This is a genomic window from Ruminococcus flavefaciens, from assembly GCF_900119075.1.
GTDB lineage: Bacteria > Bacillota > Clostridia > Oscillospirales > Ruminococcaceae > Ruminococcus > Ruminococcus flavefaciens_Q.
Genome location: NZ_FPIP01000001.1, coordinates 173,014 through 230,684, shown reverse-complemented (window position 1 = coordinate 230,684; position 57,671 = coordinate 173,014). Strand labels below are relative to the sequence as shown.

The following is a 57,671-nucleotide window of genomic DNA, read 5'->3' as shown; positions in this document are numbered from 1 at the left end:
CGAAAACATTTCAATGACATATAGTACTTATAAGCTGACGCTTTGTGCTATTATATTCAAAACATCATACACAATCAGTCAATTACGCTTATATAAAAACATAAATGTGCATTACAGAGCATATCTCATGTGCTGATTTAGTCATTCATACAAAGTATCGATAAAAAGCGAGAGTTTTTACAGCTTCAAACGTCTAATAAATGGAAACAAATTTCATATCAACAAGGAGGTTTTATTATGAACACCAAAAAATTATTATCAATGCTTCTTTCAGCAGCTGTTACATTATCTTTTGCAGGCTTCTCACAACGGCTTGCTCTGCCGACAGTTCAGGCAGCCGACAATACCGAATATCCGATAGTCACCAGAACAGAGCGTTTTGAAGACATAAACACTCTTCCCGATAAGCGCATTTACAATAAAGACACTTACCTAGACGACTTTGACATCAGCGGACTCAGCATAATTGTTAACGAGGACATACATACCCGCATGGATTATTACTCAGGCTTCAGTCAGATAGTCCGTCACGAATACAAAATCGGCAAAATATACGACAATGAAGTGAACTTCAATGACGTCTGCACCGACCTTGTTCATATTATCGATCCCGAAACAGGTGAAACCGTCAGCAAATGGGGTGAAAGTAAGAGCAACAAAATCGACGTACACATCTACTCCCCGAAAGGGATACTGAGATTTTCCGAGCCCGACAATCCCGACGTTATCCACGAGGCCGAGGATTGCTACGTTATAGACTTCCCCATATATATTGAGGATAACGACAGCAGCAACAAGATAGTATTGATAGACGAAAAGGAAATAACCGACTACAGCTTCGGCAATAATATCAGCATCAAGGATATAGGCGATTTCAATCTCGACATGGACACATACAATTACAAAAACTATTACATAGACTGCAATATCCAAAAGGGCGATATCGTTTCTGGAGCATTCTACATTGATACCGACAGGAATTACATAATAGGCGCCGACCTAAAAATAGTAAGACCTGCTGTCGGAAATGGTGATGCAAACTGCGACGGTAAAGTGGATATGTCGGACGTGGTTTTTATAATGCAGTATCTTGCCAACCCCAATAAATATGGCTTAGACGGTACAGAAAAAATAAAAATGACCATAGACGGTCTGTTCAACGGTGACGTCAACGGCGGCGGAATAACCGTTCAGGACGCTGAGGTGTTACAGAAAAAGCTTATCGGAATAGAATGATCTGTCATGATATAGCAGAAAAGCGAAAAAGCCGTAAAGAAGTTTCAGCTTCTTTGCGGCTTTTTCTAAAATAATAAAGAATAGAGAATAAATAAGAAATAAGAATCAATGTGTCCGCTTTGCGGACATATTAAAAATAATATCACCGAAGGCGAAACCACTATTATTCTTTCTTCTCTATTATTTTAGAGGGCGAGATAAATATTTTTATCACACCCTCGCTAATGTGTAGCTTTTCTTATAAAACACAAAAAGCTCCGCATAAAGCGGAGCTTTCATAATTCTTAGAAAAGATCAAAATCGCCAAGGATATCGCCATTGACAACATAGTAAACCTTGTTTACCTCAGGTCTTACATAAACGTCAACCTTCTTGACAGTCTTTGCGCCTGAAGCCTTAGTAGCCTTAGCAATAAGCTCAGCTGTGTTTACCTCTGAACCCATAGCCTGAATAACTACCTTGCTGTCTACAGCAGCTGCAGCTGTTTTCTTAGCAGCGGGCTTCTTAGCAGCTGTAGCCTTCTTCTCAGCAGGCTTCTTAGCAGCAGTTGCCTTCTTCTCAGCAGGCTTCTTAGCAGCTGTAGCCTTCTTCTCAGCAGGCTTCTTAGCGGCAGTTGCCTTCTTCTCAGCAGGCTTCTTTGCAGCAGTCTTCTTCTCCTCAGCAGGAGCAGCAGCTGTTACCTCTACCTTTGTTTCTGCAGTCTTCTTATCTGGCATGATAGTATCCTCCTCGAATTACTTGTTTACAGCGTTCTTGAGAGCCTGACCAGCCTTGAAAGCAGGAGCCTTTGAAGCAGGAGCAGTCATCATCTTCTTTGTCTGAGGGTTGATAACCTGCTTCTCCTTACGGTCACGAACTTCAAAAGTACCAAAGCCAACGATTGAAACCTTCTCACCGCTTGCGAGAGCGTCTGTGATTGTTGCAATGATAGCGTTTACAGCAGTCTCTGCGTTCTTCTTTGTGAAGTCAGCCTTTTCAGCAACTGCACTGATTAATTCGGTCTTTGTCATAGTTTTATCCTCCATAAAATAGATTTTACAATTGAATTATATACCCTTTATAACAATTTGTCAAGAAATTTCCGAAAAAATGACAAATCGACGTATATTACGCCATTTGCGACCCCGTTTTTATACAAAACAAACATAGTTTAGGGCTATTTTCCGTTCCAACGAGCAGAAGGTACTACCAATTTTTATTACTTGCAGTATAATACATCCGATATATTCCGAAAAATAGAATGTTTTCCGGAACAAAAAAGCCTGCAAAAAACGACTGGCGTTCATTTTTACAGGCTTTTTCATAAAAATTTTCATTTTTTATACTTTTACATTTGGATTTGTGTACTGTCCGTGCTTTTTTGTTGCTCCGTTCCAGAACTGGATAGCGAACTCAGGGCAGTGGTGCAGACATCTGAAACACAGCGCACACCTGTCCCGAACCCATACGGGCTTGCCGTCCTTTATCCTGATAGCCTTTACGGGACATTTCTCAGCGCAGAGACCGCAGCCGATACAACTGTCCTCCACGGAGAGATTCTTTGTGCTTCTCACCTTTGCGAACACCTTATCCGTAAGCGGATAGATAGCATAAGGCGTTTTCAGGTTCATATAATTGCCCTTTTTCCTGTGGAGTATCTTGGCTATAGTCCTGTCGATGTTGACCTCAGCCTTTTCGTTCTGCCTTGCCACCTTTTTCGGATCGGACAGGTCAAAGGTCACCGTCCAGTTATCTGGCATTTTAATATTGTAAGCCGCACTAAGCCTTATCCCCTTCTCTTTCAGCAGTCTGCGAGTCTCCTCGCCGCTGCACCCGGGCGTCGTTCCATATGTAGAAACCACAAAGATGTAGTGTCTGCCGCTTCTTTTAAGATTGAGCTTTTTAAGGAATGCTCTCACAGGTATAGGCAGTGCCCACCAGTGAGTAGGCGTAACTATGCCGAAGTGCTCGTCCTCTTCAAGGGTTATATCGTATACGCCGTCCTCAATGGACATGGTCTTTTCACCTAAAGCCTCGGCGATACGCTGCGCCGCATACTTACTGTTTCCTGTTGCCGAAAAATAAACTATCATATATATCCCCCTATACATTATTATGTCATCAGCGCGTTTGTCAGCTTATCTTTTCAAACTGATCAGCACCTACTCCGCAGATAGGACATTCATAGTCAGCAGGTACCTCGTCTCCGATATATTCATATCCGCAGACCATACATCTCCATACAGTCTGACCGTTCTCGGTCTTTCCAACAGGTACAGCATCATGTCCGCCGTCCGATACTTTTTCAAAATCAGCCTTGCCGTGCTTGCATATTGGACAGACAAAGTCATCGGGAACTTCCTCACCTACGTACTCATAACCGCAGATAACACATCTCCAGATAGTCTGACCGTCGGAGGTCGTTCCTACAGCCTCGGGCTTTGGCTTGATATTGCTCTGATAGTATTCATAGGTAGCTGAAGGAGTATCGCTGAGGACCTCCATATCCGTAACATTGCCGATAAACATTGTATGTGTGCCAAGGTCAATGCTGTGCCATACAGAGCATGAGATATAGGCGTTTGTGCCTTTTGTTACGATAAGTGTGCCGTTTTCAGCACGTTTGCAGTCGGTAAAGTCCGCAAACTTGTCCACATCGCGTCCCGACTGGAAGCCGAAATGCTTGAACAGCGAGAAATCTGCGTCTGTACTTATTACAGAAGCGGTGAATCTTCCTGTAGACATTATCATATCGTGCGTAAGATTGTTCTTGGCAACGGTAAGGCTTACCTTATTGGGAGTTGATGTCACCTGCGCAAGTGTATTTGTGATACAGCCGTTGTCTTTGCCGTCACAGCAGGCTGTAACAACGAAAAGTCCGTAGCTTATTTTGTACATAGCTTTCTTGTCCATAGTATGATACCTCCGATTATATATAGAATTGCACTGAAGATTTTTATTATCTCATATTATAATTTTACCAAAACATTTTCAGGTAGTCAAGTATATTTTGTGAACATTTTAGTTCCTTGACATTTGACGAAAAAGTGCTATAATAGATATGAAAAAGGGAGCTTGTGTAACAGGCTGAGAGGGAGTTTCAAACTCCGACCTAACCTGATTTGGATAATGCCAACGTAGGGAAATACTTATGTAAAATAGGTGTGTCTCTCTGCGGACACACTCTTTTTATTTTTCGAGCTTATGCTCGAAAAAGTTGAGAGCTGAAAGATGAGAGTTCAGAGCTATTGTCTGCCATTACAGACAAATATTTGGAAAAATCTTCAAATAACCCTCAATTCTCAACTCTAAACTCTCAACCGCAAAGCTTTGCTTTGCAGAGGGACATCGGGGGCACCACTTTGTCTCGCTATACAAAATTAATGCTGGGGCATTCGCCCAAAACGATCACAAAGGAGAAATGAATATGAGAACAGCATTAACGATCGCAGGAAGCGACTCCTGCGGAGGCGCCGGCATTCAGGCGGACATGAAGACCATGACCATGAATGGTGTTTTTGCCATGAGCGCGATAACCGCTCTCACTGCGCAGAACACGACCGGCGTAACAGGTATTATGGAGGTATCGCCTGAATTTTTAGCCATGCAGCTTGACGCTGTGTTCACGGACATTCGTCCCGACGCAGTAAAGACAGGCATGGTATCCTCCGACAAGCTAATCCGCACCATAGCTGCAAAGCTCCGCGAATACAAGGCGGAGAACATAGTTGTGGATCCTGTTATGGTAGCTACCAGCGGTTCAAAGCTCATTGCTGACGAGGCTGTCGAAACTCTGAAATCAGAGCTTCTGCCTATTGCAACTGTGGTAACACCAAATATCCCTGAGGCTGAAATACTTGCGGATATGAAGATAGCTTCACAGGACGACATGGTAAACGCAGCTCAGATAATCGGCGAGAAATACGGCTGTGCAGTGCTCTGCAAGGGCGGTCACAGTCTCAGCGACGCTAACGACCTCCTCTGGAATAACGGCAGCACAAAATGGTTCAACGGCAGACGTATCGACAACCCAAACACTCACGGTACGGGCTGCACACTTTCAAGCGCTATCGCCTCAAATCTTGCTAAGGGGTTCACACTGGAGAAGTCCGTTGAACGCGCCAAGGACTATATCTCGGGCGCTCTCGCAGCAATGCTCGACCTCGGCAAAGGCAGCGGTCCTATGAACCACGCATTCGCTCTTACAGGCGAGTTCGCCAAGGAGGCAGAATAATGGAACAGAAGCGAACCTCAGTTTACGAAAACGGACTTATATGGTTCGGCGCAGGCGTTTCAATCGCCGAGATAATCACAGGTACATACTTCGCACCTCTCGGCTTCGGAAAAGGTCTTCTCGCCGTAATAATCGGTCATATCATCGGCTGCACTATGCTTTTCCTTGCAGGTCTTATCGGCGGCAGGACTCGCAGAAGCGCTATGGAGACCGTAAAAATGAGCTTCGGCAGCAAGGGCGGTATCTTCTTTTCGATACTCAACGTGCTTCAGCTGGTCGGCTGGACCGCGATAATGATATACGATGGCTCACTGGCTGCAAACGGTATCTTTGACGCAGGAAAATGGGTATGGTGTCTCGTCATCGGCGGACTCATTATCCTCTGGATACTCATCGGTATCAAAAACCTCGGCAAGATAAATACTGTGGCTATGGCTGCACTTTTCATACTTACACTTATACTATGCAAGGTCATCTTCTTTGACGGCAGCGAGCTTCCTGTTTCAGAGGAGAGCATGAGCTTCGGCGCTGCTGTGGAGCTCTCGGTAGCAATGCCTCTTTCATGGCTGCCTCTCATCAGCGACTACACAAGAGAAGCTGAAAAGCCCGTGGCTGCAACTGCCGCAAGCGCTGTAGTTTACGGTATAATCAGCTGCTGGATGTACGCTATCGGCATGGGAGCTGCTATTTTCACCGCTGAATCCGATATCGCTCAGATAATGGTAAAGGCAGGCCTTGGCATAGCAGGTCTCCTTATCGTGGTATTCTCAACAGTTACAACTACATTCCTTGACGCTTACTCGGCAGGTATCTCGGGAGAGTCCATACTTTCAAAACTCAAGGGCAAATGGGTGGCTGTTGCTGCTGCCGTTATCGGTACAGCAGGAGCTATACTCTTCCCCATGGAGGATATAACAAACTTCCTCTATCTCATCGGCTCGGTATTCGCACCTATGATAGCTGTTCAGATAGCAGACCATTTCATACTCAAAAAAGACAGCTCCGACAAGAGCTTCGACATAATAAGCTGTATCGTATGGGTACTGGGCTTTGCCCTTTACCGATTCCTTATGACCAAGGATATCCCTGTGGGCAATACACTGCCCGATATGGCTGTAACTATTATCATCTGCGTTGCCGCAAAGAAAATATTTGCAGGAAGCGCAAAATCACTCAAGGCTAAAACAGAATAATGCTAAACAGGAGAATTATATTATGAGAAATTATCATACACAGATGGAAGCAGCTAAAAAGGGTATCATAACTCCCGAAATGGAAATAGTTGCCAAGAAAGAATATATCACACCCGAGGAGCTCCGCGCTCTCGTTGCAAAGGGTGAGGTTTGTATCCCCTGCAACATCAACCACAAGTCCATATCCCCCGAGGGTATCGGTACCAAAATGCGCACCAAGATAAACGTAAACCTCGGTATCTCAGGTGACGCCAAGAACTACGACGTGGAAATGGAAAAGGTGGACATGGCGCTGAAATTCGGCGCTGAGGCTATCATGGACCTCTCCAACTACGGCAAGACAAACACTTTCAGAAAGGCTCTTATCAAAAAGGCTCCTGCTATGATAGGAACTGTTCCTATGTACGACGCTATCGGCTATCTTGAAAAGGACCTACTCGAAATAACCGCCGAGGACTTCCTCAGAGTTGTACGTGCTCACGCAGAAGAGGGCGTTGACTTCATGACTATCCATGCAGGTATCAACCGCCGTGCTGTTGAGGCTTTCCGCAGAGAGGGACGCAAAATGAACATCGTCTCACGCGGCGGCTCACTGCTCTTCGCATGGATGATGATGACAGGCAACGAGAACCCGTTCTATGAGCATTACGACGAAGTTCTCGACATTCTCCGTGAATTTGACTGCACTATCTCCCTCGGAGACGCACTCCGCCCGGGCTGTATCGACGACTCTACAGACGCAGGTCAGATATCCGAGCTTATTGAGCTTGGCGCTCTCACAGAAAGAGCATGGGCAAAGGACGTTCAGGTAATGGTCGAGGGCCCCGGTCACATGGCAATGAACGAGATAGCGGCAAATATGAAGATACAGAAGCGTATCTGCCACAACGCTCCGTTCTACGTCCTCGGACCTCTTGTAACTGACATATTCCCAGGCTATGACCACATAACATCTGCTATCGGCGGTGCTATCGCTGCTGCAAGCGGCGCAGACTTCCTCTGCTACGTTACTCCTGCCGAGCACCTTCGCCTGCCTGATACAAACGACGTTAAGGAGGGCATAATCGCAAGCCTTATCGCAGCTCACGCCGCTGACATCGCAAAGGGCATACCACACGCTACAGACCGCGATAACGCTATGGCTGAGGCTCGCCACGCAGTTGACTGGGAGAAGATGTTCGAGATTGCTGTTGACGGTGAAAAAGCTCGCGCATACTTCGAGAGCACTCCCCCTGCTGACAGACACACCTGCTCAATGTGCGGCAAGATGTGCGCCGTAAGGACTACAAATATGATACTCAACGGCGAAAAGGTCGAGTTCTGCACTGAAAAGTAATATCCAAGGCGCACTTCATGTGCGCCTTTTTAGTGATTAGTTATTAGTGATTAGTGAGTAGAAATATCTACTCCGAATTTACTCGCTGATAGTATGAACGGGATTCCTAAGGGACGTGTTCCTTAGGCGGAGTGACTCCCCATAAAATGGGGAGATGTCGCAACGCGACAGAGGGGACGGACCCAATTAGGGGGACCTGCAAGTGAGGGCGTCCCCTAACTGGCGGCGAAACGCCGCCCCTACAGTCTCAGTTCTTAGCTCTTAGTTCTAAGCTCTAATAGTTTTGTATATATGCACAAATCGGACTGTGCATTACTGTTGATTATGCACTTTTTTTGGACAGAGCCGAAAAATTCGTCGTTTCTCTTGATTATTATTTTTATATGTGATATAATGTACTTTATAGTATGGCTAATTTTACTTATTTGAGTAAAAGAAAAAAATTTCTCGGAATGGTGAGAGTTTTTTCTTTCCCATACGTCTAATTATTATAAAGCATTTTTCGGAGCTCACCGCTCCGTGGAAGGGAAAAGGTAATACATCATGAAAAAAGTCATTATCATCGGCGCAGGACCTGCCGGTCTTACCGCTGCATATGAGCTTCTGAAGGACGGCTCGGGAGAGTACGACGTTACCGTCCTTGAGGAAACTACCGCTATCGGCGGTATCTCCAAAACTGTAAACTACAAGGGCAACCGTATGGATATGGGCGGTCACCGCTTCTTCTCCAAGATCCCCGAGGTAAATCAGTGGTGGAGCAATATGCTTCCTATGCAGGGCTCGCCGTCATCGGACGACAAATTCCTCAAAAGACACGTAAACGTTGAAGCAGGCGGTCCGGATCCTCAGAAGGAAAACCGCGTAATGCTCAAGAGACGCAGAGTATCACGTATCCTTTTCAACGACAAGTTCTATGATTACCCTGTTTCGCTGAAGCCAGAAACTATCAAGAACTTCGGATTCTTCACCACAATGAAGGTCGGCTTCAGCTACCTCAAGGCTGCTATCCACAAGCGCCCTGAGACAAATCTTGAAAACTTCTATATCAACTGCTTCGGTAAGGAGCTCTACTCCATGTTCTTCGAGTACTACACCGAGAATCTCTGGGGCAGACACCCCAGCGAGATAGACGCTTCATGGGGCGCTCAGCGTACAAAGGGACTCTCTATCGTAGGTATCATCAAGGACTTCTTCGGAAAGCTCTTCAAGGTAAAGAACCGTAAGGTAAATACATCTCTTATCGAGGAATTCAAGTACCCTAAGCTCGGTCCAGGACAGCTCTGGGAGGTCACTGCTGATGAAGTAAAGAAGCTTGGCGGTCACATCATCATGGAGGCTGCTGTCAAGAAGCTCCACAAGAATTCCGACAACGTCCTCACAGGCGTTACCTACATCAAGGACGGTCAGGAAGTTGAGCTCAACGGCGACGTTATTATCTCATCAATGCCTGTCAAGGACCTCGTTGCAGGAATGAACGATGTTCCCGAGGAGCCTTCTCGTATCGCAGCAGGACTTCCCTACCGTGACTACATGACACTCGGTGTTCTCGTTCCGAAGCTCAAGCTCAAGAACAAGACAAATATGAAGACAGTCGGCAACATCGTGCCTGACTGCTGGGTCTACGTTCAGGACAGACGTGTTAAAATGGGACGTTTCCAGATATACAACAACTGGTCTCCTTATATGGTAAAGGACCTCGGTCATACTGTATGGGTAGGTCTTGAGTACTTCGTAACAGAGGGCGACAAGTTCTGGAACATGACTGAGGAGCAGTTCTCCGACTTCTGCGTTAAGGAAATGGTTAAGCTCGGTCTTATCGACAGCGCAGACGAAGTCATCGACACACATATGGAAAAGGTTAAGAAGGCTTATCCTGCTTACTTCGATACATACGAAGAAATGGACAAGCTCATCAGCTACCTTGATACTATCCCGAACCTCTACTGTGTAGGACGTAACGGTCAGCACAGATACAACAATATCGACCACTCTATGGTAACTTCTTTCGAGGCTGTAAAGGCTATCAAGAACGGCAGCTCAGACAAGTCTGCTATCTGGAACGTTAATACAGAAAAGGAATATCACGAGGAGAAGCAGAAGTAATGGACGAGATTAAGCAGATATTCCGCGACAAACAGTTCAAGAAGCTGTTTGTCGGTGATACGGATAATACGCTGATACAGTTCTTCCGCTACCTTTTCGTCGGCGGACTTGCATTTGTCGTTGACTTCGCATTATCCTATATACTGTTCAGATTTGCTTTCGGAGAACAGAAGGAATTCGGCTGGATAGCCAATTCCCTGTCATTTATCGCAGGTCTTGCAGTAAACTATGTTATAAGTACATTCTGGATATTCAAAAACTCAAAGGTAGAGAACAAGTTTGTTGAGTTTATCAGCTTTGCCGCTATCGGTGTTGTGGGACTTCTTATAACCATTGGCATTACCAAGCTTTTCGAGATATGGCTTGGCGATACAACAAGCCTCTTCCAGATAATCGCAAAGGTAGTTTCAACTGCGGTATCGTTCCTCTGGAACTTCTTCGCAAGAAAAATACTCCTTTATACCAAAAAGGAAGACAAGAACTGAAATTAATTATTATAGGCGGATAGTATCCGCCTATAAAATTCTAAGGAGTTGATAACATTGTCAAAGAATAATAAAAACAGCGCCGCAAAAAACACAGAAGACGCTGTTAAAAAGGCTGCCGAGACTGCACAGGAGGTAAAGGAAGAGGCTGAGAAGGCTGTAGAAACCGCCGAGGAGACTGCTTCCGACGTCATAGACCTTACCGAAGACGCAGCTGACGCAACCGAGAATATACTCGACCTTACAGAAGAGGACTCCGACAAAAAGGCTGAAACAGATGAAGCGGAGAAAGCTCCCGAAAATGCTGACGAAAAAGAAGCTGAGGGCGAAGAAGCAGAAGCTGCTCCCGTTTCTGTCCGCGAGAAGTATCACTTTGACCTGCTAAGCAAGATAATCATCTGGGTAGTTGCAGGCATCATCTTCCTCGGAGCTGTATGCGTTACTACCTACTATGTAACTACTGCTCAGAAGGCAGAGTTCCACGCAGACTGCACAGATACTATCATGTGGGCTAACGCTACCGCAGAGAGCGGTCACGTGTACGATCAGGAATTCAGCTACGCCTGCTTCCTTCCGTTCAGCACAAGCACTATCATGTATCCCCTGCTCCACTTCTTCGGACTCTCAATGACCGCACATATCGTTGGTATGATGTGCTTCTTCATACTGCTGACCGTGTTCCTCGTATTCATGATACACGAGATGACAGGCAGCTATCCGATGTCGCTTGTGGGCACGGCTATTTTCCTCTCCATTACGCTCTCTACTCAGAAAATGAGAGAGATTTTCTGGGGACATACCATTTACTACAGCTTAGGTATACTTTTCCTTGTAATAGGAGCGTTCATGTACTTCCGCTTTCTCTCTGTCGGCAGCAAGGCAAGAGCCCTCAAAAAGGACGGCAAGAACAATAAAAAGACCACTATCCACAAGCTTATCATCTTCCTCTGTATCTGCTTATTCATGCTCCTTACAGGCACAGACGGAATCACAGGCTTCACACTGTTCGCTCTCCCGTTCGCAGGAGCTGTTTTCGCTGAGCAGTTCGTGAATACCAAGCATAAGCTCCTCAGCGGCAAGACCGCTCTCGTTACATTCAGATGTTTAGTATTCCTTATCATGGCTGTATTAGGAAACGCTATAAACAACAAGCTCCTCGGAGACATGACAGCAGGCTATCAGGAGGCTAATTCAAACTTCTCACCTATGGAGGAATGGCTGGAGCACTTCCATAATCTGCCGTTTGCATGGATGAGACTTCTCGGCGTAAAGAGCTTACAGTATGTAAAGTTCACAAGCGAAGAGGGTATCCCGAATATGATATTCCTTATGGCTGCTATCCTTATCGCTGTTATCCCTGTAATCGCTACCTGCTATTATAAAAAGTTCGGCGACGACCGCAAAGCTAAGATGCTCCGTATCTGGATATGGATGCACTGGGCTGTTACAGCTGTAAACATCATGGGATATGTCTTCGGCGTTCTTGCAGCAGCAGACTGGCGTATTATCCCTATGATAGGCACTTCACTTATAGTAAGTATCCTTTTCCTTTCATGGTCTGTCACAAGAAGCGTAGATGTTTCAAGAATAACCGTAATACTCTTCGTTCCTATATTCATGGCAGGCATGCTTCACTGCAACGACGTCAGAAAGATGAAGAAGGACGAGTACAAGCACAATACACAGTATATGCTTGCTGACTTCCTTGAGGAAGAGGGCGTAAACAGAGGCTATGCCACATTCTGGAACGCTAACTCGGTAACCGTTATCACAGGTGAAAGAATAAAGGTAAGCGATGTCGATGTAAACGAAAGAGGCGTATTCAGCCGTCCGTATCAGTCCTCTAAGAGATGGTATGAGACTGATCCCGAGCAGGGCGAATACTTCCTGCTTCTTTCAGGCAACGAAATGGAGCAGATGAATCTTTCAGACTTCCCGATATACAATGAGCCGATACGTACAGCTCAGAGAAGTATCAACGGAATTGATTTCAATCTGCTGGTATACGACCACAATATAGTTACTCCATAACAAAAATGGCACCCTTTCGGGTGCCATTGATTATTATATGCTATTATTCAGCAAGCTTCTGATTGATAGCATTTACAAGCTCGTCTGCGTTTACTCCGTGAACCATTGCTGCTTCCTCGATGGACTCGCCCTGTGAAGCAGGACATCCGAGGCAGTGCATTCCGATACTGAAAAGAATTGGTGATACGTCCTTATCAAGCTGGAGAAGCTCGCCTATCTTTGTTTCCTTTGTAACCTGTGCCATATTGTGACCTCCGTTTTTTTATTCAGGGCTTGACAAATGTCCAGCCCGTTGTTATAATATTATCATAGTCTTTGACATTTGTCAAGGAGCTACCGTTAACTTTTACAAAGCGAGGTATTTTGTCCATGTATAAAGGCAGCAACAAATCCGCTCTCCTGTCTCAGAAGCTTATCTCAGACGCGCTGCTGCGGCTTCTCGAAACCATGCCATTCAATGATATAAGCGTAAGCGACCTCTGCCGCGAGGCTCAGGTATCACGCCAGACCTTCTATTCCCTTTTCGGCACAAAAGAAAACGTTGTAGTATATGAACTCAGCCATAACTGCTGCTTTCTCCCCGATAAGAGCTCCCCTGCCTGCCATTCTGCGGCTTTCCGCTCATTCTGCGAGGGCTACAGCAGATATATCGTGGATAACAGACATATCATAGAGCTTCTGGTGCGGAACAGCATGATACATTTTCTCTATGACGTGCAGTATAAGTCGCTCCTCGAATGCGAGCATTTCATCGGTGACGTTTCCGACGATGACCGCGTATTCATCGTGGACTTCATCGCCAGCGGCATGAACAGTATCGCCAAGAACTATGTGCTTCAGGGCTGCAAGGCTGATGTAGCATTCCTCACAAAGCTGATGTTCAGTCTCTTCGGAGGTCTTTATTTCAAGAATTACGGTTAAAAAAGGACGCCTCAGGCGTCCTTTTTCTTATGTATTACTGAACAGCAACTGTCTCCTGTACGGGAGCTTCTGCGTTTTCTTCAGACTGCATATCTGTTCTGCCGTTTACAAGCTCGATTATTCTGTCGCCGTATGAAGCACACTTGTGGGAGTGTGTTACCTGCAAAATAGTTATGCCTTTCTGCTTGTTGATGTCTGAGAACAGCTTCATTATCTCAGCGCCTGCGTTTGAGTCAAGATTACCTGTCGGCTCGTCTGCGAGGATTATCTCGGGATTGCCTATGACCGCTCTTGCGATAGCGACTCTCTGCTGCTGACCGCCCGAAAGCTCTGAGGGCTTTGCCTTGCGCTTCTCGGTAAGTCCTGTGATACGGAGTATCTCATCGAGCTGCTCCTTCATTTCAGCCTTGCTCTTGCCCTTTACGCTTGAGGGAAGCAGGATATTGTCCTCTACATTGAGATTCTGGACAAGGTTATAGAACTGGAAGATAAAGCCTATCTTGTCAAGTCTCATCTTTGACAGATCCTTCTCCTTCATCTTGCCGATGTCATAGCCGCATACGCTGATATTGCCGTTGAAGTATCTGTCCAGTCCGCCTATGAGATACAGAAGCGTTGATTTACCGCTTCCCGAAGCGCCCATAAGTGATACGAACTCGCCCTTTTCTACGCTGAGTGATGCTCCCGACAATACCTTTGTCATGCTCTCGCCCTTGCCGAATGCTTTATATACATTGTTTACTTCTATTACATTTGCCATTGTACTCTCTCCTTTATTCGTATTTCAGCTGTGAAACTACGTCCATTTTCTTCAGTGCTCTTATTGGGAAAAGCGATACCAGTGTGAATACGCCGAACAGGAATACAGCATATACCACGCATTTGACCACAGGTATCTGAAGCGGCATTACCTGCTCCAGTATATCCATTATCCTGCCGAATACATAGGACATGAACACACCGATAGGCACTGCGAACAGAAGCGCTGATCCAGAGGATATCATGTTCTCGATGAGGAACATCTTTGAAAGCTTCTTTCGCGGCATAGCCACTGACGTCATTACAGCGCACTCGCGCTTTCTTCCCTCAAGTCCGATAAGCTGGTTGCTTACAACTCCCACGAATGTAAGTCCTACGCCGATAAGAATAAGGGTATTGAGTATCATTTTCAATACAGCTTTTGTAAGAGCCACATTGAGGTCATACTCGCTCTTTGTAAGAGCTACCTGTATGTAGTCTGCGGAATGATCCTGTATGGTCTTTTTCAGAGCCTTTGCGTCATCGCCGCTCACAAGCATGAACTGCGGGAAGTCGTTGTATATCTCCTTGAATACGTCCTCATTTACAATGACCGATGTTCCCGTCGCCGTCATGTAATCTATCTTGACCTCAGCCTTGATAGTAAACTCTCTCACTATCGGGAGATAGCCCTTTTCCATAAAGGTCATCTTTATCTTGTCGCCCACTTTGTAGCCGTACTTTTTCATGAGCATTCTGTCAATGCATATCTCGTTCTCTTCAAGGCTGTCAACATCAAGATCAAATGCAGATACAAGTTCTGCGCCGTCATTGTTCAAGCCGTAAACATAGCAGTCAACCTTTTCATCGTCAAGCTTGAGATTGTCTGATATAAGATAGAAGAACTCTACCTTTTCTACTCCGTCAAGCTGCTCAACATAGGATAATATATCCGATTTGCATTCGCTGAGCGTACAGATGACGTCGCTCTTGAAGGCTTCGTGAGCATACATGGAAGCAAGTGAATTCGAGAAAATATAAATAACGATAGCAAGTGCAGCCGCTGTCACGCACAGTACCGAGCTTCCTACGGTGCTCTTCTTGTTTCCTGCCTCTATTGCCGCAAGATGTGCGATCGGGAAATTGCGCTTTGCAAACAGCTTTGCAAGAAGCTTTGCGATACCTCTCTCAACATAGTTGAAAAGCATTGCCACGCCTGCTATAAAGCACACAAAGCAGGTCATACTGAGCACGAAGCTGTCCTTGAAGAAGAATGTCACAACAGACACTGCCATGAGAATAATGCCGATAACAGTAAATACTCTGCTTGGACGGTATTCTGTTTCCTTTGTATTGAAAATAATATCACGGATAGGAGTTTTTATCGCCTTTATAGCTTCCTTAATTGGGCAGAGACACTCGATGAGCATTGAGCCAAGAATAACTGCTGCGATAAGATACCACTTCGGCATAGGAACGGGCGGCTTGATAGCATCTGTGCCGCCTATTACGAATGCGTTGTCAAAGAACGGCTTCTTTATAAGACAGTAAACAATAATACCTATGATACTGCCTGCAAGACCGTACAATGCGTTCTCGAACATCAGAGCAAAGGTGGTCTTCTTAGCCGAGATACCAAGACTTCGGAAGGTTCCGACTACAGACATCTTGTCTACTATCATACGCTCGGAAACGGATATGGTAACGAAGATAACAAGAAGCATACATACTGCAAAAAGCACGATAAACAATCTTGTTATGCTCTTGATAGCGTCGGTGATCTCCTTGCTTTCAAGGAAGTTCGTGACCTCTGCTGTAGGATACTTTTTCTTGAAGAACTTCTCGGCTTCAGCAACGCGGCTGTCGTCCTTCACGTCAACAAGTACGCTGGTTATCTCAAGTTCGCCGCTGAGTGTGAGCTCCTTCATATCCTCAAAGCTGATAACCGCTATCTCGCCCATATTGAAGACGCCCTGCTTCTTCTCAATGCTTCCTACGGTGAATTCTACAGGCTTATCCTGCTCGCCGTGGAAAACAATCTTGTCGCCTTCCTTATAGCCGAATTCGTCGGCAAAGCTCTCGGAAATAGCAGCCTTCTTGCCGCCGAGCTCAGTGCCCTCGCGGATAAGGCTCATTTTCTTGGCTGTCTCCTCATCCAAGCCGAATACTGTTATCATTGAACGGTTTACATATGAGCTGTCAAAATCTATGTGTCTGTCAAATGCACTGCCCATTGCAGCCATTTTTATGATATTGCAGTCAGGAGCTCCCTCTCCGAAGCTGTCGTCCACAGGCGACTTTGTATCTATCTGTATATCCGAGGTTCCGAGAGTGTTGGAGAATACGCCCTTTATCATTCCGCTGAGCGAACCGCTCATATCAAAGCTTATCATAGCCGTAAAGCTGCATACTGCAATAATGAGTATGAGCAGTACCGTTCTGAGCTTATGCGCCCATATATTTTTGAATAAATGCTTAAATACCAATCTCATCGCTTACCACCTGCTTACCCTTTCCTCGGGAGCTACGTACATTCCGTCGCCCTCTTTCAGATCGTATACCTCGTTGAATTTCTTGTTCGAGGCAAGGACAGCATTAACTCTGGTCTTGGCAGGACTGTGCGGATCGAGTTTAAGTGAGCTTATAGCGTCAGAATCCACCATTAATGTACACCACGCCTGAGCATACGCCTTGAAGAGCTTTTTAAGCTCCTCCTCGTCGTCCACAAGATTGGTAACACACTCGATACCGCTGAGGTCGGCATAGTTCTCGCTGTTGGTGAGCTTGCCGTCTACGTGGTAGACCTCCATTATCGTGAATTTGCTGTAGTACTCGGCAAGGGCGTCTGCACGCTCCTTGAGCACCTGCTTATCGGTATCGTTAATCCAGCTTGGATCGTACTTTCCTTCTGCATTGTAGTTTATGCAGGTGGAATCAAAAGCATGACCTATCTCATGTCCCACAACGCTGCCCAGTGCACCAAGATTCTCGGCGTTGTCGCCATTGGGATCAAACATCGGCTTCTGCATGATAGCCACTGTGATGTTGATACAGTTGCTTGGCAGATACTGAGCGTTGAACTCAGCCGCTGACATATCCACCTCGTCAAGACTTACGGTCTTGTCAAGCTTTTCTATCTTGTCATCAGTGGTCTTTTTCTTGATATTGATAGAAGAATGATAAAAATCCGCTCCTATGACCTTTGCGTCCTTTGGATCCACCTTGTGAGGAGTAGGAGTCGTAAGGAGCTTGATACCGTGAAGCTTTTTAAGAAGAGCCTTTCTTGTATCGGCAGTCAGCCAGTCAGCCTTGTTGATAAGGTCGTCGTAGCTTTCTATTATCTCGTCAAAGAGCTTGTGAATGCCTTTATCGAGCTCGGGAGTATAATATCTCTCCGCATAGAGCTCGCTTATAGCAGTTCCAAGGTAATTCACTACAGCAAAGGCAGCTACCTTCTCGTCCTTTTCCTTGCTCTCGGGATTGTAGTCCCTGAGAATAGAATTGCTCTCGGGGATATACATACCCATTTCCTTAAGATAGCCCGCAAATATGTATGAACGCCATTTTTCAAGGTTTTCGTCGGTAATGAGTTCGTTTACAGCCTTGAGCTGTTCAGGATCGTAAATGTAGATACCGTCAGTTTTGCTTACTGCGTCACCAACGAACATCTCAACAAGAGAACCGTCAAGGTTGCTCATAATACTGTCAAGCTCCGCAAAGGAGGTCTTTGGAGTAGCAATCATTTCTTCAAGAGTCATATTATGCTCGGTATCTGTTGCATTTGCAATATCAATTGCAAGATAAACCATTTGCCTGCCCTTTTCATCGGCAGTCTCATAGTCGTCTCCCATTACTCTGTGCATATCTCTTGCAATAGCGTTAGCCGCAGAGCAGTTGCTTGAATCGTCCTTTATGTCCTTTAGCGATGTGCCAAGAAAATCATTTGCGCCGTAAAGCTCGATACAGTAACGGGTTCCGTCGGTATAGTCTCTTCCGATATTAAAAGTAAAAATAGACTGAGCGCCGTAGTTTATACAAAGGTCGCCCCATATCTTAAAGAGCTCCTGAACGTCCTTTGCTGCAAGTATCCTGTCGCAGTTGCCCATTATAGTCTTTACTACATCGTCGTTTTCCTTGTAGTCAATAGCCTGTTTGTAAAGATCATGGACAAGCTGTTCATTTGAGCCGTCGGCAAACTTCTCGTTTGAATTTCCTATCTCAACTATCATATTCTCGATAACATCTTGTATCTCCTCACCTGCGAAATATGACGCAGCAGATTCACCGTAAGATATCTCCATGTTCATAAGCTTATCATAGTTGATATAGTCGTAAAAATCGTCCTGAGGGCGTCTTTCCTTTTTGGTATCCTTGTCCTCGGACTTATCCCCGTCGTCTTTTGAGTCCTCTGCTTCGGTCTTTTTGCTGCCTGACGAATCGTCATTAGCCTGCATGGAACAGCCGCAGACATTGACCGTCAGCAGTCCGGCAAGCAGGAGCGGCAGCAGCCTGTGTTTTTTCTTCATTTTGATCCTCCAATAATTATTGTGACATATAAAATAAATATGCAGCAATAGTAATTATACATCAATACGCAGCAGATGTCAATTATTGTTTGCCAGATACTGCCACGCAAGTGTATATATACATTATACACATTAATAACAAGCTTGTCAAGTATTTAACGAAAATTTTTGAAAAAACAGGAAACAATAAAAACAGGCATAAAGAATAACCATGATACTCATATAGAAGTTTTATAATTATTATTGAGAGAACCCCTTTTGAAAAAGGGGCTTCTCTCAAACTCTCTCCCTAAAACTTTAGTTTTGTTTTTTCTCAGATAGGGCGCTTCATAGATTAACAAATCCTGCAAAATTCAGGTGCGCCCTATCTGAGAAAAAACCAGATAAAAGTCTTTGGAAAGGGGTATGGGGGAGAACCTTTCCTCAGAAAGGTTTCCCCCATAATTAACTGTAAGCTTCTATATAAGTGTTGCGGTTACTCTTTATGCCTGTTTTTATTTGAACTTTAATTATTCGCCGCAGGCGAAACCATAACTCTCAACTCTCAACTTTCATATGTGCGATATAATAAGCTGTGTTCCCAGCAGAAGCACCAGAAGCGTTACGTTCACCAGTGTGAATACGCCCATATACTTGCCTGTCTGAGCTCTGTCAGAGCCGCGGTATATCTGAAATGCGATAAGACTCGCCATAGAAGCGATGATAGTTCCGAAGCCGCCGATGTCAACTCCGAGGAGAAGCTGTGTGCCGTTATCCGTGAACTCCGCAAGCATTACTGCCGCAGGTACATTGCTGATTAACTGAGAAAGAAGCGCCGATACTATCAATTCCCTGCCTGTAAGTATTCCATAGAAGAACTCGCTTACCGCGTCGATTCGGGCGATGTTTCCTACGAAAACAAAGAAGCAGACAAAGGTTGCAAGAAGTATGTAATCTATTTTCAGAAGAAGCTTCACGTCGCAGATAAGCGCCGCCGCTATTGCCGCTATAAGGCATACCCAGTCGGGAACAAGCCTGAATACTGCCGCGATACACAACACGAATACGCCCGTATATACCGCCGCCTTTATTACGGGCAGCTTGTTGTCATTGCGCTTTGGAGCTTCGCATTTGTCCTTTGGCAGAAACAATGTCAGCAAAAGCACCGCCGCAAGTCCAAGAGCTCCGACGGGGAGCATGGTTTTCACAAAGGTCATAGCCGTGAGCCCGTATTTATCGTAAAGGAACAGGTTCTGCGGATTGCCGACGGGAGTCATCATACTGCCCAGATTAGCCGCCGCCGATTCAAGAACGATAGTCAGTATCAGACTTTTGTCGTCCTTGATGTTGCTGTAGATAAGAAGCGTCAGCGGTACGAATGTAATGAGAGCCACGTCATTGGTGACCAGCATTGCGCTGAAAAAGCATATGAGGATCATCACTGCGCCAAGTCGGCGGACTGTGCCCGTCTTTTGCAGTATCACTCTCGTCGCCGTGTCGAATATGCCTATGCTCCGCAGTCCTGCTACAGCCGCCATAAGTGCGAACAACTCGATAAGCACCGTTCTGTTGCAATAGCCGATGTACTCCCTGTCAGGCGGAACGATGAACATTGTCGCCACAGCAAGAATGAACGCGATTATCAGTACAGGCTGTGCCTTTATAAATTTCCAGACCTTCTCCATAAAACCGTCCTTCCAAATTTTCATGCCTATTGATTATACCACGTTTTTCGGCAGACGTCAACAGATTTATTGAGCAATGACGTCCCGTCGCCCGCTTTAAAACATCGCCGCACAAATTGCTGCCTAATTGAAAAGGGCGGATAGCTCCGCCCTTTCATAAAACTATTTAAAATGACTTTATCTCGCCGAGAATGAACTTCTTGAGCAATACAAGGTCTTCACCGTCGATAACGTCGTCAGCGTTGATATCAGCCGCCTCGAAGCGCTCTGCGTCGCCCTCTACTGCCGCTCTTCTCATCTGACACATATCGAAGCTGTCAACAACTCCGTCGCCGTTAAGGTCGCCGAGAATAACTTCAGCGGCAGGTGTATTCGGCTTCCACCAGTTCAGATTAAAGAGGTAGCTCTCTCCGCCTGTGAATACCAGATATACATCATGCTTGCCTGAGGTCGGCTCGATAGTGCAGGTCTTGGTCGTCCAGTCCTGCCAGCCGCCTGTGCTTGCAACCTCTGCCTTGCCTATGAGCTTGCCGTCAGCGCTGTCAAGTCTTACCTCGATATTACCGCCCGAGCCGTTTGAAGCTACACGGAAGTCTGCCTTATCTGCGCCTGTAAGGTCGATGTTCTTGAAGCCGATATAGTCGCCGTCCTCGATGTAGCCCACGTCTGTGCCGCCCTCTGAGCAGGTCTCAGTTTCGATACCCGACTTGTAATCGCAGGACTCAGCCTCGATAACGCCCTCAGCCTCAGCGCTTCCTGTGCCCTTGAGTCGGAGGAGGTGTGAAGACTTGCTCAGTACCTTTCCGTTAGCGTCAAGCACGTATATCCTGTACTCGCCCTCCTTGGACGGAGTCTTGATAGTGCCTGCCGTACCTCTTGCCTTTGTCATGTCAGCTCCTGCTGTGAAGCTTGTAGTGCCGTCGGGAGCTATCCATACTGTGCCGTCTACCTTTCTTATGGGGAGCTTGCTGCTGCAAGTCGTTGCACAGCTTGCAGGGAATGCATAGTCCGCAGCTGATTTCAGCCATGTGGGCATCATTTTGCGGTAGTCATCGCCGATACCCGAGTTAAGGCATATCTTGTACTGTGCGAATGGCCACACATTATCGGAAACAACGATAGGAGTGTCAATATCGCTTGTGGGAGGATTCTTGCCCATTTTATTGACTGTTGCATATGTGCGCTTGATAGTGAGATCGTGTTTCTGACCATAGTCCTCACAGTTGATGGTATAGGTAACGTTAGGGCTTATTTCAAGGACGTTGTCAAGCTCCTTGATGTAAGCTGTGCCCTCGTCATTATGTAGACCGTATGTAGGCCAGCCGGGACCGCCAGCAGGGATACCCTGAACGTAGTTCTCGTTGATTATTGTACCTGGCATCTGTCCGATAGTGTAGATACCGCCGCTGTCGTGGAGACGGTTAAGGGAGTTTATAACTCTGTTGTAGCATATCTGGTTGTCACGGCAGGTAGTGCTGTCCTTGAAGTTGCACCAGCCCCAGCCGAGGTGGATACCGTTGTATGCTGTCTTTTCGATAGTATTGTTGAGTATCTTCACGGAGTCAACGAAGTATGCAGTAATGGCTGCACAGCCGCCGAAGCCGTGAACAACGCTGATATCGTAGAGAAGATTCTCGGTGATGAGGTCGTTTTTGCATAAGCCCTCAACGCCCTTAGGAAATTTCTCCTTGTTATTGCCTGCTGCGTCCCCGATATAGATATGCTGCGGATGACCGACAGTAATACCGCTTGAGGTGATGTCGGTAACGAAGTTTCCACGGACCTCAGAATCCACAACATCATTGGTCATGGAGATACCGTCTGCACCTGTGTGCTTTACAACATTGCCTGTGAGCTTGATGTTGCTGCTGCTTGTGATATGGATAGCAGCAGGCAGAGTATCAACCATTTCGTATTTCTTGCTGTGCCAGTTGGAATCAGCAAAGGCAATGTAGGTCTGTGCCGCCTGACAGGTAGTTTTACCGTGAGAGCCTGCTACATCTGTGAGCTGATAATCCGTATTGGCAAAGGTAATGCCGCTGAAGCTTATATTCGATACACGGTCTGATGTGGACTTACCTGCAATCTTGATAAGACCGTCAGCAACAGGAGCTTCAACGTCAGCTGTTGTCATATCCTCGCCGTTTCTCGGATAGTAATACAGCATCTTGGCGGTCTTGTCGAAGAAGAACTCGCCCTCGCTGTCAACGAATGAGAATGCATTGTATATGGTGTGAGTGCCGCCTGTTGTGAAGCCTGCGCCCCAGCCGGGAGTCTGAGCGATAGCGCCGTAAGGCTGCTGCATAAGGAGTATCATGCTGCCGCCGTCGTACTTGACATCACGGGAGCATACGATATTCTCGTTCCATGTGGTGCCGTTTACAACTTCGAGGTCGTCAAAGTTCGAGGTCACCTTCGGCATAGAGCCTGCGTCGTACTTGATACCGTCGCTCTTCTTGCCCGAAACCCAAGCCCAGTCAGCCTGACCTGCCTGTATGTAGTAATCTCCGTAGCCGCCCTTAGCCTGAACCTGAACGCTGCCCATATTGGCACGGCGGTCGTTTACATAAAGGTTGCGGAGCTTATAGTCTCTGTCCAGAGGTGCAGCCCACAGCTTGTCGTTGTACTTCTTCCAGCCTGTGACCTGTGTAGCTCCGTTGATAACGGGAGTCTCTCCCTGATACGCTTCATAGCGTATGGTGTAATCGCCCTTGCCCGAGTCCCTTGTGTCAAACTCAACGGGCTTTGTGATACGGTAATCGCCTCCGCGGAGATAAACAACGATGTCGCCTGTCATCGAGCTGTTTATCTTTCGCACCTCGTCTCGCGCCTTTTCGAGAGTAGCAAAGGGCGAGCCGATAGAACCGTCACCGCTGTCGCTTCCGTCGGGAGCAACATAGAATACAGCCTGCACGTCAGCCGCTGTAGCTGTACTCTGGGGCACTGCAATATCAAACGCTGATATTGCAGCTGCCATGCTGACAACAAGTGCTAAAGCTCTTTTTGTCATATTCATAAGTATTCCTCCTTTTCGGCTCAACAAACTCAGCCTTTGCCTAAAAGACTGTTTTCTTGTTATTAAGGCTGAGTCCGAAAAAGCCAATTTTAATTCCCCTGCTATCATTCACCTCATTTGTGCATGATAGACTAATTTTAACATAATTTTATTATAATATATCATCATAATTTATAATACAAAAATCATGATTTTTATGGTAATTTCCTATCATTTCATGGCGTTTTTCCTCCTACACTCCGTTATTTTCACTAAAGCAGGAACTGCTTTTTAGTCAATTTAAAATAAATGAAAAAAATATTCATTTCCCTTGCATTTTTGAAAAATATCCCTTATAATATAATCTGTGTTTAAAACACGGAAAAATATAGAAATAAGAGGTAATGGGTATGAAAAAAATGATTTCTTGTCTCACAGCACTTACTCTTTTTGCGTCTATGCCTGCAGCAGCAGTTTTTGCAGCTGATACGACAACAGCCGCATCAACAGCAGCAAGCAGCGTGAGCGAAACAGCTGTTGCAAAGCTTAAGGATATGAATACTATCCTCAGCCTTACCGACGGCGCTGACAGCACACTTAATGACTTCGTCAAGGTCGAGGATTCACGCTTCAAGACTATCGCAAGCGTAAAGGCATTTATCACCGACACCTGCACAGGCGACCTCAAGGAAATGTTTCTCGCAAGCTGCGCAAACTGTCTGAAGGAAGAAAACGGAGCTCTTTACAAAAGAAGTTCGGGACGTTTCTTCTATACATTTCTTACGGACAACGGCGTTGTCATCACAGATCAGACCGATAAGTCATTCAGAGCCGTAACTCAGAAAAGCGACGAGATGAACGATTACGGCAGAGCTGCATTTGCCCTCGAAGACGGCAAATGGAAGATAAACGACTATGAATTCGGCTACTTCACTGTCAATAAATCCACAGAAGACCTTGCAGACGCTGCATATGTAAGAATGTTCCACCTGCAGAGCATACTCGAAACTCTCGCATACGGTGCTCCTGCTGATTCAAAGGATACAATAACAGTCAACGGCAAGAAATATGGCAAAGCAAGTGACAATATGCAGAGCTTCTCGATGTACCTTTTCAAGGAATACATCACCGAGCAATGCACAGGCGAGCTCCGCGACAGCCTTATAAAGCAGGCTGAAGACCGTTTCGTTGAAAAAGACGATGTTGTTTACGCCGCTATTGGCGCAAGAGGAGCATACAGCTTTAATATCAACGAAGGCGTGACCGTTTCAAATGTAACTGCAAACGGATTTACAGCAACTACCGCTGAAAAGAGCGACAAGGACGGCTACGGCAGGATAAATCTTGTTGCCGAAGACGGCAGATGGCTCGTAAAGAGCTATGACTTCGTTGAGACCAACACCGCTCCAAGCTACACCTTGGGAGATGTAAACAGCGACAGCAAGATAGACGCAGTTGACGCTTCATCTGTACTCAGCTATTACGCAATGGTATCCATCAAAAAGGACGGCGGATTCAACGAAACTCAGAAGCTTGCCGGAGACGTGGATAAAAACGGTGCTATAAACGCTGTTGACGCCTCTAATATCCTTTCCTACTATGCTTACACAGCAACAACAAAGGAAAACGTAAAGACCTTTGAGGAATTCCTCGCAAAGTAAGAATAAATGATACGAAAAACACCGCAGCTAAGCTAATGCTGCGGTGCTTTTCTTTGAGGAAGTTAAAATGTATGGTAAGTATTCAATTATGCCTTGAAAGCCGCACGCACAAAGTTATAAATATGAGCATGAATGGAGTTATCGCCGTGATAACCGCCGTTTACGTAGTGCCAGATGTGAGGAACACCGTTCTTTGTAAAGCTGTCGTGATAGCCGTTAGGTGTTGAATATACTACTTCATCGTTGCTTCCTGCTGTAATTAACAGGAGATGAGGCTCTTCGCCGCTCTTCCACTTGAAATCGCCTGTTACGCCCGGTGCAGGGCAGATAGCTCCGATATATCCGAAGAGGTCGGGGCGCTTCATACCGATAAGGAGAGACTCGCGTCCGCCCATTGAGAAGCCTGTGATAGCAGTATTGTCTCTGCCTGTCTTTACGCTGTAGTTCTTCTCAATGTAAGGCATGAGGTCTTTTGTGAGGTCATTGATGAAGTTGTCGTATGCACGGTTATTATTGTCGTCCATACCCGAGCAGTCCTTCTGTGTTGCACTTGAATAGATATACGGGAATACGCATATCATTTCCTCTGCCTCGCCCTCAGCGATAGCATTGCCGATTATCTGGCGTGTGTACATAGTACCGTTGCCCTTGATTATCATTCTGTCCTGATTTTCATAGTAGCCGTGCATGATGTACATTACAGGATACTTCTTATTCGGATCATAGTTTGCGGGAAGCAGGATATTGAAAGGCTTCTCGCGGTTGCAGGTGGTTGAAAAATACTTGTCGCTCTTTACTGTGCCGTACTGAACTCCGCCCTTTTCCTGACGTGAAGAATCGGGCTCCTTGTTTGCGACCTTTGGCTCCACAAGCTTGGTGTACTCAGCCATTGTATACTTTGTAGGCGCAGTCTGTTCTTCTACTTGTCAGCCGCTACTGGCACTTTGGGAGTCGGACTTGCCGAACTCCGAGATCTTGCCCAGTACAAAGCTCTGGAGCTGTACGAGATCACTCATCTCTACCTTGCCGTTCTTGTCAACGTCAGCTGCTCTCTTAGCTCTGTCATCAGCAAATTTCTCCGAGAGCAAGCCCTTTCTTGCAGCAACGAGGTCGAAGCTGTTGATAACTTCGTCGCCGTTTACATCACCATAAATAACACTTATTGCCTGTGGTCCGTCTATAGCAGTTCCCGCAACAGCGCCTATAGCCTCGTCAACATAGAAGCTGTAATCGTCGGAATCTGTCTCAACGTACATCTGTAGATTTGAAGCGCCCTCAGGTATCTTATAGTTTGTATTTGCCAGCTGAACCCACTCGCCCTTTGGCAGCTCGTCAACTGTAGCTATCTTGTCATAGTTTACATCGCCGTTTGCTTCATACTGGAGAGTGAGGTAGAACTTCTGAGAAGCAGGTCCTTCCGTGTACTTTACAACAGTACTGAAGCTGTACTCCTCGCCTGCCTTGAATACGTTTGAAGAAAGTGACTTTGAAGCGCCGTTCCAGCTTGCATTTCTGCCTGTACAAGCAAGTGAACCTGAACCGTCGTAAGCTTCTGTCTTATCCACAGCAACGCTTGCAGAACCTCTGCCTGTCCATGATTCTGTGCCGCTCTCGAATGTATTATGGAAGTAGTAGCCGTTCTCGTCGGGCTCGATGATAACGGGAGTGCCGCTGAGGACCTTGCTGCCGTTACATCCGTTCCATGTCTGACGGTCATACTCAAAGAAGTCGATATCGGCATAGCCGCCTGTGGACTTTGTAGGATAGCTGTAAATACCGCTGCGGTAGCCTGTGAAGAGCTTGAGGTCATAGGACATCGAGAGCTCCTGACCGAGCTTTGTCCAGTTCTGACCGTCATATGAATAATAGAAATTAGCCTTATCTATATTGTTGGAGGAGCTGCCGTCAGAATTAACGTTAGCGAACTTGAAGTCGACCTTGAGGTAAACCTCGTTGCCGTTCATATTCTGCTCTGCAACTATCTTGTTGGAGCTTGTCGGAACATCGCTGCCAGTGTTGACAGACATATAGACCTTCTTATTGCCGTTGTCGTCAACGCGGACACCGATACAGCCGTATTTCAGCTGGAATGCCGAAAGACCTGCGTAGTCTCCTGGCTTCATATTTGAAGCGTCAAGCTTGATATAGCTGCTGCAGGCAGGTCCCTCTGTACGCATTGTGAGGGTATTCCTTGCATTGAGCAGATGTGACGCCATATTCTTGTTTTTAAGACGGAGCCAGCCTGGACGCTCTGTAACAGACCATGCGCTGTTATCGGGGTTATGGTTCCATGACCACTCAAGAGCGAGGTCGTTTGTGGTGTAGTCAAAGCTGTCGTCGCCTGCTACATCAGTACCCTGTGTAGTGCCAAGGTCAAGAGTAATAGGAGCCTTGCCGTTTACGCCCATCATAGGCCAGTCGTTCTGCCAGTTTACGGGAACGAGAACAGGGATACGTCCAACAGCGCCGTGATCCTGGAACATAAGTCCGTACCACTTGCCGTCGGGGGTATCAACGATACCGCCCTGTGCGCAGCCGCTGCCGTATGAGCCAAGACCTGAATCGAGGAGAGTCTTGTTCTCCCAGTTGCCGTTAAGGCTCTTTGAACGGTAGCAGAATTCGAGTCTGCCGTGACCTGACGGCCATGCGATACCGAGTATATAATAGTAGCCGTTTATCTTATGGATATGCCAGCCCTCGCCTGCGAGGTTATTGAAGTTTGTCTTGAAAAGACGTCTTTCGGTAGCTCCTGCTGCCCAGCCTGTCATATCGGAGTTGAACTCCTTGATGTTACAGGTACCGCCTGCACCGTAAACGAGGTAGTTTCTGCCGTCGTCGTCAAAGAGCATGGAAGCGTCGTGGTACATACCGTTGAGCTCAACCCTTGACCACTCACCGTTCTCGATGTCGTCTGTAGAGCAGATATAGGACTTGTTGGAGCCGTAGCTTCCGAAGAAAGCATAGTACTTGCCCTTCTTCTCGTTGTAGCGAAGGCTTGTAGCCCACTGTCCGTGAGAGTAGTCGTGCTTGCCGTTTTTCAGGTTCTGAACGTCGCCGTTAGCGTATGTGTCAAAGACGTAATTGCAGATCTCCCAGTTAGCGAGATCCTTGGACTTCATAATAGGAGCACCGGGGCTGAAGAACATGGTCGTGCTGACCATATAATAAGTATCGCCTACTCTGATGATGTCATCATCGGGGACGTCAGCCCAGATGATAGGGTTGTTAATTGTGGACGCTGCCGACACAGGAGTGCTGATAATGCTTGATGAAGCCGATATCGACGGCAGGGCAACAGCTGCCGCTACCAGAACAGAAGCCGCAGCTCTCCTGAGTTTTAATTGTTTCATGAAAATTCCTCCTTCAATTTTAATATCCCACTTTTCATTAATACTATTTTGTACACAATGACAAAAAAGTTTTTCTTCGATACGTCATTATAAACGTATATTATTACTCCAATTTTAATTAATTGTAACATTTTGCTCAATAAACCGCAACCGAATAAATGCGGATTAGGTGGACAAAATGAACATTATAGCGCAATACAGATAAATAATAGCATTATTTTTTTATTTTCCATGTGATATCGGCATTATTTCACCCTTTTACGCCGTTTAATGTCAATATTTTAGCAGAAAAGTAGCATACAAATACTTCTGAGGAATACATGAGAACATAAAAAAACTGCGGAACAGGTTATCCCATTCCGCAGCTGTGTGCTTTTTGACTATTACTTCTTTTCAGGCTCGTCTTCTGCCTTGTCCTCGAAGTCCTCGATAGTAAGATCGTCGTAATCAAACTCAAGGAGCTCATCACAGTTAGGGCAGTTCATGGAGCCCTCTTCGATCATGCCCTCGTCAAGGAGAATAGTATCTCCGCAGGTAGGACATGTGATCTCATAAAGCTCATCGTCATCATCGTCGAAGTCGAATTCGTCGTCATCGTCCCAATCATCATCTTCATCGCACTCATCGCAGTCGTCGCAGTCATAGTCGTCATCATAGAAATCGTCCTCAACTGCGCCAAGATCCTCATCAAGGATATCGCAGAGCTCTGTAAGCTCGTCCACCTGTGACTGGAGATCCTCAACGTAGAGCACCAGCTCTGACATTACCTCGGACATCTGAATAAGAGCCTTTCCCTCCTTAGTGGAAGAATCGATCTCAAGACCGTCGATAAGTCCCTGTAAATATGACATTTTCTCGGTAAGCTTCATAGCAAGCTCCTCCTCTCGAATTATAGTATAGAAAGTACAGCCCGAGCTTATGCTCTTGACATATACTCGCCTGTTCTTGTATCAACCTGAATGATCTCGCCCTCGTCGATGAAAAGAGGAACCTTGATCTCTGCGCCTGTCTCAAGTGTAGCAGGCTTTGTAGCGTTTGTAGCTGTATCGCCCTTGAAGCCGGGATCAGTCTGTGTAACCTTGAGCTCTACGAAGTTAGGCGGCTCAACGCCGAATACGTTGCCCTTGTATGAAAGGATCTTACAGATCATCTCTTCCTTAACGAACTTGAAGCTGTCGCCGAGGATAGAAGCGCTGATCGGAACCTGCTCATATGTCTCAAGGTCCATGAAATAGTAAAGGTCGCCGTCGTTGTAGCTGTACTGCATATCCTTTCTCTCAACGTAAGCTGTAGGGAACTTAGCTGTTGGGTTGAAAGAAGTTTCAACAACTGAACCTGTGATAACGTTCTTATATTTTGTTCTTACAAAAGCAGCACCCTTACCAGGCTTAACGTGCTGGAATTCGATAACCTGAACTACCTGTCCGTCAAGCTCAAAGGTAACGCCGTTTCTGAAATCTCCTGCTGAAATCATTATAAATACCTCCGTATTTTTTCAAATTAATATGATACTTTATTTTATCACATTTTCGGGATTTTTGCAATACCTAATGTGATATTATTATAAAGATATGAGAGTTTTTGCCGTTTTTGTCAAGTTTTCGCAGCCGTTTTCAGTTAAAATGACAAAATCTTCTATTCTCACACCAAACTTGCCTGCGATATAGATACCCGGCTCTACGGTAACTACTGCTCCCTCATTGAGAGGCAGCTTGTAATTCGGCGAAGCATTGGGCTTTTCGTGTATCTCCATACCAACTCCATGACCGAGTGAGTGTCCGAAGCAGCTTCCGTAGCCTGCCTGCTCGATGATATCACGGGATACCTTGTCGAGGTCGCTGCCCATTATGCCTGCCTTAGCAGCTTCAATGCCTGCAAGCTGAGCATTAAGGACTATATCATAGACCTTTTTCATCTCGTCATCAGGCTCGCCAACGCAGACAGTTCTTGTCATGTCGCTGTGGTAGCCGTTGTACACAGCACCGAAGTCCATGAGCACGAACTCGCCGTTCTCCACCTTTTTGTCCGAGGGCACTCCATGAGGCATGGAGGTGTTTGCTCCTGCGAGAACAATGGTGTCAAAGGATAAGTCCTCTGCACCGTAAGCGTAAAGCAGACGGTTCAGCTCCAGAGCTATCTCACGCTCGGTAACGCCCACCTTGATGAAGCCTAAGAGCTCGTAAAAGGCTTTCTCGGCAATTGCCTGAGCCTTTCTGATGCACTCTATCTCCTCGGCGTCCTTGGTCATTCTGAGTGCTGCAATAGCATTGCTCAGTGAATCGTTCTGAATGAACTCAAACTCCGTGAAGAAATGCTCATAAGCGTGAAGCTCCTTGACGGTCATGGTCTCAGACTCTATAGCGATATTCTTTGCGCCGTGATTTTTCAGCAGCTCCATAAGCTGTGGATAGAGCTTTTTCATCTCAATGACCTCGGCGTCCTTTACTGTTGCTCTCGCCTTTTCGATGTAGCGGAAATCAATGAGGAGATACGCCTTTTCGGGAAAAGCAATAACTACTCCAGCTGAGGACTTCATACCTGTGAAATATCTGCGGTTTATGTCAGATGTTATGAGTACGCAGTCAGCTCCCTCAAACACCTCAAAAAGCTTTTCAAATCTGGTCATTTCGCACCTCTCAGAGCTCCGCAAGAGCCTGAACTGCAAGGTAGTAGCTTCCGAAGCCAAAGCCGCTTATGCTGCCCTTGCATACAGGTGCGATAACGGAATTGGAGCGGAATTCGTCGCGTGCGAAAACGTTGCTGATATGTACTTCTATAACGGGTATCTTGATAGCCGCGATAGCGTCGCGGATAGCGTAGCTGTAGTGTGTGTAAGCTCCTGCATTGAGGATAACGCCGTCAAATGTCTTTCTTGCGGCGTGGAGCTTGTCAATGATAGCTCCCTCATGGTTGGACTGGAATATCTCGCACTCCAAGCCCTGTTCCTTTGCACGGTCGATTATATTGCTGTTGAGGGTGTCGATGTTTGCGTTTCCGTAAACACCCGGCTCGCGCTCTCCCAGCAGATTAAGGTTAGGACCGTGTATAACAAGTATTTTCTTTATCATAATTTCTCCTTTGTATCGTCGGCAAATTTTTTCGGAAGAAAGGGCTTTTCAAGAACTCTCTTGAAGCGTATGAATCGCTTGGACTTTGGTTCAAGCTCCATAGGCTCGACATAGAGCATTTTCACTCCTGCGAAGTTGGCTCCCCACACGTCGGTAAAGAGCTGGTCGCCTACTGCGGCGGTCTCCGACGGAGTAAGTCCCATTTTCTCCATGGCTGCCTTGTATCCCCTTTTCAGCGGCTTGCCGCTGTCGCTTACGAAGTCCAGTCCCAGCGGATCAGCAAAGGGCTTGACTCTTTCAGCGCTGTTATTTGATACTATAATAAGCTTTATGCCGTTACTTTTCATATTTTCCAGCCACTCCCTGATACCCTTTGCAGGTACGGGGTGGTCGTGCGTCGTGAGCGTGTTGTCGACATCGAGTATGAGTCCCTTAACGCCATGCTTTTTCAGAAAATCAGGCGTGATATTCACCGTTTTTCTGAACGCAAAATCCACGTCGGTCCTTGTAATTTTGTGTTTGAATCCCAAGCTTTTTGTCAACTCCGTTCAACAAATGAAAAAGCGAGCCGCAGCCCGCTTTTATCAACATTAATAATTCCGCAAGATCAATACTTACGCTTACGAGCTGCCTCAGACTTCTTCTTACGCTTAACTGAAGGCTTTTCGTAGTGTTCTCTCTTACGAACCTCAGCAATTACGCCGTCCTTTGCACATGATCTCTTAAATCTCTTAAGAGCTGTGTCTAAAGACTCGTTTTTGCCAACACGAACTTCTGCCACTAAATTTCCCTCCCTTGTTCAGAGGTTGCTCGGAGCACTGCTCCAAAGCTCTATACTAAGCACCAAAAGGTGTTAGTCATCATATACCCCACCGTATAGCAGATTTACTTAAATTAATATAAAAGAATATAGTATAAGTTTACCACATTTTCTGCTCGTTGTCAAGCATTTTTTCTTTTACTTAAAAATTCGTTATTTTGCAACAATATTAACAAGTTTATTTGGTACATATATCTGCTTGACGATGGTCTTTCCGTCGATTGACTCCTTGACCTTTTCATCGGACATAGCCATTTCCATTACGGAATCCTTGTCAGCGTCAACAGCGATGTTCAGCTTTGCCTTTACCTTGCCGTTTATCTGGACAACTATCTCGATAGTATCCTCCTTGCAGAGCTCCTCGTCGTAAACAGGCCACTGCTCAAAGGCGATAGTATCGTTATGTCCCATGATGCTCCAAATTTCCTCGCCCATGTGAGGTGTGATACAGGACAGCATTTTGATAAGTCCCTCGGCGTACTCCTTGGGGCACTTGCCGTTCTTGTACACAGCATTTACGAATATCATCATCTGGCTGATAGCTGTATTGAACGCAAGCTTCTCGTAGTCGTCGGTAACCTTCTTGACTGTCTGGTGGTAAACCTTAGTAAGTGCGCCGTCGTTGTCGTCAGTGAGGTTCTCGGCTTCTGTGAAGAAGTTCCATACTCTCTGGATAAATCTCTTAGCACCCTCAACACCGTTCTTGCTCCATGGCTTGCTTACCTCGAGAGGTCCCATGAACATTTCGTAAAGACGGAGAGTATCTGCGCCGTAGTCTCTTACGATATCGGAAGGATTTACAACGAACTCAGGGAAACGCTTACCCATTTTGATGCCGTTCTCGCCAAGTATCATGCCCTGATGAACCAGCTTCTTGAAAGGCTCCTTTGTAGGTGCCAGTCCCTTATCGTAGAGGTATCTGTTCCAGATACGTGAGTAGATAAGGTGTCCTACAGCGTGCTCGGGACCGCCTATGTAGAGGTCTACAGGCATCCAGTGCTTCAGGAGCTCCTGATTTGCGAACTCCTTGTCGTTGTGTGGATCGATATATCTGAAGTAGTACCAACTCGAACCTGCGCTTCCGGGCATAGTTGAAGTCTCGCGTGTGCCCTTTATGCCGTTCTTGTCGTACTTCTTCCACTCTGTTGCATTTTCAAGGGGAGCCTTGCCATTCTTGCCCTTGTAGTCGTCAAGCTCAGGAAGAATGAGCGGCAGCTCTTCGTCGTCAAGAACGTGTATCTCGCCGTCCTCGCCGTGAACTATCGGAACAGGCTCGCCCCAGTAGCGCTGACGTGCGAATATCCACTCACGGAAGTGATAGTTGACAGTGCGCTTTGCTCTGCCCATTTTTTCAAGCTTCTGTGTGATAGCTTCCTTGGCTTCCTCAACGGTAAGCCCTGTGAACTCCTCGGAGTTGATGAGCTTGTAGCCCTTGCCGAGGTATTCGGTCTTTTCCATAGCGGCTTCTGAAACGTCGATGTGACCGTCCTTGCCGTCGATTACCTGGATCATGTCTATGTTGTGAGCTATTGCATACTCGAAGTCACGCTGGTCGTGGCTCGGAACAGCCATAACTGCACCTGTACCGTAGCTTGCAAGTACGAAATCGCCGATAAACATACGGACTTCCTTGCCGTTTACGGGATTTATACAGGTTACGCCCTTGAGCTCGCAGCCTGACTTGGTCTTATTGAGCTCTGTGCGGTCCATATCGTTCTTCTTCTTGGTCTCTGCAATGTAAGCCTCGACCTCTTCCCTGTTCTGAACACGGTCAAGTAGGCTCTCTGTGATAGCTCCGTCGGGAGCAAGAACCATGAATGTGATACCGTAGATAGTCTCGATACAGGTGGTGAAGATAGAGAACTTTCCGCCGCCAACGATGTCGAATTCAACCTCGACGCCTGTGGACTTGCCTATCCAGTTTCGCTGTATAGCCTTTGTGGACTCAGGCCAGTCTATCTCGTCGAGTCCCTCAAGGAGCTTCTCAGCGAATGCAGGCTGGTCGATTACCCACTGCTTCATGTTCTTTCTTACTACAGGGAAGCCGCCGCGCTCGGACTTGCCGTCGATTACCTCGTCGTTGGAGAGAACTGTTCCAAGCTCCTCGCACCAGTTTACAGGCATATCGATGTACTTTGCGTAGCCGTCCTTGTAGAGCTGCTTGAATATCCACTGAGTCCACTTGTAGAACTCGGGATCTGATGTAGCTATCATCTTTGACCAGTCGTAGTCAAAGCCCAGCTCCTTAAGCTGCTTTGAAAAGGTCTTGATATTCTCCTGAGTAAAGCCGTTGGGGTGGTTGCCTGTGTTTACGGCATACTGCTCTGCGGGAAGTCCGAATGAGTCATAGCCCATTGGGTGAAGGACGTTGTAACCCTGCATACGCTTCATACGTGAAACTATATCTGTGGCGGTATAGCCCTCGGGGTGTCCTGCGTGGAGACCTACTCCCGACGGATATGGGAACATATCCAGCGCATAGAACTTAGGCTTGCTGAAATCCCATACATCAGTCTTGAAGGTCTCGTGTTCTTCCCAGTATTTCTGCCATTTGGCTTCAACAGATGTGAAATCATATCTGCTCATTGTAATATCATTCCTTTATAATATAATTAATAATTTACTGATCTGTAGAATACGCTCTTGACATCGCGGTTAAAGCACAGCAGTGCTGCACAGCCGATGTCTATAATGCCCTCTAAGAGGTATATCCAGTTTGCACCGATATTGGCTATATTCTGCGGCAGATAAACTATCGCGACAAGTGCGAGGACTGCGGCAAGAATATAGTTCACATACTTGAACCTTGAAAAGAAAAAAATCGCTTCTACAAGGGCAATAAGCAAACTAAACAGCACAAAATGCTTCGCCAGTATCATATTAAGCAAAGCCTTGGCGACAACGTATACCGCCATGGCAATGCATATCTTGTTTCCTCTTTCCTTCTGATCGAACAAATAACTCACTCCTTGGTGATAAGGCTGCTGATATCTATCTGCTCGCCGTCAGCCCATAAGCCTTCCAGCTTGTAGAAATTACGTGTGTCCTTGTAGAATACATGAACGATTATATCAGCATAATCAAGGATTATCCATGTATTTCCCGTATCAGCCTCACGGCGCTGGGGCTCAATGCCCTTCTGTGAGAGGACGAACTCGACCTCGTCTGCAAGTGTTCTTGCATGAGTATTGCTGGTACCGTTTACTATTACGAAATAATCTGCAAGTATAGTGAGGTCTGATATCTTTATTGCCTGTATATCCTCGCCTCTTTTGCTGTCGAGAGTTTTTATGATAAGTTCAAGCTTTTCCTGTTCGGTCATTTATTCTTCATACTCCTTCCATGCAGGTCTCTTTTCTGGGTCTCTGAGCGGCTCAGTAGCTGTTTCGAGTTCCTCAAAGGTCATGCCGGTATCATCATATACTTCATACTGATAGTTGTATTCGTCAACATATTCGACGATATTGCTCTCTGAGAGCAGCATAGGTCTCTGATAAGGTCTGAAATGCTCGTTGAGCATATCTATTGTAGCTCTCTTGTGTATCGAGTAGATACTGTAGAACTCCTCATTGGTGATATAATAGATAGCGTCTTCACCGGGCACCATATTTACGCTGACATTCTCCATACTGAGCACCGAGCCGAAATCAGCAAGCTTGCTGAGGTCCTCAACGCTCATATTGGTTGCTATCCACTTGTTCTTGTATATGGTATTGAGGTAGCTGTACAGCTTCATCTTGCCCTCGTCCTTGACGATGGACAGGAGCTTCTTCATAGCTGCCTGCATGAAGCGGCGCTGGTTCTGTACACGTCCGATATCGCCCTGCAGCCACTCGTGACGGAAACGCACGAACCATTCAGACTGATTACCGTTGAGGACTACGTCGCCTGCGGGTATTCTCTTGTCAGCCTCATAGATTATCTCGTTGTCAAGGTGCATCGGGATACCGCCTATAAGGTCAACGATATCGACGATATCGAAGCAGGCAGTTGTTATATATGCGTCTATCGGGATACCGAAGTTTTCCTGAATACAGTTTACCACACGCTGGATCTTGTTTGATTCCTGATCCCATGCGTCAAAGTAAACGCTGTTTATCTTGGTGGTCGGATTGCTTGTATAGTTCGGAACTGCACAGTCACGGGGCACCTGCAGTATATTTAGCTTTCCGCCTCCGATATCGAACTGACATATCCAGATAACGTCTGTAAGCTCCTGATCCTCGTCAAATCCGAGGAAAAGCACGGTGTACTGTCCCTCGACAAGCTGCGGAAGATCCAGACCGTCTGTAAAGTCCTCGGTAACGATATCTGTATCGACGTTCAGATCCATTGTAGGCTTCTGAAGCTCGCCCTCGATGTCAACAGTAGGCTGCCAGCGCTTGAAATAGGTCATTATGGACACTCTCTCATCGGGCTGACCGCTCTTTTTATACCAGAGTATAGGCATATTAAGGAAGAGAGCGATTATAGCCGCGATACTTAGCAGAATGGACGTAAGCTTTATGAATGCGTCCTTTTTGCTCTTTTTCTTTTTCGGCTCGTCGTCAAAATCGTCGAGATCCTCATCATAATCTGCCGATTCAACGTATCTTTCTCTGCCCTTTTCGTGAAGTCCGTGATACTGCTGCTCATTTAACTGCGGTCTCGGAGGTTTCTCCCCCTCGATCCTTATATCTATTGAAGGAGCCTCGTGCAATCCATGATACTCGGGCTCTTTTGGTCTGCTGTTATTATTATCGATCCTTTTGAGCTTTCTAAGAGGTTTTGCCTGCCTCGGAGCTCCGTAAGATCTGCTGTATAACTCCTCGTTACGTTCTTCTCGGTTCATTTGACTCCTCTTTTCAAATTCCCAGTATTTTATTTCTCTGCTTTTGAAAGCCGTGTATAAAAATTATATCCCTCTGCGGTACAAATAGGTATTACTCCGCCTTTTTTTATAACCGACTTCATGGAAAATGCAAAAGCCTCCAGCATAGCCGCATTAAGGTCGGTATAAGCCAGCTTGCGCATTTTATCCACATCCTTGTAGTCTCTTTCGGCAGAAATAAGGTCGCCGATGTAAACTATCTCCTCAAGACGGGACATTCCAGCCCGTCCGACTGTATGAAATCTGATGGAATTAAGGATATCTATATCCTCTATCCCAAACTCTTTCTTAATAAAATATGCACCTGCAATGCCGTGGAGCAGCGAACGCGTTTCAAGCTCCTCGCGGCATACCGTGTAGCCGCTCTCCTCTACAAGAGCTCTCTGCTGATCGTCGGGCATTTCCTTGCAGATATCATGAAGAAGCCCTGCAAAATATGCCTTTTCGGGATCTTCTCCGTACTTTTCCGCAAGCTTTCTGCACTCGTCGGCAACATTCAGCGAATGTGTGTATCTTTTAACCGATAAATTGGCTTTCAGGTATTTCTTTTTATCGTCTGCATCGTAATGCAATTTTCCTTCACCTCTGACTGAATATAATCCCTTCGATCTTATATATTGTACTACATTTTCGTCAAGATAGCAAGCGAAATCCTTATTTTTTGCAATTTTTTTTCTGATCTCGGTGCTCGAAATCACCGTAGGATCAGCCTCGGATACCAGTATCTTGCCGAATTTGCTGAGTTCCTCTGCCTTTGCTCTCAGTGCAGGCAGGTCTCCGCTCTCACGGGATACGACACATAATGTTACCTTTGCCAGTATCTCATCAAAACGGTGCCATGTATCGAAGCACATGAGCATATCACTTCCCACCATGAGAAAAAGCTCTGCCTCAGGAAATTCAGCGTGGAAGTGCTCCACCGTGTATATAGTATAGCTCACGCGGTCGCTTTTTATCTCATAATCGCTGACAAAAAGCCTTTCGTCTGCCCTGCAGGCAAGTCTGAGCATTTCAAGTCTGTCCTCATCGGGAGCGTACTCCGCTATGGAGCGGTGGGGAGACTTCTTCGACGGCACCAAATACAACCTGTCGAGCGAAAAATCACGGAGCGCTGTCTGCGCAAGATGTATATGACCGTTATGTACGGGATTGAAGCTTCCGCCGTATATTCCTATGCGCATTTCATCACTCCATTCATTTCCACGGGCGCTTGCCTTCTGTCCAGCCCTTTTCCTTCCAGTAGTCCATGTCGGCTTTGTTCCAGCCGTTTTTCTGCAAAAGGCTCATTATCTTGAAAAAGCCCTTTGTTTTCAGTGAAACAGGTACTTTCCCCTGCCTTTTCAGTATTTTTTTTGCGATACTGTCGGCTTTTTTATTGATATCGTCCTTTATCTTGGGCTTTACGCTCTGCCAGTCAACTGCCGCAACTGCTCTGCCCAGCTTGTAGGTCTGAGGTATGCCCCAGAAGAAGCAGCTGTCCGCCATGTCCTTCATAGTGGACTTCACGCCTGCTCCCGCAGCCGTTGCAACCACTACTGCCTGCTTGCTGAACATCTTTTCCTCGGGACGGTGCGCCATCCAGCGCCAGCCGTAATGGTCGAGGAGCGCTTTCATCTGTCCTGTGCAGTGGTAAACGTACACGGGAGACGTAAGTATAAGCACATCTGATGCGTCTATAAGCTCGGTTATGGGCTTCAGCTTTTCGGCGTGAGGACAATGCTCCTCGTTTTTCTCGAAACAATTTGTACAGCCATAGCAGAACTCGTCAAAGTCACGGGGCAGGAACACCTCGCTGATCTCATCGGGCTTGGTCAGCTTCTCAGCCATGATACGCCCGATATTGTAGGTGGAGCCCTTGTGGTTTGTGCCGCTTATTATAAGAACCTTCATGTCTTACTTAGCCTTTGGGATATTCTCGATAACAGGCTCTTTTTCGTTGCGCTTGAAAAGCACGAATTTGCTGCCGATGACCTGTACTACATCGGCGCCTGTCTGCTCTGCGATAGCGTCGGCAGCCTCTCTTGCGGTCCAGCCCGAATTGTCAAGAACTCTCAGCTTTATAAGCTCTCTTTTTGTAAGAGCAGCTTCAATATCCTTGCACATAGCCTCGGTAACGCCGCCCTTTCCCACCTGATATATGGTCTCGTATGTAGAGGCGATACCGCGCAGGTAAGCTCTCTGCTTGCTTGTTAACATTCAATCACCAAATCTTTCTTTCAGATACTTGTACAGCTCTCTGAGAGCCGCACCTCTGTGGCTTATAGCGTTCTTTTCATCTGCTGTGAGCTCCGCCATTGTGCGCTTGCCCACCATAAATACGGGATCGTAGCCGAAGCCGTTGGTGCCGCGCTGCTCATGTCCGATAGCCCCTCTGCACTCCCCTGTCATGGTGTGGCTGCCGTTTTCGTCGATGTACGCGATAGTACACTCGAATGCAGCTCCGCGCTTGCCGTCGGGCACGTTCTTCATTTCCTCAAGAAGCTTCGCGCAGTGCTGTCCCTCGGGAGCATATCTTGCGGAATAAACTCCCGGTCTGCCGTCCATAGCGTCAACGCATAGACCGCTGTCGTCTGCGATAGTCGGGAGCTTTACAGCTTCGTAAACTGCTTTTGCCTTGATAAGAGCGTTTTCCGCAAAGGAAGCGCCGTTTTCCTCGGGATCACAGTTTGCTCCTGCTTCACGCTGTGAGAGGACCTCTATCCCGAGAGGTGCAAGTATCTCTCTTGCCTCGCGGAGCTTGTTTGCGTTATTTGTAGCCATTACAAGCTGCTTAATCATTGTCCTTACCTCCGAACAGTCTGCTGAAGAAGCCGCGCTTTTTCTTCTTTTCGGGCTCAGCAGCAGTCTCTGTCTCTTCCTCGGCTGTCTCTTCTTCATCAGCTTCGTCGGAATCCTCGGCGTCATCGGACTCATCCTCGTAGGATTCGTCCTCAGCTGCTTCGGTCAGCTCGCTTTCCTCAGCCTCTGTGTCCTCATCAGCTTCAGCCTCATCATCAGACTCAACTTCAGACTCTGTCTCAGCTTCGGTTTCTTCTTCGGACTCCTCTTCGTAGTCCTCTTCCTCGTACTCAGGCTCTGCTTCATCGGCTTCTTCGTCTTCCTCATAGGCAACGAATGCGCCGTACTCGTTGTAATAGCCCTTTACGCCGTCGACCTCAACGGTCTCCTCGTCCTCTTCGTACTCGGTATCCTCAGTGTAGCCCTCGGACTCGTTCTCCTCGTCCTCCTCAGCCTCGGCAAGCTCTTCAAGCTGCTCGGGACTTGCAAAGAGAGCGTCAACGAACATATTGCTGTCAAATGGCTGTAAATCGTCTATCTTCTCGCCAACGCCAATGAGCTTTACAGGTATGCCAAGCTCGTTCTTTATGGAGATAACGATACCGCCCTTTGCTGTACCGTCGAGCTTTGTGAGAACTATACCCGTGATAGGTGCAGTCTCGCTGAAAAGCTTAGCCTGATTTACTGCGTTCTGACCTGTTGTAGCGTCAAGTACAAGAAGCACCTCACGTGAGCAGTCCCCTGCCTTTGTGTCGATGATACGGTTTATCTTTTTGAGCTCCTCCATAAGATTCTTCTTGTTATGGAGACGTCCTGCGGTGTCAATAACGACAACGTCGCACTCTCTTGCCTTTGCAGCTTCGAGAGCGTCGTATACTACCGCACCGGGATCGGAGCCCTCGGCGTGCTTAACTATGTCAACGCCTGCTCTCTGCGTCCATACCTCAAGCTGGTCGATAGCTGCTGCACGGAATGTATCCGCAGCGGCAACGAGAACTTTTTTGCCCTCCTGCTTGAACTGGTGGCAGAGCTTGCCGATAGTTGTTGTCTTGCCTGCGCCGTTTACGCCGATGACCATGATTACTGCGGGAGATACAGACAGGTCAAGTCCTGTGTCATTGCCCATTATCTCAGAGATGACCTCATGGATAAGTCCCATTATCTCCTTTGGATCGGTGATACCGCGCTCCTTTATCTTCTTGCGGAGCCTGTCGCATATCTCCTCGGAGGTCTCAACGCCGATATCGCTCATTATCATCTGCTCCTCGAGCTCGTCGAAAAGGTCCTCGTCAATAACGGTAAACTGGTTAAGAACCCTCTGGATACCGCCGAAAAGAAAATCCTTGGTCTTTTTGAGACCGCTGGCAATTTTAGAAAAAAGTCCCATTATATCCTCCAAACATGGTCTATTATACTTATCGAAATGAAAAACGATTTTGTGACAAAAAAATTATTGAATATCCGCAACGTCCTCCTGGAAGTCCACCTGCTCCATTTTCAGGAGCTTGGAAATACCGTCCTCCTGCATGGTTACACCGTAAAGGACATTGGCTTCTTCCATAGCGCTTCGTCTGTGAGTAACAAGCACGAACTGAGTGGTATCAGTGAACTTTTTGAGGTACTGTGCGTACTTTCTTACGTTTACCTCATCGAGAGCCGCGTCTATCTCGTCAAGAATACAGAAAGGCGCAGGTCTCAGCTTGAGTATAGCGAAATAGATAGCTATAGCTACGAAAGACTGCTCGCCTCCCGACAGTGAGATAAGGTTCTTGATGACCTTACCGGGAGGCGCTACGCTTATCTCTATGCCCGATTCCAGAACGTTCTCGGGATCGGTAAGTATCAGCTCTGCCTTTCCGCCGCCGAAGAGCTCCACGAATATGCTCTTGAAATTTGAGTTTATTATCTCAAAGCTCTCTGAGAATATCCTGCACATCTCCGAAGTAAGGTCTGTGATTATCTTTTCCAGCTCTGTCTTGGACTTCTGCACGTCGGCTATCTGCTCGGACATGAACTGATAACGCTCGGATACTTCCTTGTACTCCTCGATAGCGTCAACGTTTACGCTTCCGAGGGCGCGTATCTTGTTCTTTATGGTGGTGAGCTCTGCCTGTGCGGCTATCATATCGTCTATCTTCTCAGCCATGGCAACAGCCTCGGAGCGCGTAAGCTCGTAGACCTCCATGAGCTGTCTGATGATATTGTCGGTATCGCGGCAGACTGTCTCCTTGCGCTCTTCAAGACGGGTGATATCTGCGGACAGCTTTTCCTTTGCTTCGTTGATAGTTTTCAAGCCGTTCTGCATCTCATTTACGAGACGGTTCTGCTCTGTATGAGTTGCATGACAGCGCTGTATCTCGGCATTGTATGTCTCGGTGTTGTCCTTGAAATCGGAGAGCTGTTTTTTCAGCTCCTCTATCTCAGCCTGCTTCTGTGAGATTATCTCCTTCTGGCGGAATATCTCCTCCTCGAAGCGGTGAGCGCCGTATTTCAGCTCTTCCTCTCTGCGGTCGATACGGGAGAGCTCCAGCTCCTGAGCCTGCACGTCCTTTGCAAGCTCCATGCCCTTTATCTTCAGCTCTGACAGCTTATCGGACAGCTCCGCACGCTGTAATCTCAGCTTTTCGCGGATATCCTGTCCCTGTGCAAGCTTTTCCTCAGCCGCCTTTATCTCGGCGTCTGTATCGGCAAGAGCCTTTTCCGAATCGACTATGCTCTGCTTTGCGGCAGCTATGCGCTGCTGTATCTCTGCTGCTGCTTTCTCGGAGTTCTCCGACTGTGCGCGGAACTGCTCCTCCAGTGAAGCAAGGCTGTTGAGCTCTGCTCCAATGCGGACTCTGTCAGCCTCGCACTGTGCCTGTTCTTCCTTTGCAGCCTCCGTATCAAAGCGGAGCTTCTCGGATTCGGCGCGGAGCTTCTCTGCCTTTTCGCGGAGAGTGTCCCGCTCTGATTCCAGCTTTACTATCTCGGCGTCGAGAGTGTCTATCTCGTTCTTACGGGTTATGATACCGCCCGAACGCTGTGCGGAACCGCCTGTGAATGAACCGCCTGCATTGATGACCTGTCCGTCGAGAGTTACTATCTTGAACTTGTAGCCGTATTTCTTGGCTATAAGAGTTGCGGTGTCGATATCCTCTGCGATGACTATGCGTCCCAGAAGTGAAGCGATTATACCGCTGAATTTCTGGTCATAAGTCACTATCTTGTTGGCATTTGCCACGAAGCCCTCGCAGTTTTCAAGCCCCTGCTCGCGGAGCTCGTAGCCCTTTACAGATGTGATAGGCAGGAATGTTGCACGTCCGCCCTTCTGCTCTTTAAGGAAACGGATACAGCGCTTTGCGATGTCCTCGTTTTCGACGATGATGTTCTGCATTGCGCCGCCCAGCGCAGTCTCAACTGCTACTGCGTACTTTGGCTCAACGCCTATATTCTGAGCTACAGTGCCCATTACTCCGCCGATACGTCCCTGCTTTGAGGCTTTCAGAACCTGCTTTACGCTGCCTGCAAAGCCCTCCATATTGTTTTCAAGGTCGGTGAGTATCTTGCGGCGCTGCTGCTTGTCTTTCAGCTCATAGAGCGCTAGCTCGAAGTCGTTCTTAGCCTGCTCGAAGCCCTCGCGGCGCGACTTGTAAAGTCTTTCAAGTCCGCTGAGCTTGTTGCGGAGCTCCTCGGCTCTCGCTGCGTTCTTCTCTTTCTCTGCCTTTATCTCGGCAGCCTGACTCTGATACTCGCTGAGCTTGCGGCTGATATCGCCGCTGCTTTCGCGGAGCTCGGCAAGACGGGCGGTCTGCTCCTCTATGGTCGCCTTTGAGGACTCGATAGTGAAGCGGTGCTCGCTCTGCCTGATGTACATAGCGTTTATCTCGCTGCCTGCCTTGTCAACGGAGTCTCCCAGCTTTGAGCTCTCGTTCTCGGCTTTCTCGAAGCTCTCCTCGGCAGCCTTTATCTCGGCTTCAAGAGTCTTTTTCTTTGCTTCAAGCTCTGCAAGTCCGTCAAGAGCAGCCTTGCGCTCCTGCTCCAGAGCTTTCTTGGCTTCTTCGGAGCTGTCGATGTTCTTCTGAGCGGCTTCAACTGCCTCGTTGCAGTGCTTTATATCGTTTTCGAGAACGGCGATACCAGACTTCATCTCCGATGAGGTCTGCTCCTCCTCCAGCATTTTGCGGCGGAGTTCGTCGGCACGCATGGTGCTCTCCTGCATCTTTCTGATACCGTCTGCTATCTTCTGCTCCTCGCGCTGGATATCGTTCTCGATATTCTCGTACTCGTTCTTGCTGACGAGTATCTTGCTCTCTATCTCGTCAAGCTTTACCTTCATCTCGTCCAGCTTTGTCACCCAGACGGATATTTCCAGCTTCTTGCGCTCCTCGGCAAGCTTTATGAACTTCTCAGCCTTTTGCGACTGTATGCGGAGCGGCTCCACTCTGCCCTCCAGTTCCGACAGGATATCCGTCAGACGAAGGAGATTTTCCTGTGCGGCGGTGAGCTTTCTCTCAGCCTCCAGTTTCTTGTAGCGGAACTTTGAGATACCTGCCGCTTCTTCAAATATGTCGCGGCGCTCGGAGCTCTTTGCACCGACTATCTCGGCGATACGTCCCTGTCCGATAATGGAGTAGCCGTCGCGTCCAAGACCTGTGTCCATGAAGAGTTCGTTAATGTCCTTCAGACGGCATGGCTTGCCGCATATCATGTACTCACTCTCGCCGCTTCGGTAAAGCTTACGAGTGATAGCCACCTCATCATCCATGTCGGGGAGAGTCTTGTCGGAGTTATCGATATTCAGCGTAACTGCCGCAAAGCCCATAGGCTTTCTCGCAACAGTACCCGAGAAGATGACGTCCTCCATTTTATTGCCTCGGAGCGTTTTTGTGGACTGCTCGCCCAGTACCCAGCGCACCGAGTCGCCGATATTGCTCTTGCCGCTTCCGTTAGGACCGACAACTGCGGTAAGTCCCTTGTCAAAGGTCAGACTTATCTTATCGGGAAAGGACTTAAATCCCTGTATTTCCAGTGATTTCAGGTACATTCGCTCACCTCCTCAGCATACATCTGTATTTCGGAACGCTTTCGTCTCCGATTATCTTCACATCTGTTCCAAGATTTTTGAAATAGATGATATTTGACTTTTTCTGTCCTGTCGCCTTGCTTATACAGGACGGATTCACTGCAATTACAGCGTTTTTTGGCATTTCCCCTGCGCTTTTCAGCTCAAATTCCATATTATGGCGGTATATCAGCGCTTCACATAGCTCTCTGAAAGCAGGGTGATAAAATCCGCCCACCATGTCATGCTCCACGAATTCGCTGGCGTGAAGTCCGCATTTTATTACTCTTATGCCGCTGTCCTCGAACATAGCCATTGCAGAAGCGGCTGTCTCCACCGCCTTGTCAAAGCTGAAAGGCTTGTATTCTCCCGACAGCAGAAGCTCTCCCAGACGGGTGTTTTTCAGCACAACTACGGGATAGATACGCACCGTATCTGGACTGAGAGCAATTATACGCTCAATAGTCGCCCACTCCTTTTCGGGAGTGCTGCCGTAGAGCCCTATCATCATCTGCAAGCCCAGCTCAAAGCCGAATGCTCTTATGAGCTGGCAGGCGTCCTCAACGTCCTGTGCGGTATGTCCGCGCTCGTTAAGGGTAAGCACCTCGTCGTCAAGTGATTGCGCTCCCAGCTCTATGGCGGTGACGCCGTACTCTTTGAGGAGCTTCAAAACTTCAAAATCTATGCAGTCGGGACGTGTGGAACAGCGTATGCCGCTGAACTTTCCCTCACCGATAAAATCATGAGCCGCTTCAAGGAGCTCCACCATATAATCACGGGAAATTGCGGTAAAGCTGCCGCCGAAAAAGGCTATCTCAGCGTTTTCGGGCTCCTTTACCTCACGGACAGCCCTTTCGCATATCTCCCTGACCTCGTCTCCTGTGGGAGCGTGCTGCGCTCCGCTGATAGTGCGCTGGTCACAGAAGCTGCACATATGAGGGCAGCCGATATGGGGAATGAATATGGAAATATTACTGTGCTTCATAGCCCATAAGCTCAAGCGCTTCCTTTGCCGCAAGCTGCTCGGCTTCCTTTTTGCTCTTGCCTCTGCCCTTGCCTATTACCTGATCGTTGAGACATACCTCAACTACGAAGCTCTTGTTGTGGTCGGGACCTTCCTCGCCGATGAGGACGTACTCCACCTTTTCCTCGGGATTCTGCTGGACTATCTCCTGCAAAACTGTCTTGAAGTCATTGAAAACAGGCTTCTTTGCGTGCTGTATATCCTTTGGCATGAAGCGGAGTATGTGCTTTGAAGCAGGCTCGATACCGCCGTCAAGATATATAGCAGCGATAACTGCTTCAAAGGCGTCTGCAAGTATTGAGGGACGCTGACGTCCGCCTGTGTTCTCCTCTCCCTTGCCGAGGAGCAGATAATCTCCCAGTCCTATCTGCTGTGCGAAGATATGCAGAGACTTCTCGCATACCAGCGAAGCTCTCATTTTTGTGAGCTCGCCCTCTGCAACGTTGAGGTTCTTGTATAAAAAGTCCGATACTACTATTGACAGAACGCTGTCGCCGAGAAATTCAAGGCGCTCGTTGCTGCCGTTGGGACGCTTTCTTTCATTTGCGTATGACGAGTGAGACAAAGCCTGCTTGAGCAGCTCGATATCCTTGAATTTATATCCTAAAACTTCTTCAAAACTTGAAAGGTCTTTCATTTTAATCACTCCTTGTCTGCGGCTGACATACGGGCAACATAGCCCTCTATTACGCCTGCGACATTGCCGTCCACACAGCGTTTCGCCTGTCTTACGGCATTGAAGAACGCCGTACCGTCAGAGCTGCCGTGTGCTTTTATAACGGGCTTTCTTACGCCTAAAAGCGCCGAACCGCCCACTTCCTTGTAATCCATCTGCTTTCGGAATGTGTTTATCTTGCTCATTGCAAAAAGAGCACCTATCTTGCCTGCTCCCGAGAAGAACCATTTCAGCTTCTTTGAAAAGAAGCTGCCCATGCCCTCGTAGAGTTTAAGTGCGATATTGCCTGTGAATCCGTCAGTAACGACAACCTGCACCTCGCCCTTCGGCATATCTCTTGCCTCGATATTTCCTGCGAAATTGAGCTCGGACTCCTGTAAGAGCTTATATGCTTCTATCTCCAAATCTCTGCCCTTGGTCTCCTCTGCGCCGATATTCAGCAGTGCTACCTTGGGAGACTTTACTCCCATGACCTTTTCCATATAGGCGCTGCCCATAACAGCGAATTGCAGCAGCATATCCGCACGGCACTCGGTATTTGCACCTGCGTCCACAAGGACGAAGCTGCCCTTGTCGGCAGGCATAACAGGCGACGGAGCTATACGCTTGATACCTTTGATACGCTTGACGATGAAGGAGGCTCCCATAACGAGAGCGCCTGTGCTGCCTGCGGATACAAAGGCGTCGCCCTTGCCCTCTGCCAACAGACTGAGACCAACAGCCATGGAAGTATTCTTTCCTGACTTGATTATCTCCTTCGGTTCCTCATGTATATCAAAAATATCATCGGTATGAACTATCTCCATGCCGTCAAGGCTGAGTCCGTTCTTCTCTGCACAAGCCCTTATCTCGGGCTCTCTGCCTGTGAGCACTATGCTCACGCCAAGCTCTCTGACTGCTCTTTCACATCCTCGGATAACCTCCAGAGGAGCGTTATCTCCTCCGAAGGCGTCAACTATAACTCTTACAGCCAATTCTTTCAAGCTCTCCTCTCAGCGAGTTTACTGCACGCCGGGCATATGCGCCGTAGCGTTCCTTTTTGTCCTTTATCCTTACGCCGATGTCAGGTAATATACCCATATTCGCGCCCATAGGCTGGAAGCTGCCGCTGTTGAACGGATCGCTTATATAGCCTGAAAGAGCGCCTGTCATGGTATCTCTCGGGAGCTTCAGCGGCTCCAGTCCTTTCAGCTTTCTTGCAGCAGCGATACCTGCTATAAGTCCGCTTGCCGCCGATTCCATATAGCCCTCAACGCCTGTTATCTGTCCTGCGAAGTATATCTCGGGACGGCTCCTCATGGAGAAATCGGAGTTGAGAAGCTCGGGGCTGTTGATAAAGGTATTTCTGTGCATTACGCCGTAGCGCATGAACTCGGCGTTTTCAAGTCCCGTTATCATGGAGAATACACGCTTCTGCTCGCCGAATTTCAGATTGGTCTGGAATCCTACAAGGTTGAAAAGCGTACCCTCGCGGTTCTCCTTGCGGAGCTGTACCACTGCATACGGTCTTCTGCCTGTTCGGGGATCGTCGATACCCACGGGCTTCATTGGTCCGAAGCGCATGGTGTCCACACCTCGGGAGGCAAGCTCCTCGATAGGCATACAGCCCTCATATACGCTGAAGGGGTGTGTCTCGAAATCCTTCAGCTGTACCTTTTCAGCACCGATAAGCGCCTCATAGAATGCAAGGTATTCTTCTTTATTCATGGGACAGTTGACGTAATCTGCGTCTCCTCTGTCATAGCGCGAAGCATAGAAGGCTCTTTCCATATCTATGCTCTCGGCAGTAACAATAGGCGCAGCCGCGTCATAAAAGCTTAGTCCCTCGCCGCAGAGCTCCTTTATTATATCAGCCATAGCGCCCTGTGTAAGCGGACCTGTGGCGATAATGGTCGTACCCTCGGGCAACTCGGTCACCTCGCCGCCTATCACTTCAATAAGGGGGTGATTCTTTATCTTTTCCGTAACTGCGTCGGAGAACTTCTCGCGGTCAACTGCAAGAGCGCCGCCTGCTTCAACAGCGTTTGCCTTAGCGCAGGGCACTGTCAGCGAGCCGAGAAGCTCCATTTCGTATTTCAGAAGTCCCGCAGCGGATTCAAGTCTTGCGGCTTTCAGCGAATTTGAGCATACAAGCTCCGCAAATCCGCCGTATTTATGGGCAGGAGAAAACTTCTCGGGCTTCATCTCATAAAGCCTTACGTTTATGCCTGCTTCGGCAACAGCCCATGCGGCTTCGCAGCCTGCAAGTCCTGCGCCGATAACGTTTACTATCATTTTTTCAGCTCTCTTTCATAGCCGCAGCCCTCGCTCTCACAAACGAGCTTGCCTGATTTTCCGCCCTTCATAAAGAGGCTCTTGCCGCACTGTGGACAAAGCTCCTTTGTTGGGACATTCCATGTCATGAAGCTGCAATCGGGGAATCCCTCACAGCCGTAGAAGCTTCTGCCCTTCTTGGACTTTTTGAGAAGCATTTTCTTGCCGCATCTCGGGCAGCTACCCTCGGTCTCGGTAACTATCTTCTTGGTGTTCTTGCACTCGGGGAATCCCGGGCAGGCAAGGAATTTTCCGTACTTGCTGTACTTGATGACCATGTTCCTGCCGCAGAGCTCGCAGACCACGTCGGTCTCCTCGTCGGGTACCTTTACGCGCTTGCCATCCATAGCCTCCTCGGCTTTTTTCAGCGTCTCCGAAAAATCGTCATAGAACTCGCGGAGAGTGCTTACCCAGTCCTTTTCGCCGTGCTCGACTTCGTCGAGATTGTTTTCCATTTCCGCTGTGAACTTTGCGTCAACTATCTTCTTGAAGTGGTCCTTCATAAGCTCGGTGATGACCTCGCCGAGATTTGTAGGCTTTAATGCCTTGCCCTCATGCTCCACATAGCGGCGTGAGGTAATAGTTGTTATTGTAGGAGCATAGGTGCTTGGTCTGCCTATGCCGTTCTCTTCGAGAGCCTTTATAAGCGAAGCCTCTGTGTATCTCGGAGGCGGCTGTGTGAAGTGCTGATTTCCTGCGATAGACTTTAATTTTAGCTTGTCGTCGTTTTTCAGCTCGGGCAGCATCTTCTTGCTGCCGTCCTCGGAGTCGGTGGACTCAACGTAAAGAGCCATAAATCCGTCGAACTTCACAGAATAGCCCGAAGCTCTGAATGTACAGCCGTTTGCTTCGATATCGGCAGAAACTGTATCAAGGAGAGCGTTTGCCATCTGGCTTGCGATGAAGCGCTCCCATATAAGCTTGTAGAGCTTATACTGGTCGGAACTGAGACTGGACTTTACTCTTTCGGGAGTAAGCTCGGGAGTTGACGGACGAATAGCTTCGTGGGCGTCCTGAGCATTGCTCTTGGTCTTGAAGTTTCTTGGCTCGGGGGGCAGATAATCACTGCCGTAAACAGTTCCGATATATTCAGCGGCAGCCTTCTTAGCCTCGTCGGATATACGCAGGCTGTCGGTTCTCATGTATGTGATAAGACCTACTGCACCAACGCCCTGTACGTCAACACCTTCGTAAAGCTCCTGTGCAGCCTTCATGGTGCGCTTTGCGCTGAAGCTAAGCTTACGTGAGGCTTCCTGCTGCAATGTTGATGTAATGAAAGGAGGTGCAGGCTGCTTCTTGGTAACGCGCTTCTTTACAGAGGTTACTGTGTACTCGGCGCTTTCAAGTCTTTTCAGAAGTCCGTCTGCTTCTGCCTGATTGGGTATCTCCAGCTTTTCGCCGTCAACGGCTACCAGTGCTGCGTCGAAAACCTTTCTCGACGACGGAGCTGTGAACTTGGCGTCGATAGACCAGTATTCCTTGGGCACAAAAGCTCTTATCTCGTTCTCGCGGTCAACTACAAGGCGTACAGCAACTGACTGGACACGGCCTGCGGACAGACCTCTTTTGACCTTTTTCCACAGGAAAGGACTGAGCTCGTAACCTACCAGACGGTCAAGGATACGGCGAGCCTGCTGAGCGTTCACAAGGTCAACGTCTATCTTGTGAGGGTGGCTCATACCGTTCTTTACGCCTGTTTTTGTAATTTCATTGAATGCGACGCGGTTGTCGTCGTTCATATCCAGCTTCAGCATCTGTGCTATATGCCATGATATAGCTTCTCCCTCGCGGTCAGGGTCGGTAGCGAGATATATCTTGTCGCACTTCTTGGCGCGTTTTTTCAGCTCTCTGATAACGTCCTCCTTACCCTTCATATCGGTGTACTGAGGCTTGAAATCGTTATCCTTATCCACGCCCATTTTGGACTTTGGCAGGTCGCGGACGTGTCCCATGGAGGCTATAACTTCATAGCCCTGTCCAAGGTATTTCTGAATAGTTTTTGCCTTTGCAGGCGACTCTACTATAACTAAATCTGACATTTATAGTTCCCCTTATCTGATAAGTTCATACATTTTTCCGGGGAGCGAACGGACGATACCGAATATCTCCAGCTCTGTGAGCTCCGTCATAAGCTCCGAGGAATCTATTTCAAGGCGTGCTGCAAGCTCGTCTGCGTGCATTGCGCCGCTGAGAAGTTCTTCCGAAATACGCCTCTGCTGCTCGGTCAGGTCGTTGGGCAGCTCAAAATCATCATCTGAGGCTTTTTCCTCACGGACATCGTCCGCGAAAATATTAAGGTGTTCCATAGCCGAAGCTATCTCGGCTTCGCTTATATCCGCCTGTATCTCAGGCTTTTCAGCTCCTCTGTTCACTACAGGCAAAGGCGCTGAAACAGACTTTTTACCCGTTATGCATTCTATGACGTCGGAAGCGTCATACATTGGCACAGCACCGTCGCGGAGCAGCTTTATATTGCCTGCATAATCGCCGCTGAATATATCGGCAGGCGGCAGACACAGCACGTCTCTCCCCTGTCCTGCGGCAAGATTTGCAGTTATGAGCGAGCCGCTCTTGGCTCCTGCCTGAAAAACTACCGCAGCCTTTCCCAGTGCCGCAAGTATGCGGTTGCGCTTTGGAAAATTAGGCGAATTAGGCGGAGTTGCAGGCGGAAATTCTGATATAAACACTCCTCCTGCGGATATTATGGCGTCTCTGTAGGCGAAATTCTGTCTCGGATAGTCCACGTCCACACCGCAGCCCATTACGCATACGGTAGGACGTCCCATATCAACGGCAGCCATACTGCACGCAAGGTCGATACCTACTGCAAAGCCGCTGATTATAACAGCTCCCCGGGCGGAAAGCTCCGAGCATATCTCCTTGGCGGCTTTAAGGCTGTAGGCAGAAGCCTTTCGCGTGCCGACAGCCGTGACTGTCAGCTCAGTTTGCAGGCAGCCGATATTGCCCTTGTAATACAGCACCGACGGCGGATTATATATATGCCGCAGCTGCTCGGGATATTCGGGACTTGTTATGGATATGACTCCGATACCGCGCTTCATGCAGTTGGCAAGGAATACCTCTGCATGACGAAGCTGAACAGAGTGGACATTTTTGTTTTCGTTCTCGTTGAGGCTCACTACGGAGCTGTCCGTACTCAGTGAATGATACGCCTTTTCAGCCGTGCGGAAAAAGCTCATTATCTCCCAGATACGATGATTTCCCGTGCCGAATACCATATTCAGCCACACCCAGTATTTAGTTTCCTCCATAGCAAAGCCCCCCTTTTGCAAAACCATCAAATAGAATTTACTTGCTGAGCTCCCACATAAGAATACCTGCCGCCATAGCAGCATTAAGGGAGTTAATATTTCCGTGCATAGGTATGATAACGCGGCGCCTGCAGCGCTGTGCGATATCGGCAGGAAGTCCGTTGCCCTCGTTGCCGATAAATACTGCCTGAGTGCCGTCAAAGCTGCACTCCGTAACAGGCTGCGCGTCCTTGTCAATCACAGCGGCAGATGTAACGGCTCCTGCCGAATCAAGCTCCTCAAAGAGCACATCTGCGTCGTTTTCAACAGCTATTTTCATTCTGAAAACCGAGCCCATAGTCGAGCGTATCACCTTTGGACTGTACAGGTCGCAGCTGCCTGACATGATAACGCCGTCTATGCCGAGAGCGTCGGCTGTTCTTATCATCATGCCCACATTGCCGGGGTCCTGCAAGCCGAAAAGCACCAGATACTTTCCGCCGCTTTTCATTATGCTGCCGACAGTCCTTGCCGCAGGTATCCTGCACATGGCGAATACTCCCTGAGTGGTGTCTGTAGAAGCGATTTTGTTACCAAGCTCATTTGAAATGACAATTGTCCTTGTGTTTCTCAAATCAGCCTGCAAAAGCTCCTCGCCGAAGCGCTCCTGCGCCTTTTGCGTAAGTATCAGCTGAGTAATGCCGCTGTCCTCGCGTAGAGCGTCTGTGACTATCCTGAGCCCCTCCAACACGAATAAGCCGTACTGAAGCCTTTCTTTTTTCGATGAGGAAAGCTTCTGATACAGCTTGACTGTGGGATTATCTTTTGAAGTGATGATGTTTTCCAATAGCACAACACCGCCTGTTCAGACCGTATATATGCGGTCAGAGCGCAAAGCTCCGCCGCATATCACGGATCACGAATTAACAAAAACACGCTCTTAATATAATTAAGAAGCGTGTTTATTTTCTTGAATTAAAGAGCAGCCTTTGCCTTGTCAGCAATTGCTGTAAAACCAGCTGCGTCTGTGATAGCGATCTCGGAGAGCATCTTTCTGTTGAGAGAGATACCAGCCTTCTTGCAGCCGTTCATGAATGTTGAGTAGTTCATGCCGTTGAGCTTAGCAGCAGCTGAGATTCTTGTGATCCAGAGCTGTCTGAACTGTCTCTTCTTCTGCTTTCTTCCGATATATGCATAGTTGCCTGACTTCATTACGGCCTGCTTAGCCATCTTGAAGTGCTTGCTCTTTGAACCCCAGTAGCCCTTAGCAAGCTTTAAAGTCTTGTTTCTTCTCTTACGAGTCATCATTGCACCTTTAATACGTGCCATAGTCTTTTACCTCCAAATATTAAAATTACGGGAATTAGCTCAAAACTTTGCGGATATTCCGCTCAGATTACATATAAGGAACGAGCTTCTTGATTGTAGGTGCATTTGTGCAGTCAGCAACACCTGCGTTACGAGCGATTCTCTTGCGCTTTGTATCCTTCTGAGTAAGTCTGTGTCTCTTGTTGGTGTGCTGGTACTTTACCTTACCGCTTCCTGTAATCTTAAAACGCTTCTTAGCGCCCGAATGAGTTTTAACCTTTACCTTTGCCATTATATTATCCTCCTTACTTAGCGGCCTTTGGTGAAACGAACATTACTATGCTGCGTCCCTCCATTTTAGCCGGCTTATCCACAGTGCCTGCCGCAGAAACTGCCTCCTTGAAGCGATCAAGAAGTTCGTTGCCAAGTTCGGGATGTGCAATAGCTCTTTTACGGAATCTTACGGATACCTTGAGCTTGTCGCCGCCCTCTAAAAATTTGACAGCCTGATTTACCTTCGTCTCAAAATCGTGAGTGTCGATAGTGGAGAACATTCTGATCTCCTTGATAGAAACGACCTTCTGATTTTTTCTTGCTTCCTTCTCACGCTTAGCCTGCTCGAAGCAATACTTACCGTAGTCCATGATTCGGCATACGGGCGGTGTTGCCTGCGGAGCGATCTTTACGAGATCCAGATCCTGATCGAATGCAATCTGCTGAGCCTCTTTGGCGGACAGTACGCCGAGCTTTTTTCCGTCAGCGTCGATTACGAGAACTTCCTTGTCTCTTATCTCTTCGTTGATCTGCAGTTCCTGTTTGCTAATAGTCAAGCACCTCCAAGCAATATAATTTAAAAACAAAAATGAGTGCAGAAATTATCCGCACTCACCAATACACACTGATATATCACAGCTGCCGCAAGAACAGCCCGATTACCGATACATATTGACCGTTTCAGCATAGCCCGACGGTGAGAACGCATAGTTCTGCTTTGTTTACTCAAATATTATATACCCTTTTCCTGTAATTGTCAAGGCGTCTCTTGATTTTTGGCATTTTGCACATCATCATCGCCGATAATACTTTTTATTTTGTCCCAAATTGCAAATCTAACCTTGTATTTTCTCGGTTTGTGAAGTATATCCAGTTCTTTTTCGTCAAAGTTCGCCTCTGCCGCGGACTCGTCCTCACCTGCTCCGTCCTCTGCTTCACAGGCGGCTGGCAGACACAGGGGCGGATACATGACGCACCACCAGTTATGTCCCTCTGCGCTTCCTATTTTAATGCGCAGAGCGCGGTATCTCCCCGCAGGCATGGTGATATCGCCGTATGTCCTGTCGCCGAAATCAACGTCCGCAAGCTCCGCAGTAACCTTGTCAGTACAATCATTCTCGCGTAGAACTCCCTCGGCTATGTCGGTTATCTTGTCAAGCTTTTCCTCTGCTATAGCTTCGGCTTCGGAAAGGCTCTCCGCCGACTCAAACAGGCCGCTTTCAAGCAGCTTATCACGCACCATGAGCTTCAGCCGCTGGTCTTGCTCACTGTCGGAATTGGCAAGGATATGCAGTCGGAGCACACTCCCCCGAAGCTCGTCAAGCTTTCGCCCGTCACTGATAAAACTTCCGATATTAGAAATAAGTATAGCCAGTATCAGACCTGCCGCCATGACAGCTCCCACCTGTTTTCTCATAAATATCACCTCAGGAGCTATAATTGGCAGATACTGTCCTGATTATACAGCAATTGCGGCTTTTTTGTCAAGTATCGCCGTAAACTCCTCGCCCGTTATGGTCTCGCGGTCAAGAAGATACTGTGCCAGCTCATGGAGCTTTTCCCTGTTGTCGGAAAGTATTTTCAGCGCTTTTTCATGTGCACTTTTTATAATACTCCTCACCTCTTCGTCAACCATTGCCGCAGTCTCCGCAGAGCATACAAGCGAGGTATCACCGCCTAAATATCGGTTGTTCAGAGTTTCCAGTGCCGTCATATCAAAGCGCTCGCTCATTCCGTAACGAGTTACCATTGCACGGGCAAGCTTGGTCGCCTTTTCGATGTCGTTTGCCGCTCCCGTGGTACAGGTGTTGAAAACAAGCTCCTCCGCAGAGCGTCCACCCGTGAGAACAGCTATTTTTGCAAGAGCCTCCTCCTTTGACAGCAGGAACCGCTCATTCTCGTCCACTTGCATGGTGTAGCCCAGAGCTCCCGATGTTCTTGGGATTATGGTTATCTTATGTACGGGAGCGGAGTCCTTCTGCATTGCCGCCACAAGTGCGTGTCCTATCTCGTGATAGGCTATGAGCTCCTTTTCCTTTGGGGATATGACTGCGTTTTTACGCTGATAACCTGCGATCACTACTTCAACGCTCTCTTCAAAGTCGGACTGCTCCACAGAGCTCCGCCCACTGCGGACAGCTCTCAGTGCCGCTTCATTTATAATGTTGGCAAGCTCAGCACCCGAAGCTCCTGCGGTAGCCCTTGCAATGGCGCCGAAGTCGATATCGCCGCTCAGCTTCACCTTTTTGGCGTGAACGCGGAGAATAGCTTCTCTGCCTGCAAGGTCTGGGAGCTCCACGGGTATGCGCCTGTCGAAACGTCCCGGGCGCAGCAGCGCAGCATCGAGGGAATCGGGACGATTTGTCGCAGCCAGTATCACCACGCCCTTGTTGCCGTCGAAGCCGTCCATTTCCGTGAGAAGCTGGTTCAGCGTCTGCTCGCGCTCATCGCTGCTGCCCGACTGTCCGCTGCGCTTCTTGCCGATAGTATCTATCTCGTCGATAAACACGATACAGGGCGCTTTTTCCGCAGCCTGTCTGAACAAGTCCCGAACCTTTGCCGCGCCAACTCCCACGAACATCTCCACGAACTCAGAGCCCGATATGGAGAAAAACGGCACATCCGCCTCACCTGCCACAGCCTGCGCAAGGAGCGTCTTTCCTGTGCCGGGAGGTCCAACAAGGAGAGCTCCCTTGGGCAGCTTCGCGCCGATATCTGCGTATTTTTCGGGGCAGTGGAGAAAGTCCACTATCTCCGCAAGAGCCTCTTTCGCCTCGTCCTGCCCTGCCACGTCGGCAAATGTCCTGCCCGTCTGAGCCTTGACGTATATCTTCGCACTGCTTTTCCCGAAAGCCATTGCATTGCCGAAGCTCCCGAACAAGCCGTATCTTCTTTTTTTCATGTATGCTCAACTCCTTTATGGATTACGGTAAAATTATAACATACACAAAAATCGAAAACAACAAGTAAATGTTGGCATAAAAAAAGCTGCACTTTTCAGTGCAGCTTTCGGTATTTTACAGAGTTTTTACCTTGCCGAGAAGGAATTCCTGTATCATAAGGGCGTCGTTTGCTGTGAGTCCCTTTACCTTTGTGTCAACGTCTGCATTTGCAGAGCCCTGCTCGGTAATATGCTTCTTCTCAGAACCCTCAAGACCGTACTTGTTGGGGTTTGCGAGAGCCTGCATGATAAGAACAACATCAGACATATCTACTGCGCCGTCGCAGTTAGCGTCGCCAGCCTTTGTTACCTTGACATCGCTGTTCGGCTTGCCGCTTGCAGTTGTTGTAACTGTTGTAGGACCGGCAGTTGTGGTAGTCTTGGCTGTAGTTGTTGCGCCGCTCTTTGTTGTGGTAGTTGTAACTGTCTTTGGCTTTGTAGTAGTTGTGGTCTTGTCCTCTTCCTTAGCATCGGGCTTTGTTCCGTCAGGCTCGGTACCGCCTACGAGAACGCCGTCGTCGTATACGCAGATATAGTCTGTGCGCTGCTCCGGCGGATCGTCAACTGCGAAGAAGTCTGTGCTGTCACCTATTTTAAGATCCTTGTAGCTCCAGTCGTTCTTAGGATCCCATACGTCGCCGTAGTACATACCGAGATCGAACTGGTACTTCTTTCCTGAGTTTGCGATAACGTAGTCCTCCCATGTTATCTCAACATAGTAGGTATCAGCGACCTTGTCGTACTTGAAAGGACCTGTGAGCTTACCGTCAGCGCCGATAGCTCCGTCCTCAGTGCTTGACTGATCGTAGAGCTCGCGAACCTCGCCGAGGCCGTCGATGCCCTTAGCCATTTCGCT

At 47.7% G+C, this 57,671-nt stretch carries 49 protein-coding genes, 1 pseudogene and 1 riboswitch (1 of these 51 running past the window's edge); of the genes and pseudogenes, 9 read left to right on the top strand and 41 right to left on the bottom strand.

The annotated features are described in order from the left end of the window. Nucleotides 1-237 precede the first annotated feature (237 nt). Complete coding sequence (locus BT105_RS00960) at nucleotides 238-1,236, top strand: dockerin type I repeat-containing protein (RefSeq protein ID WP_072298988.1); 999 nt, start codon at nucleotides 238-240, stop codon at nucleotides 1,234-1,236. A 284-nt stretch (nucleotides 1,237-1,520) separates the two neighbouring features. Here the strand turns inward: BT105_RS00960 and BT105_RS00955 are convergent, their stop codons facing one another. The 4 genes from BT105_RS00955 to BT105_RS00940 all read right to left on the bottom strand — a co-directional run bounded on the left by BT105_RS00955 (nucleotide 1,521) and on the right by BT105_RS00940 (nucleotide 4,128). Next, nucleotides 1,521-1,952, bottom strand: a complete 432-nt coding sequence (locus BT105_RS00955; RefSeq protein ID WP_072298987.1) for a DUF6465 family protein — start codon at nucleotides 1,950-1,952, stop codon at nucleotides 1,521-1,523. A gap of 18 nt (nucleotides 1,953-1,970) precedes the next feature. Further along, entirely contained in the window at nucleotides 1,971-2,246 is a 276-nt protein-coding gene (locus tag BT105_RS00950) for an HU family DNA-binding protein (RefSeq protein WP_028514795.1), read from the bottom strand. 309 nt (nucleotides 2,247-2,555) lie between these two features. Beyond that, nucleotides 2,556-3,308: an EFR1 family ferrodoxin gene (locus BT105_RS00945; protein WP_072298986.1), complete on the bottom strand. Its 753-nt coding sequence runs from the start codon at nucleotides 3,306-3,308 to the stop codon at nucleotides 2,556-2,558. A 40-nt stretch (nucleotides 3,309-3,348) separates the two neighbouring features. Further along, nucleotides 3,349-4,128: a flavin reductase gene (locus BT105_RS00940; protein ID WP_072298985.1), complete on the bottom strand. Its 780-nt coding sequence runs from the start codon at nucleotides 4,126-4,128 to the stop codon at nucleotides 3,349-3,351. 144 nt (nucleotides 4,129-4,272) lie between these two features. Continuing rightward, nucleotides 4,273-4,376, top strand: a riboswitch (TPP riboswitch). 266 nt (nucleotides 4,377-4,642) lie between these two features. On the opposite strand from BT105_RS00940, the gene thiD reads away from it, so the two are divergent. The 6 genes from thiD (at nucleotide 4,643) to BT105_RS00910 (ending at nucleotide 12,597) form a co-directional block, all read left to right on the top strand. Then, on the top strand, nucleotides 4,643-5,449 hold the full coding sequence (gene thiD / locus BT105_RS00935; protein ID WP_072298984.1) for a bifunctional hydroxymethylpyrimidine kinase/phosphomethylpyrimidine kinase: 807 nt from the start codon (nucleotides 4,643-4,645) through the stop codon (nucleotides 5,447-5,449). After that, nucleotides 5,449-6,642, top strand: a complete 1,194-nt coding sequence (gene cytX / locus BT105_RS00930) for a putative hydroxymethylpyrimidine transporter CytX (RefSeq protein WP_072298983.1) — start codon at nucleotides 5,449-5,451, stop codon at nucleotides 6,640-6,642. The genes thiD and cytX overlap by 1 nt, the downstream gene beginning before the upstream one ends. Nucleotides 6,643-6,664: 22 nt before the next feature. After that, nucleotides 6,665-7,978 carry a phosphomethylpyrimidine synthase ThiC gene (gene thiC, locus BT105_RS00925; RefSeq protein ID WP_072298982.1) on the top strand — a complete coding sequence of 438 codons (1,314 nt, stop codon included), beginning with the start codon at nucleotides 6,665-6,667 and terminating at the stop codon, nucleotides 7,976-7,978. A gap of 543 nt (nucleotides 7,979-8,521) precedes the next feature. Continuing rightward, the gene (locus tag BT105_RS00920; protein WP_072298981.1) at nucleotides 8,522-10,081 is read left to right on the top strand and encodes an NAD(P)/FAD-dependent oxidoreductase; all 1,560 of its coding nucleotides are present in this window, start codon (nucleotides 8,522-8,524) and stop codon (nucleotides 10,079-10,081) included. After that, the gene (locus BT105_RS00915; protein ID WP_028514789.1) at nucleotides 10,081-10,566 is read left to right on the top strand and encodes a GtrA family protein; all 486 of its coding nucleotides are present in this window, start codon (nucleotides 10,081-10,083) and stop codon (nucleotides 10,564-10,566) included. Before BT105_RS00920 ends, BT105_RS00915 begins: the two co-directional genes overlap by 1 nt. Nucleotides 10,567-10,623: 57 nt before the next feature. Further along, nucleotides 10,624-12,597: a hypothetical protein gene (locus BT105_RS00910; RefSeq protein WP_072298980.1), complete on the top strand. Its 1,974-nt coding sequence runs from the start codon at nucleotides 10,624-10,626 to the stop codon at nucleotides 12,595-12,597. 43 nt (nucleotides 12,598-12,640) lie between these two features. Here BT105_RS00910 and BT105_RS00905 read toward each other — a convergent pair whose 3' ends face one another. After that, on the bottom strand, nucleotides 12,641-12,841 hold the full coding sequence (locus tag BT105_RS00905) for a DUF1858 domain-containing protein (RefSeq protein WP_024859968.1): 201 nt from the start codon (nucleotides 12,839-12,841) through the stop codon (nucleotides 12,641-12,643). 125 nt (nucleotides 12,842-12,966) lie between these two features. Here BT105_RS00905 and BT105_RS00900 point away from each other — a divergent pair, with 125 nt between their 5' ends. Continuing rightward, nucleotides 12,967-13,518: a TetR/AcrR family transcriptional regulator gene (locus BT105_RS00900; protein ID WP_072298979.1), complete on the top strand. Its 552-nt coding sequence runs from the start codon at nucleotides 12,967-12,969 to the stop codon at nucleotides 13,516-13,518. Between the two features lie 34 nt (nucleotides 13,519-13,552). On the opposite strand, the gene BT105_RS00895 is transcribed toward BT105_RS00900, so the two are convergent. From BT105_RS00895 to BT105_RS00875, 5 genes are all read right to left on the bottom strand, one after another. Next, nucleotides 13,553-14,278 (bottom strand): ABC transporter ATP-binding protein, encoded by a 726-nt coding sequence (locus BT105_RS00895; RefSeq protein WP_072298978.1) that lies wholly within the window; start codon nucleotides 14,276-14,278, stop codon nucleotides 13,553-13,555. A 13-nt stretch (nucleotides 14,279-14,291) separates the two neighbouring features. Then, the gene (locus tag BT105_RS00890) at nucleotides 14,292-16,748 is read right to left on the bottom strand and encodes an ABC transporter permease (protein ID WP_072298977.1); all 2,457 of its coding nucleotides are present in this window, start codon (nucleotides 16,746-16,748) and stop codon (nucleotides 14,292-14,294) included. A gap of 3 nt (nucleotides 16,749-16,751) precedes the next feature. Further along, nucleotides 16,752-18,782 (bottom strand): M13 family metallopeptidase, encoded by a 2,031-nt coding sequence (locus BT105_RS00885; protein ID WP_072298976.1) that lies wholly within the window; start codon nucleotides 18,780-18,782, stop codon nucleotides 16,752-16,754. 551 nt (nucleotides 18,783-19,333) lie between these two features. Then, complete coding sequence (locus tag BT105_RS00880; protein WP_081367749.1) at nucleotides 19,334-20,470, bottom strand: SLC13 family permease; 1,137 nt, start codon at nucleotides 20,468-20,470, stop codon at nucleotides 19,334-19,336. 142 nt (nucleotides 20,471-20,612) lie between these two features. Next, nucleotides 20,613-23,462 (bottom strand): carbohydrate-binding protein, encoded by a 2,850-nt coding sequence (locus BT105_RS00875; protein ID WP_072298974.1) that lies wholly within the window; start codon nucleotides 23,460-23,462, stop codon nucleotides 20,613-20,615. Between the two features lie 389 nt (nucleotides 23,463-23,851). On the opposite strand from BT105_RS00875, the gene BT105_RS00870 reads away from it, so the two are divergent. Then, nucleotides 23,852-25,102: a dockerin type I domain-containing protein gene (locus tag BT105_RS00870; RefSeq protein WP_072298973.1), complete on the top strand. Its 1,251-nt coding sequence runs from the start codon at nucleotides 23,852-23,854 to the stop codon at nucleotides 25,100-25,102. 86 nt (nucleotides 25,103-25,188) lie between these two features. On the opposite strand, the gene BT105_RS15235 is transcribed toward BT105_RS00870, so the two are convergent. The 31 genes and pseudogenes from BT105_RS15235 to BT105_RS00720 all read right to left on the bottom strand — a co-directional run. After that, nucleotides 25,189-25,992: an alpha/beta hydrolase gene (locus BT105_RS15235; protein WP_242940058.1), complete on the bottom strand. Its 804-nt coding sequence runs from the start codon at nucleotides 25,990-25,992 to the stop codon at nucleotides 25,189-25,191. A 36-nt stretch (nucleotides 25,993-26,028) separates the two neighbouring features. Further along, nucleotides 26,029-28,452, bottom strand: coding sequence for a beta-xylosidase family glycoside hydrolase (locus BT105_RS00865; protein WP_242940057.1), 2,424 nt, complete (start codon nucleotides 28,450-28,452; stop codon nucleotides 26,029-26,031). 383 nt (nucleotides 28,453-28,835) lie between these two features. Continuing rightward, on the bottom strand, nucleotides 28,836-29,321 hold the full coding sequence (locus BT105_RS00860; RefSeq protein ID WP_072298972.1) for a CD1247 N-terminal domain-containing protein: 486 nt from the start codon (nucleotides 29,319-29,321) through the stop codon (nucleotides 28,836-28,838). 47 nt (nucleotides 29,322-29,368) lie between these two features. After that, the gene (efp, locus tag BT105_RS00855) at nucleotides 29,369-29,926 is read right to left on the bottom strand and encodes an elongation factor P (protein WP_028514779.1); all 558 of its coding nucleotides are present in this window, start codon (nucleotides 29,924-29,926) and stop codon (nucleotides 29,369-29,371) included. Between the two features lie 87 nt (nucleotides 29,927-30,013). Continuing rightward, on the bottom strand, nucleotides 30,014-31,078 hold the full coding sequence (locus BT105_RS00850) for an aminopeptidase P family protein (protein ID WP_072298971.1): 1,065 nt from the start codon (nucleotides 31,076-31,078) through the stop codon (nucleotides 30,014-30,016). A 10-nt stretch (nucleotides 31,079-31,088) separates the two neighbouring features. Further along, entirely contained in the window at nucleotides 31,089-31,520 is a 432-nt protein-coding gene (gene aroQ, locus BT105_RS00845) for a type II 3-dehydroquinate dehydratase (RefSeq protein WP_037324512.1), read from the bottom strand. Then, nucleotides 31,517-32,050 carry a YqeG family HAD IIIA-type phosphatase gene (locus BT105_RS00840; RefSeq protein WP_081367748.1) on the bottom strand — a complete coding sequence of 178 codons (534 nt, stop codon included), beginning with the start codon at nucleotides 32,048-32,050 and terminating at the stop codon, nucleotides 31,517-31,519. Before BT105_RS00840 ends, aroQ begins: the two co-directional genes overlap by 4 nt. A gap of 77 nt (nucleotides 32,051-32,127) precedes the next feature. Beyond that, nucleotides 32,128-32,301 (bottom strand): 30S ribosomal protein S21, encoded by a 174-nt coding sequence (gene rpsU, locus BT105_RS00835; protein WP_009984057.1) that lies wholly within the window; start codon nucleotides 32,299-32,301, stop codon nucleotides 32,128-32,130. A gap of 192 nt (nucleotides 32,302-32,493) precedes the next feature. Then, complete coding sequence (gene leuS, locus BT105_RS00830; protein ID WP_072298970.1) at nucleotides 32,494-34,926, bottom strand: leucine--tRNA ligase; 2,433 nt, start codon at nucleotides 34,924-34,926, stop codon at nucleotides 32,494-32,496. 26 nt (nucleotides 34,927-34,952) lie between these two features. Then, nucleotides 34,953-35,297: a hypothetical protein gene (locus BT105_RS00825; protein WP_143186519.1), complete on the bottom strand. Its 345-nt coding sequence runs from the start codon at nucleotides 35,295-35,297 to the stop codon at nucleotides 34,953-34,955. A gap of 5 nt (nucleotides 35,298-35,302) precedes the next feature. Beyond that, on the bottom strand, nucleotides 35,303-35,662 hold the full coding sequence (gene rsfS / locus BT105_RS00820) for a ribosome silencing factor (protein ID WP_072298969.1): 360 nt from the start codon (nucleotides 35,660-35,662) through the stop codon (nucleotides 35,303-35,305). Beyond that, nucleotides 35,663-37,171 carry an LCP family protein gene (locus tag BT105_RS00815; RefSeq protein ID WP_072298968.1) on the bottom strand — a complete coding sequence of 503 codons (1,509 nt, stop codon included), beginning with the start codon at nucleotides 37,169-37,171 and terminating at the stop codon, nucleotides 35,663-35,665. Nucleotides 37,172-37,200: 29 nt separating this feature from the next. Further along, entirely contained in the window at nucleotides 37,201-38,391 is a 1,191-nt protein-coding gene (locus tag BT105_RS00810) for a nicotinate-nucleotide adenylyltransferase (RefSeq protein ID WP_072298967.1), read from the bottom strand. Between the two features lie 13 nt (nucleotides 38,392-38,404). Further along, on the bottom strand, nucleotides 38,405-39,100 hold the full coding sequence (locus tag BT105_RS00805) for an NAD(P)H-dependent oxidoreductase (protein ID WP_072298966.1): 696 nt from the start codon (nucleotides 39,098-39,100) through the stop codon (nucleotides 38,405-38,407). Nucleotides 39,101-39,103: 3 nt separating this feature from the next. Next, nucleotides 39,104-39,406, bottom strand: a complete 303-nt coding sequence (locus BT105_RS00800) for a YhbY family RNA-binding protein (protein ID WP_028514769.1) — start codon at nucleotides 39,404-39,406, stop codon at nucleotides 39,104-39,106. Next, nucleotides 39,407-39,988: an RdgB/HAM1 family non-canonical purine NTP pyrophosphatase gene (gene rdgB, locus BT105_RS00795; protein WP_072298965.1), complete on the bottom strand. Its 582-nt coding sequence runs from the start codon at nucleotides 39,986-39,988 to the stop codon at nucleotides 39,407-39,409. It lies immediately after the preceding gene. Nucleotides 39,989-40,475: 487 nt separating this feature from the next. Continuing rightward, nucleotides 40,476-41,375 (bottom strand): annotated as a pseudogene (gene ftsY, locus BT105_RS15230) (signal recognition particle-docking protein FtsY); the annotation flags it as partial. Between the two features lie 63 nt (nucleotides 41,376-41,438). Further along, entirely contained in the window at nucleotides 41,439-45,011 is a 3,573-nt protein-coding gene (smc, locus tag BT105_RS00785) for a chromosome segregation protein SMC (protein WP_072298964.1), read from the bottom strand. Between the two features lie 4 nt (nucleotides 45,012-45,015). Beyond that, on the bottom strand, nucleotides 45,016-46,014 hold the full coding sequence (locus BT105_RS00780; protein WP_072298963.1) for an elongator complex protein 3: 999 nt from the start codon (nucleotides 46,012-46,014) through the stop codon (nucleotides 45,016-45,018). Continuing rightward, nucleotides 46,001-46,690 (bottom strand): ribonuclease III, encoded by a 690-nt coding sequence (gene rnc / locus BT105_RS00775; protein WP_028514765.1) that lies wholly within the window; start codon nucleotides 46,688-46,690, stop codon nucleotides 46,001-46,003. The genes BT105_RS00780 and rnc overlap by 14 nt, the downstream gene beginning before the upstream one ends. Before the next feature lie 5 nt (nucleotides 46,691-46,695). Further along, the gene (plsX, locus tag BT105_RS00770; protein ID WP_028514764.1) at nucleotides 46,696-47,703 is read right to left on the bottom strand and encodes a phosphate acyltransferase PlsX; all 1,008 of its coding nucleotides are present in this window, start codon (nucleotides 47,701-47,703) and stop codon (nucleotides 46,696-46,698) included. Further along, nucleotides 47,681-49,003, bottom strand: a complete 1,323-nt coding sequence (trmFO, locus tag BT105_RS00765) for a methylenetetrahydrofolate--tRNA-(uracil(54)-C(5))-methyltransferase (FADH(2)-oxidizing) TrmFO (protein WP_072298962.1) — start codon at nucleotides 49,001-49,003, stop codon at nucleotides 47,681-47,683. The genes plsX and trmFO overlap by 23 nt, the downstream gene beginning before the upstream one ends. Beyond that, nucleotides 49,000-51,081: a type I DNA topoisomerase gene (gene topA / locus BT105_RS00760; RefSeq protein ID WP_072298961.1), complete on the bottom strand. Its 2,082-nt coding sequence runs from the start codon at nucleotides 51,079-51,081 to the stop codon at nucleotides 49,000-49,002. Before topA ends, trmFO begins: the two co-directional genes overlap by 4 nt. A gap of 12 nt (nucleotides 51,082-51,093) precedes the next feature. Then, a complete protein-coding gene (gene dprA, locus BT105_RS00755; RefSeq protein ID WP_072298960.1) occupies nucleotides 51,094-52,314 on the bottom strand; it encodes a DNA-processing protein DprA in 1,221 nt (406 codons plus the stop codon). Between the two features lie 37 nt (nucleotides 52,315-52,351). Beyond that, nucleotides 52,352-53,140, bottom strand: coding sequence for a TrmH family RNA methyltransferase (locus BT105_RS00750; protein ID WP_177243901.1), 789 nt, complete (start codon nucleotides 53,138-53,140; stop codon nucleotides 52,352-52,354). A gap of 128 nt (nucleotides 53,141-53,268) precedes the next feature. Continuing rightward, complete coding sequence (gene rplT, locus BT105_RS00745; protein WP_028514760.1) at nucleotides 53,269-53,622, bottom strand: 50S ribosomal protein L20; 354 nt, start codon at nucleotides 53,620-53,622, stop codon at nucleotides 53,269-53,271. Between the two features lie 67 nt (nucleotides 53,623-53,689). Next, the gene (gene rpmI / locus BT105_RS00740; RefSeq protein ID WP_019678115.1) at nucleotides 53,690-53,893 is read right to left on the bottom strand and encodes a 50S ribosomal protein L35; all 204 of its coding nucleotides are present in this window, start codon (nucleotides 53,891-53,893) and stop codon (nucleotides 53,690-53,692) included. A gap of 13 nt (nucleotides 53,894-53,906) precedes the next feature. After that, the gene (gene infC, locus BT105_RS00735; RefSeq protein ID WP_024859998.1) at nucleotides 53,907-54,431 is read right to left on the bottom strand and encodes a translation initiation factor IF-3; all 525 of its coding nucleotides are present in this window, start codon (nucleotides 54,429-54,431) and stop codon (nucleotides 53,907-53,909) included. A gap of 200 nt (nucleotides 54,432-54,631) precedes the next feature. Next, nucleotides 54,632-55,291: a stage II sporulation protein R gene (locus tag BT105_RS00730; RefSeq protein WP_072298959.1), complete on the bottom strand. Its 660-nt coding sequence runs from the start codon at nucleotides 55,289-55,291 to the stop codon at nucleotides 54,632-54,634. Between the two features lie 42 nt (nucleotides 55,292-55,333). Continuing rightward, entirely contained in the window at nucleotides 55,334-56,776 is a 1,443-nt protein-coding gene (ftsH, locus tag BT105_RS00725) for an ATP-dependent zinc metalloprotease FtsH (RefSeq protein ID WP_242940056.1), read from the bottom strand. A gap of 115 nt (nucleotides 56,777-56,891) precedes the next feature. Beyond that, nucleotides 56,892-57,671, bottom strand: partial view of a glycoside hydrolase family 9 protein gene (locus BT105_RS00720; RefSeq protein ID WP_081367745.1) — the 3' portion only. The gene runs 1,950 nt beyond the window's last position; only the last 780 of its 2,730 coding nucleotides appear in the window; its start codon lies beyond the right edge, outside the window — the gene reads right to left on this strand; its stop codon occupies nucleotides 56,892-56,894.

Coding starts and splice junctions, on each gene's coding strand:
- aroQ (WP_037324512.1), bottom strand. CDS start 31,520: ATGATAAAGAAAATACTTGTTATACACGGTCCTAACCTTAATCTGCTG.
- BT105_RS00895 (WP_072298978.1), bottom strand. CDS start 14,278: ATGGCAAATGTAATAGAAGTAAACAATGTATATAAAGCATTCGGCAAG.
- BT105_RS00870 (WP_072298973.1), top strand. CDS start 23,852: ATGAAAAAAATGATTTCTTGTCTCACAGCACTTACTCTTTTTGCGTCT.
- smc (WP_072298964.1), bottom strand. CDS start 45,011: ATGTACCTGAAATCACTGGAAATACAGGGATTTAAGTCCTTTCCCGAT.
- BT105_RS00950 (WP_028514795.1), bottom strand. CDS start 2,246: ATGACAAAGACCGAATTAATCAGTGCAGTTGCTGAAAAGGCTGACTTC.
- rplT (WP_028514760.1), bottom strand. CDS start 53,622: ATGGCACGTATTAAAGGTGCAATGATGACTCGTAAGAGAAGAAACAAG.
- BT105_RS15235 (WP_242940058.1), bottom strand. CDS start 25,992: ATGGCTGAGTACACCAAGCTTGTGGAGCCAAAGGTCGCAAACAAGGAG.
- BT105_RS00730 (WP_072298959.1), bottom strand. CDS start 55,291: ATGAGAAAACAGGTGGGAGCTGTCATGGCGGCAGGTCTGATACTGGCT.
- BT105_RS00800 (WP_028514769.1), bottom strand. CDS start 39,406: ATGTTAACAAGCAAGCAGAGAGCTTACCTGCGCGGTATCGCCTCTACA.
- BT105_RS00915 (WP_028514789.1), top strand. CDS start 10,081: ATGGACGAGATTAAGCAGATATTCCGCGACAAACAGTTCAAGAAGCTG.
- rdgB (WP_072298965.1), bottom strand. CDS start 39,988: ATGATTAAGCAGCTTGTAATGGCTACAAATAACGCAAACAAGCTCCGC.
- BT105_RS00890 (WP_072298977.1), bottom strand. CDS start 16,748: ATGAGATTGGTATTTAAGCATTTATTCAAAAATATATGGGCGCATAAG.
- thiC (WP_072298982.1), top strand. CDS start 6,665: ATGAGAAATTATCATACACAGATGGAAGCAGCTAAAAAGGGTATCATA.
- topA (WP_072298961.1), bottom strand. CDS start 51,081: ATGTCAGATTTAGTTATAGTAGAGTCGCCTGCAAAGGCAAAAACTATT.
- BT105_RS00960 (WP_072298988.1), top strand. CDS start 238: ATGAACACCAAAAAATTATTATCAATGCTTCTTTCAGCAGCTGTTACA.
- BT105_RS00875 (WP_072298974.1), bottom strand. CDS start 23,462: ATGAATATGACAAAAAGAGCTTTAGCACTTGTTGTCAGCATGGCAGCT.
- BT105_RS00810 (WP_072298967.1), bottom strand. CDS start 38,391: ATGCGCATAGGAATATACGGCGGAAGCTTCAATCCCGTACATAACGGT.
- BT105_RS00780 (WP_072298963.1), bottom strand. CDS start 46,014: ATGAAGCACAGTAATATTTCCATATTCATTCCCCATATCGGCTGCCCT.
- cytX (WP_072298983.1), top strand. CDS start 5,449: ATGGAACAGAAGCGAACCTCAGTTTACGAAAACGGACTTATATGGTTC.
- dprA (WP_072298960.1), bottom strand. CDS start 52,314: ATGGAGGAAACTAAATACTGGGTGTGGCTGAATATGGTATTCGGCACG.
- rnc (WP_028514765.1), bottom strand. CDS start 46,690: ATGAAAGACCTTTCAAGTTTTGAAGAAGTTTTAGGATATAAATTCAAG.
- BT105_RS00945 (WP_072298986.1), bottom strand. CDS start 3,308: ATGATAGTTTATTTTTCGGCAACAGGAAACAGTAAGTATGCGGCGCAG.
- ftsH (WP_242940056.1), bottom strand. CDS start 56,776: ATGAAAAAAAGAAGATACGGCTTGTTCGGGAGCTTCGGCAATGCAATG.
- BT105_RS00905 (WP_024859968.1), bottom strand. CDS start 12,841: ATGGCACAGGTTACAAAGGAAACAAAGATAGGCGAGCTTCTCCAGCTT.
- BT105_RS00850 (WP_072298971.1), bottom strand. CDS start 31,078: ATGACCAGATTTGAAAAGCTTTTTGAGGTGTTTGAGGGAGCTGACTGC.
- trmFO (WP_072298962.1), bottom strand. CDS start 49,003: ATGATAGTAAACGTTATCGGCGCAGGACTTGCAGGCTGCGAAGCCGCA.
- BT105_RS00815 (WP_072298968.1), bottom strand. CDS start 37,171: ATGAACCGAGAAGAACGTAACGAGGAGTTATACAGCAGATCTTACGGA.
- BT105_RS00900 (WP_072298979.1), top strand. CDS start 12,967: ATGTATAAAGGCAGCAACAAATCCGCTCTCCTGTCTCAGAAGCTTATC.
- BT105_RS00955 (WP_072298987.1), bottom strand. CDS start 1,952: ATGCCAGATAAGAAGACTGCAGAAACAAAGGTAGAGGTAACAGCTGCT.
- efp (WP_028514779.1), bottom strand. CDS start 29,926: ATGATTTCAGCAGGAGATTTCAGAAACGGCGTTACCTTTGAGCTTGAC.
- BT105_RS00865 (WP_242940057.1), bottom strand. CDS start 28,452: ATGAAACAATTAAAACTCAGGAGAGCTGCGGCTTCTGTTCTGGTAGCG.
- BT105_RS00940 (WP_072298985.1), bottom strand. CDS start 4,128: ATGGACAAGAAAGCTATGTACAAAATAAGCTACGGACTTTTCGTTGTT.
- rpmI (WP_019678115.1), bottom strand. CDS start 53,893: ATGGCAAAGGTAAAGGTTAAAACTCATTCGGGCGCTAAGAAGCGTTTT.
- rsfS (WP_072298969.1), bottom strand. CDS start 35,662: ATGACCGAACAGGAAAAGCTTGAACTTATCATAAAAACTCTCGACAGC.
- BT105_RS00920 (WP_072298981.1), top strand. CDS start 8,522: ATGAAAAAAGTCATTATCATCGGCGCAGGACCTGCCGGTCTTACCGCT.
- thiD (WP_072298984.1), top strand. CDS start 4,643: ATGAGAACAGCATTAACGATCGCAGGAAGCGACTCCTGCGGAGGCGCC.
- BT105_RS00805 (WP_072298966.1), bottom strand. CDS start 39,100: ATGAAGGTTCTTATAATAAGCGGCACAAACCACAAGGGCTCCACCTAC.
- BT105_RS00860 (WP_072298972.1), bottom strand. CDS start 29,321: ATGAAGCTTACCGAGAAAATGTCATATTTACAGGGACTTATCGACGGT.
- BT105_RS00885 (WP_072298976.1), bottom strand. CDS start 18,782: ATGAAGAAAAAACACAGGCTGCTGCCGCTCCTGCTTGCCGGACTGCTG.
- leuS (WP_072298970.1), bottom strand. CDS start 34,926: ATGAGCAGATATGATTTCACATCTGTTGAAGCCAAATGGCAGAAATAC.
- BT105_RS00880 (WP_081367749.1), bottom strand. CDS start 20,470: ATGAAAATTTGGAAGGACGGTTTTATGGAGAAGGTCTGGAAATTTATA.